This is a genomic window from Rhizobium phaseoli (genome assembly GCF_001664385.1).
Lineage (GTDB): Bacteria > Pseudomonadota > Alphaproteobacteria > Rhizobiales > Rhizobiaceae > Rhizobium > Rhizobium phaseoli.
This window is the reverse complement of record NZ_CP013532.1, coordinates 3,988,138-4,035,000: the sequence shown is the minus strand read 5'-3', so window position 1 is coordinate 4,035,000 and position 46,863 is coordinate 3,988,138. Positions and strand designations below refer to the sequence as shown.

The 46,863-nt window shown below is 60.9% G+C and carries 40 protein-coding genes, 1 tRNA gene, 2 rRNA genes and 1 riboswitch (2 of these 44 cut by a window edge); of the genes, 23 read left to right on the top strand and 20 right to left on the bottom strand.

Annotated features, from left to right (window positions below; genetic code table 11):
• The 3 genes from AMC88_RS19335 to AMC88_RS19325 all read left to right on the top strand — a co-directional run.
• Positions 1-2,085: ribosomal RNA gene (locus AMC88_RS19335) — 23S ribosomal RNA — on the top strand; it begins 794 nt to the left of the window's first position.
• A 261-nt stretch (positions 2,086-2,346) separates the two neighbouring features.
• Positions 2,347-2,461, top strand: a 5S ribosomal RNA gene (gene rrf, locus AMC88_RS19330).
• Between the two features lie 197 nt (positions 2,462-2,658).
• Positions 2,659-2,735 (top strand) — tRNA-Met (locus AMC88_RS19325).
• Between the two features lie 107 nt (positions 2,736-2,842).
• Here the strand turns inward: AMC88_RS19325 and AMC88_RS33695 are convergent.
• Positions 2,843-3,016, bottom strand: coding sequence for a hypothetical protein (locus AMC88_RS33695; protein ID WP_167355290.1), 174 nt, complete (start codon positions 3,014-3,016; stop codon positions 2,843-2,845).
• 202 nt (positions 3,017-3,218) lie between these two features.
• Here AMC88_RS33695 and AMC88_RS19320 point away from each other — a divergent pair, with 202 nt between their 5' ends.
• From AMC88_RS19320 to AMC88_RS19290, 7 genes are all read left to right on the top strand, one after another.
• Positions 3,219-3,989: an SDR family NAD(P)-dependent oxidoreductase gene (locus AMC88_RS19320; RefSeq protein WP_064825863.1), complete on the top strand. Its 771-nt coding sequence runs from the start codon at positions 3,219-3,221 to the stop codon at positions 3,987-3,989.
• A 300-nt stretch (positions 3,990-4,289) separates the two neighbouring features.
• Positions 4,290-5,255: a sugar-binding protein gene (locus AMC88_RS19315; protein WP_004671359.1), complete on the top strand. Its 966-nt coding sequence runs from the start codon at positions 4,290-4,292 to the stop codon at positions 5,253-5,255.
• A 78-nt stretch (positions 5,256-5,333) separates the two neighbouring features.
• Entirely contained in the window at positions 5,334-6,875 is a 1,542-nt protein-coding gene (locus AMC88_RS19310) for a sugar ABC transporter ATP-binding protein (RefSeq protein WP_012485354.1), read from the top strand.
• Positions 6,876-6,917: 42 nt separating this feature from the next.
• Entirely contained in the window at positions 6,918-7,949 is a 1,032-nt protein-coding gene (locus AMC88_RS19305) for an ABC transporter permease (protein WP_012485353.1), read from the top strand.
• A 280-nt stretch (positions 7,950-8,229) separates the two neighbouring features.
• Positions 8,230-9,036: a hypothetical protein gene (locus tag AMC88_RS19300; protein ID WP_012485352.1), complete on the top strand. Its 807-nt coding sequence runs from the start codon at positions 8,230-8,232 to the stop codon at positions 9,034-9,036.
• Between the two features lie 200 nt (positions 9,037-9,236).
• Positions 9,237-10,025 (top strand): DUF2092 domain-containing protein, encoded by a 789-nt coding sequence (locus AMC88_RS19295; RefSeq protein WP_041683942.1) that lies wholly within the window; start codon positions 9,237-9,239, stop codon positions 10,023-10,025.
• Positions 10,022-10,351, top strand: a complete 330-nt coding sequence (locus AMC88_RS19290) for a hypothetical protein (protein ID WP_012485350.1) — start codon at positions 10,022-10,024, stop codon at positions 10,349-10,351. Before AMC88_RS19295 ends, AMC88_RS19290 begins: the two co-directional genes overlap by 4 nt.
• Before the next feature lie 14 nt (positions 10,352-10,365).
• Here AMC88_RS19290 and AMC88_RS19285 read toward each other — a convergent pair whose 3' ends face one another.
• From AMC88_RS19285 to AMC88_RS19265, 5 genes are all read right to left on the bottom strand, one after another.
• A complete protein-coding gene (locus AMC88_RS19285) occupies positions 10,366-13,548 on the bottom strand; it encodes an efflux RND transporter permease subunit (protein ID WP_012485349.1) in 3,183 nt (1,060 codons plus the stop codon).
• 41 nt (positions 13,549-13,589) lie between these two features.
• Entirely contained in the window at positions 13,590-14,786 is a 1,197-nt protein-coding gene (locus AMC88_RS19280; RefSeq protein WP_012485348.1) for an efflux RND transporter periplasmic adaptor subunit, read from the bottom strand.
• Positions 14,787-15,068: 282 nt separating this feature from the next.
• Positions 15,069-15,833 (bottom strand): bestrophin-like domain, encoded by a 765-nt coding sequence (locus tag AMC88_RS19275; protein ID WP_041683784.1) that lies wholly within the window; start codon positions 15,831-15,833, stop codon positions 15,069-15,071.
• Between the two features lie 131 nt (positions 15,834-15,964).
• Positions 15,965-17,095, bottom strand: a complete 1,131-nt coding sequence (locus tag AMC88_RS19270) for a calcium:cation antiporter (RefSeq protein ID WP_064825675.1) — start codon at positions 17,093-17,095, stop codon at positions 15,965-15,967.
• 169 nt (positions 17,096-17,264) lie between these two features.
• Positions 17,265-17,972 carry an SDR family NAD(P)-dependent oxidoreductase gene (locus tag AMC88_RS19265; protein ID WP_012485344.1) on the bottom strand — a complete coding sequence of 236 codons (708 nt, stop codon included), beginning with the start codon at positions 17,970-17,972 and terminating at the stop codon, positions 17,265-17,267.
• A 351-nt stretch (positions 17,973-18,323) separates the two neighbouring features.
• On the opposite strand from AMC88_RS19265, the gene AMC88_RS32165 reads away from it, so the two are divergent.
• Positions 18,324-19,084, top strand: a protein-coding gene (locus AMC88_RS32165; RefSeq protein WP_097541909.1) for an IS5 family transposase whose coding sequence is annotated in 2 segments (ribosomal slippage) — positions 18,324-18,651 and positions 18,651-19,084 — 762 coding nt in all. Because the reading frame shifts where the segments join, the coding sequence is not laid out codon by codon here.
• Positions 19,085-19,104: 20 nt separating this feature from the next.
• Here AMC88_RS32165 and AMC88_RS19250 read toward each other — a convergent pair.
• From AMC88_RS19250 to AMC88_RS19230, 5 genes are all read right to left on the bottom strand, one after another.
• Positions 19,105-19,455 (bottom strand): ribbon-helix-helix domain-containing protein, encoded by a 351-nt coding sequence (locus AMC88_RS19250; protein WP_012485343.1) that lies wholly within the window; start codon positions 19,453-19,455, stop codon positions 19,105-19,107.
• 23 nt (positions 19,456-19,478) lie between these two features.
• On the bottom strand, positions 19,479-20,075 hold the full coding sequence (locus AMC88_RS19245; protein WP_012485342.1) for a DJ-1/PfpI family protein: 597 nt from the start codon (positions 20,073-20,075) through the stop codon (positions 19,479-19,481).
• Between the two features lie 197 nt (positions 20,076-20,272).
• Positions 20,273-20,665: a DUF779 domain-containing protein gene (locus tag AMC88_RS19240; protein ID WP_004677349.1), complete on the bottom strand. Its 393-nt coding sequence runs from the start codon at positions 20,663-20,665 to the stop codon at positions 20,273-20,275.
• Positions 20,666-20,884: 219 nt separating this feature from the next.
• Positions 20,885-22,393 carry an aldehyde dehydrogenase gene (gene adh, locus AMC88_RS19235; RefSeq protein WP_012485341.1) on the bottom strand — a complete coding sequence of 503 codons (1,509 nt, stop codon included), beginning with the start codon at positions 22,391-22,393 and terminating at the stop codon, positions 20,885-20,887.
• 166 nt (positions 22,394-22,559) lie between these two features.
• Positions 22,560-23,519 (bottom strand): helix-turn-helix domain-containing protein, encoded by a 960-nt coding sequence (locus AMC88_RS19230; protein WP_064825674.1) that lies wholly within the window; start codon positions 23,517-23,519, stop codon positions 22,560-22,562.
• 201 nt (positions 23,520-23,720) lie between these two features.
• On the opposite strand from AMC88_RS19230, the gene msrB reads away from it, so the two are divergent.
• On the top strand, positions 23,721-24,206 hold the full coding sequence (gene msrB / locus AMC88_RS19225; RefSeq protein ID WP_012485339.1) for a peptide-methionine (R)-S-oxide reductase MsrB: 486 nt from the start codon (positions 23,721-23,723) through the stop codon (positions 24,204-24,206).
• 45 nt (positions 24,207-24,251) lie between these two features.
• Here the strand turns inward: msrB and AMC88_RS19220 are convergent, their stop codons facing one another.
• Both AMC88_RS19220 and AMC88_RS19215 read right to left on the bottom strand, forming a co-directional pair.
• Positions 24,252-25,460: a TIGR03862 family flavoprotein gene (locus AMC88_RS19220; protein WP_012485338.1), complete on the bottom strand. Its 1,209-nt coding sequence runs from the start codon at positions 25,458-25,460 to the stop codon at positions 24,252-24,254.
• Positions 25,461-25,526: 66 nt separating this feature from the next.
• The gene (locus AMC88_RS19215) at positions 25,527-25,949 is read right to left on the bottom strand and encodes a MerR family transcriptional regulator (RefSeq protein WP_012485337.1); all 423 of its coding nucleotides are present in this window, start codon (positions 25,947-25,949) and stop codon (positions 25,527-25,529) included.
• Positions 25,950-26,020: 71 nt separating this feature from the next.
• On the opposite strand from AMC88_RS19215, the gene AMC88_RS19210 reads away from it, so the two are divergent.
• The 6 genes from AMC88_RS19210 (at position 26,021) to AMC88_RS19185 (ending at position 34,265) form a co-directional block, all read left to right on the top strand.
• A complete protein-coding gene (locus AMC88_RS19210; RefSeq protein ID WP_012485336.1) occupies positions 26,021-28,264 on the top strand; it encodes a heavy metal translocating P-type ATPase in 2,244 nt (747 codons plus the stop codon).
• Positions 28,265-28,454: 190 nt separating this feature from the next.
• Positions 28,455-28,680: riboswitch (cobalamin riboswitch) on the top strand.
• A 259-nt stretch (positions 28,681-28,939) separates the two neighbouring features.
• Positions 28,940-29,161 carry a glutaredoxin-like protein NrdH gene (gene nrdH, locus AMC88_RS19205; RefSeq protein WP_010068756.1) on the top strand — a complete coding sequence of 74 codons (222 nt, stop codon included), beginning with the start codon at positions 28,940-28,942 and terminating at the stop codon, positions 29,159-29,161.
• Between the two features lie 16 nt (positions 29,162-29,177).
• Complete coding sequence (nrdI, locus tag AMC88_RS19200; RefSeq protein WP_012485335.1) at positions 29,178-29,582, top strand: class Ib ribonucleoside-diphosphate reductase assembly flavoprotein NrdI; 405 nt, start codon at positions 29,178-29,180, stop codon at positions 29,580-29,582.
• A complete protein-coding gene (gene nrdE, locus AMC88_RS19195; RefSeq protein ID WP_041683783.1) occupies positions 29,561-31,765 on the top strand; it encodes a class 1b ribonucleoside-diphosphate reductase subunit alpha in 2,205 nt (734 codons plus the stop codon). Before nrdI ends, nrdE begins: the two co-directional genes overlap by 22 nt.
• 179 nt (positions 31,766-31,944) lie before the next feature.
• On the top strand, positions 31,945-32,919 hold the full coding sequence (nrdF, locus tag AMC88_RS19190) for a class 1b ribonucleoside-diphosphate reductase subunit beta (protein ID WP_064825673.1): 975 nt from the start codon (positions 31,945-31,947) through the stop codon (positions 32,917-32,919).
• Positions 32,920-33,020: 101 nt separating this feature from the next.
• Positions 33,021-34,265 (top strand): adenylate/guanylate cyclase domain-containing protein, encoded by a 1,245-nt coding sequence (locus AMC88_RS19185; protein ID WP_012485332.1) that lies wholly within the window; start codon positions 33,021-33,023, stop codon positions 34,263-34,265.
• Positions 34,266-34,347: 82 nt separating this feature from the next.
• Here the strand turns inward: AMC88_RS19185 and queE are convergent, their stop codons facing one another.
• Genes queE through queC form a run of 3 tightly spaced genes read right to left on the bottom strand, consistent with a single transcriptional unit; the run spans position 34,348 to position 36,139 of the window.
• Complete coding sequence (gene queE, locus AMC88_RS19180) at positions 34,348-35,076, bottom strand: 7-carboxy-7-deazaguanine synthase QueE (protein WP_012485331.1); 729 nt, start codon at positions 35,074-35,076, stop codon at positions 34,348-34,350.
• Positions 35,073-35,429, bottom strand: a complete 357-nt coding sequence (queD, locus tag AMC88_RS19175) for a 6-carboxytetrahydropterin synthase QueD (RefSeq protein WP_012485330.1) — start codon at positions 35,427-35,429, stop codon at positions 35,073-35,075. The genes queE and queD overlap by 4 nt, the downstream gene beginning before the upstream one ends.
• Positions 35,429-36,139, bottom strand: coding sequence for a 7-cyano-7-deazaguanine synthase QueC (gene queC / locus AMC88_RS19170; protein WP_012485329.1), 711 nt, complete (start codon positions 36,137-36,139; stop codon positions 35,429-35,431). Before queC ends, queD begins: the two co-directional genes overlap by 1 nt.
• Before the next feature lie 475 nt (positions 36,140-36,614).
• On the opposite strand from queC, the gene AMC88_RS19165 reads away from it, so the two are divergent.
• From AMC88_RS19165 to AMC88_RS19150, 4 genes are all read left to right on the top strand, one after another.
• Positions 36,615-37,874: an ABC transporter substrate-binding protein gene (locus AMC88_RS19165; protein WP_064825672.1), complete on the top strand. Its 1,260-nt coding sequence runs from the start codon at positions 36,615-36,617 to the stop codon at positions 37,872-37,874.
• A gap of 101 nt (positions 37,875-37,975) precedes the next feature.
• Complete coding sequence (locus AMC88_RS19160; protein ID WP_012483506.1) at positions 37,976-38,923, top strand: carbohydrate ABC transporter permease; 948 nt, start codon at positions 37,976-37,978, stop codon at positions 38,921-38,923.
• The gene (locus tag AMC88_RS19155) at positions 38,920-39,858 is read left to right on the top strand and encodes a carbohydrate ABC transporter permease (RefSeq protein ID WP_012483507.1); all 939 of its coding nucleotides are present in this window, start codon (positions 38,920-38,922) and stop codon (positions 39,856-39,858) included. The genes AMC88_RS19160 and AMC88_RS19155 overlap by 4 nt, the downstream gene beginning before the upstream one ends.
• Positions 39,859-39,861: 3 nt before the next feature.
• Positions 39,862-40,977 (top strand): ABC transporter ATP-binding protein, encoded by a 1,116-nt coding sequence (locus AMC88_RS19150; RefSeq protein WP_012483508.1) that lies wholly within the window; start codon positions 39,862-39,864, stop codon positions 40,975-40,977.
• A 48-nt stretch (positions 40,978-41,025) separates the two neighbouring features.
• Here the strand turns inward: AMC88_RS19150 and AMC88_RS19145 are convergent, their stop codons facing one another.
• The 4 genes from AMC88_RS19145 to AMC88_RS19130 all read right to left on the bottom strand — a co-directional run bounded on the left by AMC88_RS19145 (position 41,026) and on the right by AMC88_RS19130 (position 46,622).
• Positions 41,026-43,272, bottom strand: coding sequence for a glycoside hydrolase family 2 protein (locus AMC88_RS19145; protein WP_012485325.1), 2,247 nt, complete (start codon positions 43,270-43,272; stop codon positions 41,026-41,028).
• A gap of 253 nt (positions 43,273-43,525) precedes the next feature.
• Positions 43,526-44,437, bottom strand: coding sequence for an SMP-30/gluconolactonase/LRE family protein (locus AMC88_RS19140; RefSeq protein ID WP_012485324.1), 912 nt, complete (start codon positions 44,435-44,437; stop codon positions 43,526-43,528).
• Between the two features lie 94 nt (positions 44,438-44,531).
• Complete coding sequence (locus AMC88_RS19135; protein ID WP_012485323.1) at positions 44,532-45,353, bottom strand: SDR family oxidoreductase; 822 nt, start codon at positions 45,351-45,353, stop codon at positions 44,532-44,534.
• 87 nt (positions 45,354-45,440) lie between these two features.
• Positions 45,441-46,622: a phytanoyl-CoA dioxygenase family protein gene (locus AMC88_RS19130; RefSeq protein WP_012485322.1), complete on the bottom strand. Its 1,182-nt coding sequence runs from the start codon at positions 46,620-46,622 to the stop codon at positions 45,441-45,443.
• A gap of 96 nt (positions 46,623-46,718) precedes the next feature.
• Between AMC88_RS19130 and AMC88_RS19125 the strand changes: the two genes are divergently transcribed.
• Positions 46,719-46,863 carry the start of a LacI family DNA-binding transcriptional regulator gene (locus tag AMC88_RS19125; RefSeq protein WP_041683782.1) on the top strand. 881 nt of this gene lie beyond the right edge of the window, so the window shows 145 of its 1,026 coding nt (coding positions 1-145); its start codon is at positions 46,719-46,721; its stop codon lies beyond the right edge, outside the window.

Here is a 46,863-nt window from a genome sequence, read left to right as displayed (position 1 = left end):
ACCGAGTGATCTAGCCATGAGCAGGTTGAAGGTTGGGTAACACCAACTGGAGGACCGAACCCGCATCTGTTGCAATAGATTGGGATGACTTGTGGCTAGGGGTGAAAGGCCAATCAAACTCGGAAATAGCTGGTTCTCCGCGAAATCTATTTAGGTAGAGCGTCGAGCGAATACCCCCGGGGGTAGAGCACTGGATGGGCTATGGGGACTCACCGTCTTACTGATCCTAACCAAACTCCGAATACCGGGGAGTACTACTCGGCAGACACACGGCGGGTGCTAACGTCCGTCGTGAAAAGGGCAACAACCCTAACCTCCAGCTAAGGTCCCCAAGTCATGGCTAAGTGGGAAAGGATGTGAGGATCCCAAAACAACCAGGATGTTGGCTTAGAAGCAGCCATCATTTAAAGAAAGCGTAACAGCTCACTGGTCTAAATAAGGGTCTTTGCGCCGAAAATGTAACGGGGCTGAAGCCATGCACCGAAGCTGAGGATGTGTAGCAATACACGTGGTAGCGGAGCGTTCCGTAAGCTGATGAAGGGAGACCCGTGAGGGCTCCTGGAGGTATCGGAAGTGCGAATGTTGACATGAGTAACGATAAAGAGGGTGAGAGACCCTCTCGCCGAAAGACCAAGGGTTCCTGCTTAAAGTTAATCTGAGCAGGGTTAGCCGGCCCCTAAGACGAGGCGGACACGCGTAGTCGATGGGAACCACGTTAATATTCGTGGGCCTGGTGGTAGTGACGGATTGCACAAGTTGTTCTGGTTTATTGGATTATCAGGGCAGCGGAGCGGTTCCAGGAAATAGCTCCACCGTATAGACCGTACCCGAAACCGACACAGGTGGTCAGGTAGAGTATACCAAGGCGCTTGAGAGAACTATGTTGAAGGAACTCGGCAAATTGCACGCGTAACTTCGGAAGAAGCGTGACCCCATTTTAGGCAACTATGATGGGGTGGCACAGACCAGGGGGTAGCGACTGTTTATCAAAAACACAGGGCTCTGCGAAGTCGCAAGACGACGTATAGGGTCTGACGCCTGCCCGGTGCTGGAAGGTTAAGAGGAGAGGTGCAAGCTTTGAATCGAAGCCCCAGTAAACGGCGGCCGTAACTATAACGGTCCTAAGGTAGCGAAATTCCTTGTCGGGTAAGTTCCGACCTGCACGAATGGCGTAACGACTTCCCCGCTGTCTCCAACATAGACTCAGTGAAATTGAATTCCCCGTGAAGATGCGGGGTTCCTGCGGTCAGACGGAAAGACCCCGTGCACCTTTACTATAGCTTTACACTGGCATTCGTGTCGGCATGTGTAGGATAGGTGGTAGGCTTTGAAGCGGGGACGCCAGTTTCCGTGGAGCCATCCTTGAAATACCACCCTTATCGTCATGGATGTCTAACCGCGGCCCGTCATCCGGGTCCGGGACAGTGTATGGTGGGTAGTTTGACTGGGGCGGTCGCCTCCGAAAGAGTAACGGAGGCGCGCGATGGTGGGCTCAGACCGGTCGGAAATCGGTCGTCGAGTGCAATGGCATAAGCCCGCCTGACTGCGAGACTGACAAGTCGAGCAGAGACGAAAGTCGGTCATAGTGATCCGGTGGTCCCGCGTGGAAGGGCCATCGCTCAACGGATAAAAGGTACGCCGGGGATAACAGGCTGATGACCCCCAAGAGTCCATATCGACGGGGTTGTTTGGCACCTCGATGTCGGCTCATCGCATCCTGGGGCTGGAGCAGGTCCCAAGGGTTTGGCTGTTCGCCAATTAAAGCGGTACGTGAGCTGGGTTCAGAACGTCGTGAGACAGTTCGGTCCCTATCTGCCGTGGGTGTAGGAATATTGACAGGATCTGTCCCTAGTACGAGAGGACCGGGATGGACATATCTCTGGTGGACCTGTTGTCCTGCCAAGGGCATAGCAGGGTAGCTATATATGGACGGGATAACCGCTGAAGGCATCTAAGCGGGAAACCCACCTGAAAACGAGTGTTCCCTATCAGAGCCGTGGAAGACGACCACGTTGATAGGCCGGGTGTGGAAGTGCGGCAACGCATGAAGCTTACCGGTACTAATAGCTCGATCGGCTTGATCGTTCTCATTGACTGTGCTCATCTCAAGGCGAATGCAAAGCATTCGTCCTGCCAGGGCGACCGCAAAGCGGTCGTCCGGATGATGCTTGACCTTTGTCCTGACGCGCCAATGGCGCTGCGGACGGCCCGCCAAACGATTGGCGACGGCCTCTGGCCTGTATGGGTGCCACAAGCGCCCTCGGGTGGAAAAGATCGAAGACGTGTTCAAAAGAAAACAGGCTAACGCCTACCAGCTTCTCAAATCAATAAGTTGCGCTTTGCCGACCTGGTGGTTATGGCGGGGTGGCTGCACCCGTTCCCTTTCCGAACACGGCCGTGAAACGCCCCTGCGCCCATGGTACTTCGTCTTAAGACGCGGGAGAGTAGGTCGCTGCCAGGTCTGCAAAACGCAACTTCGTGAAATAAAATCTTCTCATCACAAACAACGGCCAAAAGCCGTCAAAAGGCCGCCCACAAAGCGGCCTTTCGTGTTACAATATCCCGCGGGGTGGAGCAGCCCCCGCCGAACCGCAGAAGGCTAAGCCTTCGAGGACCGGCAAACAAAAAGTCCGGGCATGCCCAGACAGCTCATCATGGCGCGGGGTGGAGCAGCCCGGTAGCTCGTCAGGCTCATAACCTGAAGGCCGCAGGTTCAAATCCTGCCCCCGCAACCACACAAATAACCCGCCTCGTGCGGGTTTTTTGTTTGGTAACGGGTCGAGGATTTAGCGCCTCTTCAGGGGCCCGCAAGGAGGCAAAGCCGACGAAGCGGGACAGAAAACTACAAATCCTGCCCCCGCAACCAATCTTCCCCTTCCTCAAAAGCACGCATCTGTCGTTTCTGGTAGAGCGTCGAGGCGTGAACACCCTTTCCGAGGCTCAGCGGGGGGAAAGCCGACGCAGCGAACGGTTCAAATCCTGCCGCCGCAAGCACCGAAACTTCAATATTTGCCATTCAAGTCGCTTCAAAGCTCCTCCGCATATGCGTCGAGGAGCTTTTTTGTTTCTGCCCCGTGCCCACCCCCGGAGCGCAGCCGCTGCCGATAATCGTGGCACTGGAACGCACTTGAACCGCTCTCCGTGATCGTTGCGGCTTGCCATCTGGTATCCGCACGCCGACGCTGCCATAAATGAGCTTCATCGAGGGAGGCATCGCGATGCAGAAGAATGCGCCGGACTTCAGCCTTGACGGCAAAGTGACTTTGGTGACGGGAGCCAGCCGTGGCATCGGTCGAGCTTGCGCACTTGCCTGTGCCGCAGCAGGCTCCGATATTGTTCTGGGGGTCCGCGATGTCGCGGCGTCGGCAGGTCTGGTTGCCGAACTCGAGGGCGCGGGGCGAAAAGTTCTCCCTGTCGAACTGGAGATTCCCAATAAGGCCCACATTGCCCAAGCCGTCGACGCGGCGCTCACGGCGTTCGGCCGGATAGACGTCCTCGTTAACAACGTCGGCGTGGCGCCGGGCAATCTCGCGGAGCTTGTCGAGGAGAAGGACCTTGACGAGATACTTGATGTCAACATCAAGGGCACCTTTTTGATGACGCAGGCGGTCGGTCGCCACATGATCAAACGCAATGGCGGCCGGATCATTAATATCAGTTCCCAGGCCGGTACCGTGGCACTGCGCGGCGAGGCAATTTATTGCATGAGCAAGGCGGCAATCAATCATCTCACGCGCTGCCTTGCGGCCGAATGGGCGCGCTACAATGTTACCGTCAATACCGTATCGCCGACGTTCATCCACACCGATGGTACAGCCCCTTTCCTATCCGATGCGGACAATCGCAAAGCGACGCTCGGTCACATCCCACTCGGACGGATCGGTGAAACCGATGATGTGGTGGGTGCCGTCGTCTTCCTAGCCTCGCCGGCTGCGAGCCTAATCACCGGTGCGAACCTGCTCGTGGACGGTGGATGGTCGGTCGCCTGAGGCCGAGGTGCGCCGGCAGCGTAAGTCTTAAGAAGACGCGAACGACAGTCTCCTAGGGTAGGGATCGCTGACGTCATCGCAAAGGCGATAGCGATGCAGGATCGTTGATTTGACCCGGCATCGACATGTTTTGATCTGTATTCATATTACTATTTACTAATTCAGATTCTGGTATACCGTCGATGTGCGATCGGCACCTATGCCACACGTCGCTTTGCGACGGCCCTGGAGGGGGCGCGCATGCGGCCGGCCGTAAGTCGCGAACGGGCCCTCGCAATTGCGGCCCTTGGGAGGAGTATTATGAAACAGCTGAAACGGAAAAATGCTGCCTTGTTTTTCGCTGCGTTGATGTTGAGTGCGGCGCCGATGGCTGCATCGCATGCCGCCGACAAGCCGACACTCGCATTTGTCGTCAATGGAGCGTCCGACTTCTGGAAAGCCGCCGAGGCGGGGGTGAAGAAGGCACAGGGCGAGATGCCAGACTACAACATGGAATTGAAATATCCTGAGCAGGCGGCCGTCGCCATTCAGCAGCGCCTCATGGAAGATCTCGTTAGCGCCGGCGTCAAGGGGATCATGGTCTCCGCCGTCGACCCCAAGACACAGACGGACGGCCTCAACAAGATCGGCTCGCAGACCGCTCTCTTCACCACCGACAGCGATGCGCCGAAGACCAACCGGGTCGCCTATATCGGTTCTTCGAACGTCGACGCCGGCAAGCAGGCCGCCGAAATCGCCAAGAAGGCGATGCCGGACGGCGGCAAGTGCATGGGCTTCGTCGGTCTGCTGGGCGCCGACAACGCCCGCGAACGCATCGAAGGGATGAAGGAAGGGCTCAAGGGTACCAAGATCGAGCTTGTCGATGTTCGCGGTGACGACATCGATCAGACGCGCGCCAAGAAGAACGTCGAGGATGCGTTGGTGGCCAGCCCCGACCTGACCTGCATGGTCGGCTTCTACTCCTACAACACGCCGCGCATCTATGAGGCGCTGCGCGATGCAGGCAAACTCGGCCAGATTACCGTCGTCGGCTTTGATGACGATCCGATCACGCTCGGCGGCGTCAAGGAAGGCACGATCGCGGCAACCGTCGTACAGCAGCCGTTCGAATGGGCCTATCAGGGCATGAAATTGATGGCCGCGTACCTCAAGGGCGACAAATCAGGCGTTCCCGCCGATGGCTTGATCATCATCCCGACGGTCATCATCGGCAAGGACGACGTCGACAAATATGCTGCCAACCTGAAGGCCATGGCTGGAAAATAGCATCTTTCGCGGCGGCGGCACTCGCCGCCGCCGCGAAGCGCGTTTCATGCCGTCAGCATCAGCAGCCATGGACAGCCGATGAACCATAGTTCCGACATCCCGTCACCGGGCGCGCCCGCAACGCCATTCCTTTCGCTTTCCGGCGTCGGCAAGACCTATCCAGGTGTCGTTGCACTCGAAGGCCTGTCAATGGACATCATGCCAGGTGAGGTCATCGGCCTTGTTGGCGAAAACGGGGCCGGAAAATCGACGCTGATGAAAATTCTCGGCGGTGTGATCGCACCCGATCGGGGCACGATCCTGCTCGACGGAGCAGAGCTTCGTTTCCTCACCGTGGAATCGAGCATCTCGTCTGGCATCGCCTTCGTGCATCAGGAGCTCAATCTCTTCGACAATCTCGACGTCGCTGCCAATATCTTCCTGGGGCGCGAACCGCTGAAGGCGGGACCTCTGAAGCTCGTCGATCGCGATCGATTAAGGGACATGGTGAAGCCGCTCTTGAGGCGCGTGGGCGCGCATTTTTCCGCCGACACGCTCGTGGCGTCGTTGTCGCTGGCCGAGCAGCAGATGGTGGAAATCGCCAAGGCGCTGTCCATCAACGCCAGGCTCGTCATCTTCGACGAACCCACTTCCAGCCTGCCGCTGGCTGAAACCGAGCGGCTGCTCAGCATCATCAAATTGCTGAAGGCGGATGGCATCAGCGTCATCTTCATCTCGCATCGGCTCCACGAGGTTGAGCGTGTGGCCGACCGGGTCGTCGTCCTCCGTGATGGCGCGCTTGCGGGCACGCTCGCCAAGAAGGACATTGGCCACGACCAGATGGTCAAGCTGATGATCGGCCGGATGCTTGCGGCCCGCACCGCAAAGCCGCAGCGCTCACCCGGCTCAGTTGCGCTGAAGGTAAGCGCCGTGCGCACCGCGGCTTATCCCGGCCATCCCGTTGATTTGGAAATCAGGTACGGAGAAATCCTCGGACTTGCGGGCCTCGTCGGGTCCGGTCGCACCGAGCTTGCCCGGGTGCTCTTCGGCATTGATCGCAGTTACGGGGGAATCATCCTGCAGGACGGGCAGCAAATTGAAGTCCGTTCCGCGCGCGATGCCGTTGCTCGCGGCATTTTCCTGGTGCCGGAGGATCGAAAGCGCAACGGCATTCTTCTTGATTTCCCGATCGCCCAGAACATAACCCTCGCCGATCTCCCCACGCTCGCCAGCCGCTTCATGCTGTCCGCCGAGCGGGAGACGGCGGCGGCCGAAAAGCAGCGCGTTCGCCTCGGCATCAAGGCGCCCTCTGTTTCGAGCCGAACCGGCACTCTGTCCGGCGGCAACCAGCAGAAGGTCGTGCTTGCCAAGTGGTTGTCGATGAGCCCGAAGGTGATGATCTTCGACGAGCCGACACGCGGCATCGATATCGGCGCGAAGAATGAGATCTACGGCCTGATGCGGACGCTTGCCGATGCCGGTGTCGCGATCCTGATGATCTCCAGCGACATGGAAGAGGTGATCGGCGTTTCGGACCGCATTGCCGTCATGCATGAGGGCCAGATCGCCGGCATTCTCGATGAGGACGAATTCAGTCAGGAAAGCGTCCTTTTGCTTGCTGTCGGCAAAGGCGTAAAATAGCCGCGGCGGTAATACAGTCAGATATCGGGGAATGGATCTCGAATGATCAAGAAAGATCTTGGACTGCTGCTTTTGATCGTCGTCGTAGGCATCGTCGTCGCGATCATCAATCCGCGCTTCCTGCTGCCGATCAATCTGGCGAATACGGCCAACCTAATCGGCCTGTTCGGCATCCTGTCGATTGGCCAGGCCTACGTCATCATTACAGGCGGTATCGAACTTTCCGTGGGTTCACTCGTCGCGCTTCTTGGTGTGCTGTTCGTCGATTTCGTCGCGGTCCAAGATATGCCATGGATGTTGGCGCTCCCACTCATTCTGATGCTCGGCGCGGCCATAGGCGCCATTCACGGCTGGCTGATCACCCGGCTGAACCTGCAACCTTTCGTCGTCACTCTCTGCGGCCTCCTTATCTATCGCGGGGCGGCGCGCTTCTATACGGCCGATGGAACGGCGGGTTTTGCGTTCGGCCAGAATTTCCCCGAGCTTGAGTTTCTGACCGCCGGACGGTTGTACGGCGTTCCCAACACCTTCATTGCGCTCGTCATCATTTCTGTGGCGATGTGGGTGGTGCTGCATCGCTCTGTCTTCGGGCGTTATCTTTATGCGATCGGCAAGAACGAGGAGGCGGCCCGCTATTCCGGTATCCACACCGGCCGGATGGTGATGTCGGCCTATGTCATCTGCGGACTGCTTACGGCGCTCGCGGCGATCTATTTCGCCATGTACACACGCTCGATCTCGCCGGCCAGCCATGGCCAGTTCTATGAACTCTACGCAATTGCCGCTGCCGTACTCGGGGGCTTTTCGCTCCGCGGCGGCGAAGGATCGATCGTTGGCGCCGTGCTCGGAACAGTCCTGCTCCAGGAATTGCAGAACCTGGTGAATCTGCTTGGCATTCCCTCCTCGCTGAATTTCGCCGTGATGGGTGGCGTGATTCTTATCGGCGTGCTGATCGACCAACAATGGAACGCGATCCGCGCACAGCGCCGGCTCGTCTCTGCCGCCCGGCAGACCGAAGCCCACGCTTCGAACGAAGGCAAATTGCCGGTGGTTGCCAATCAGGACCAGGCGTAGCGACCGGTTCAAAACCTGAACGGCAACCAAAGCTCACAAAGGCCCGCCTCGTGCGGGCTTATAGTCGTTCTGGTATCAAAATATATCCTGCAAGTTGTCATCGATTTGCAAGCGACGACGAAATAGTTGCTAAAAGGATAATATTCTAATATACGTAGTTCAGGCGCATCTTATATTTCCATAGTAGCAAGTAACGTCCGTCCGTTCGGCGGCGCCTATTTTCCTATTCAGAGGGCAGTTCGATTTCATGAAGTAGATCAGAGATTTACAGGGGGGAATCATGCGAAAATGGGGATCTTCTCTAACGGCGTCTCCATCTGGGAGGCATCGTCTTCAATCGGCAATCTCCGCGTCGCCTGCGTTTTGCGCGATTGTGTTCCTCGCCGGGATTGCATCCGCGCAAGCGCCGACTGAAGAGCAGCGCGAGGCGATCAGGGCAGAGTGCCGTTCCGATTTCATGGCCAAATGCTCCGGGGTGACGCCGGGCGGTATCGAGGCGCTGTCCTGCCTGCAGCAGCATAGCGCGACGCTTTCGGAAGGCTGCCGGAAGGCGGTTTCTGCGGTGAACGTCAAACCCAAGTCGACATCTGCCGACCCAAAGCCGGCGGCACCCGCAAATACCGCGACTGCGACCCCGGTGCCCGCGACCGGCACGCCGGCGCATCAGCCGACGCAAGCGCAGCGCAATGCTGTCAAATCGGCCTGCCAGCGCGATTTCATGGCGCAATGTTCCGGGGTCACGCCGGGCGGTGCGTCGGCGCTCAGCTGTTTGCAACAGCATAATGCCGCTCTATCGGCGCCATGTCAGCAAGCCGTCGCGGCATTGGGGGGATCGGGGGCGCCGCCGGCTGCCGGCGATGCGGCGGCTACCGGTGCAATCGCGCCGGCCCCTCCGGCCCCTCCGGCAATGATGCCAGCCTTCTCCCCGCGTGAGGAAGTGATGATTCTGCGGGAAACCTGCGGCGCGGACTTCCGGGCCTTGTGCCGCATGGTGCCTTTGGGAGGAGGGCGGGGCATTGCCTGTCTGCGCGACAATCTGCAGCGCGTATCGCCTGCCTGCCATCGCGTGCTGACCTCGGGATTGTAGCGCCCGTTCGAAACTTCCTCTCATAATGAGGTCGTCGCGCACCAGCCAGACATTCGGTGCGCGATCCCGCAGAGGCCGGCAGCACACTTTGCCTGCATGCATTGCATCTTTCACATTCAATGTCCGGCTGCGGCCGGTCCGTCAGCTGCTCCATCTGCAATTCGATGAAATCAATGACGACACGAACGAAAGGCATTGCCATGTCATCGACATTCCCTTTCCCGCGATTGAAGCGGATCCTCCTCTATGCCTCGCTTGCCGTCAGCCTCGCACCGCCGACAAGCGCGTGGGCGGACGATGCGAAGGTTCTTTTAAAGACGATGTCCGATTTTCTGACGGCGCAGAAGACGATCTCCTTCACCTATCAATCGTCGCTCGAAGCGGTGACGCCCGACTTCGAGAAACTCCAGTTCGTAAGCTCCGGGACTGCCAACCTGACCCGCCCAGACAAGCTGCGTGTCACGAGGACCGGCGGCTTTGCGGACCTCGACGTGAGTTTCGACGGTTCGTCGCTGACGGTTCACGGCAAAAACCTCGACGCTTATGCCAAGATTGACGGCAAGGGTTCGCTCGACGAGCTGATCGACAGGCTGATGACCGCGGGCGTCGAAGCGCCGGGCGCCGATCTTTTATCCTCCAACGTCTATGACGTGCTCATGTCGGATGTGACGGAGGCCAAGCATATTTCCAGCGCATTCGTGGATGGGGTCGAATGCGAATATCTGGCCTTCCGAACGCCTGAGATCGACTGGCAGATCTGGATACAGAGCGGTCCGCAACCGATACCCCGCCGTTACGTCATCACCAGCAAGCACGTCGTACAGGCGCCGCAATACACGCTCGAAATCCGCGACTTCAAAAGCGGAGCGGATGTCGCGGCCGTTTCCTACACCATCGAGGTTCCAGCCAGCGCGAAGACGGTCGATCTCAGCGAGATGCAATCGCTTGACGAACTGCCTGAAGCTGCCAGTATGGGAGAGGTAAAATGACCTATAGGAAGCTGTTCTTCGCCCTCGGCCTGGCCGGCGTTCTGACATTCACCGGCTTTCACATCGAGGAGCAGGTATCCGCGCCATTGTCGATCGGCTTTGCCACGCCGGCCGGCGCCGTCATCGGCAGGCCGCTGACGCCGCTCTCTTATGCGGGCGTGGCTCGCCGGACGACGCGGCGGGTCGTCACACGCACGACGACGACCATCGCCGTGCTGCCGGCAGGCTGCCGCTATGGTCCCTATTACGGCGGCTATTATTATCGATGCGGCGGTTATTATTACGCCAAGAGCGGCAACGTCTATGTGCAGGTGATCGTGCAATAATTGCTGCGATCGCCTTACCGGACGTTCGACATCTCCGCTTCCGCCGCGCTCGCGGCCGTGCTTGCGGTCGCGCCGCGCCGCTTCCAATATTCCTCGAGGCGCTGCAGCAGCACGTAGAAGGACGGAACGAAGAGGATGGCGAGGCAGGTCGAGGCGATCATGCCGCTGAAAACCGATATGCCGATCGACTTGCGGGCCGATGCGCCGGCGCCGGTCGCCAGCACGAGCGGCAGGACGCCGAGGATGAAAGCGAAGGATGTCATCAGGATCGGCCGGAAACGCAGGCGGGCGGCCTCGACGGCCGCGTCGAGGATTTCCATGCCTTCCGCCCGTTTTTCCCTGGCATATTCGACGATGAGGATGGCATTCTTGGCGGCGAGCGCAATCAGCAGGATAAGGCCGATCTGCGTATAGAGATTATTGGCCACGCCCGCCGCCGTCAGGGCCGCCACCGTGCCGAGCAGGGCGAGCGGCACGGCTGATATGACCGCCAGCGGCAGGATCCAGCTTTCATATTGGCCGGCGAGCACGAAATAGACGAGCAGCATAGCGAGCGCGAAGATGAAGTAGATCTGCCCGCCGACGGCCTTCTCCTGATAGGAGAGCGCTGTCCATTCGAAACCGGTTCCCGTCGGCAATGTATGATCGGCGATCTGCTCCATCACCTCGAGCGACTGGCCGGAACTGAAACCGGCCGCCGGTCCGCCGACGATGGTCGCGGTCGGATAGAGATTGTAGAGGCTGATCAGCGAGGGACCTTGCGTCGTGGTGACATCGACGACCGTGCCGAGCGGCACCATCGTCCCGTCGCCAGCCTTGACCTTCAAATTGCGGATATCCTCGGGGCTGACGCGGAAATCGGATGCGGCTTGCGCGTAGACCTGGAAGGTGCGGCCGAATTTGTTGAACTGGGTGACATAGCTCGATCCGACATAGCCGGAGAGGGCGGAGAAGACCTGGCCCACCGTAATGCCGAGCGTCTCCGCCTTGACGCGATCGACGGAGACCGCAAGCTGCGGCACATTCGAGCGAAAAGGCGTGCTCAGCCGCTGCAGCGATGACTGGGCATTGCCGTTCTTGACGATCGTATCGGCAAGCAATTGCAGCAGCGGATAGTCGGATACGCCGTTGCGGAGCTCGACCTGCATGGTAAAGCCGTTGGCATTGCCGACGCCCTGGATCGGCGGCGGCACGACCACCAGCGTTTTTGCAGTCAGCACATGCTGCAGGGCGTCGTTCAAATGCTGATAGATCGACAGCAGGTCCTGCCCCTTCTGCTTACCGCGCTCGTCCCAATCCTTGAGAACGACATAGGCGACGCCGGCATTCTGCAGGCTGGCATTGTTGTCGAGAACGGAAAGGCCGCTGATGGTCAGCACCTGGTCGACGCCCGAGGTGGCTTCGGCGATCTTGCCGACCTCTTCCATGACGGCGTCGGTCCGCTCCTTCGAGGCGCCGTCGGGCAATTGGGCGCTGACCAGCACATAACCCTGATCCTCGATCGGCAGGAATGCAGTCGGCAGGCGCGTGAGCCCCCAGACGGCGACGCCGATCAGCGCAAGCGCTGCGATGGCCATGATGCCGCTGTGGCGGGTCATCGATCCGATCAGTCCGGCATAATGCCGTTCGCCCCAATCATAACCCTTGTTGAAGCCGCGATAGACGACGTTGCGTTTGTCGAAGGGTACCGGCGCGCGCAGCCAGAGGGCGCATTGCGTCGGTTTCAGCGTCACGGCATTGATGGCGCTGATCAGCGCGGTCGCGGCAATGACAAGTGCGAACTGCCGATAGAGCTGGCCGGTCAGGCCGGGCAAGAAGGCGGCGGGAATGAAAACAGCCATCAGCACCAGTGTGATGCCGATGACCGGGCCAAGCAGCTCCTCCATCGCCCGCTCGGCCGCCTTTCGGCCTGAAATGCCCGCCTCGATGTGCCGGGCAACGCCTTCGACGATAACGATGGCATCATCGACGACGATGCCGATGGCGAGAACGATGGCAAACAGCGTCGACAGGTTGACGGTGAAGCCCAAGGCCGCCATGGCTGCGAAGGCGCCGATGATGGTGACGGGAACCGTGGTCGCCGGCACCAGCATTGCCCGCCAATCCTGCAGGAAAACCAGGATGACGATGAGCACGAGCACGCCCGCCTCGATAAGGGTGACGTAAACCTCGTCGATAGAGGCCTTGACGAATTTCGTCGTGTCGAACGGCACGTGATATTCGAGGCCCGGCGGGAAGCTCTTCGAGAGCACCTCCATCTTCGCATTCACCGCCTGCGCCACAGCAATGGCGTTTGCCTCCGGCAGCTGGAAAATACCGATGCCGGCCGCCGGCCGGCCGTTCTGCGAGAAGGATTGACTGTAGGTTTGGGCGCCGAGTTCGACGCGGCCGATATCGCGGACGCGCGTGATGCGGCCGCCCTGTCCGCTTTCGACCTTGACGATGATGTTCTCGTAGTCGGCGGCCTCGTTCAGCCGGCCATTGACGTTCAGCGTGTATTGAAAGACCTGCCCTTGCGGCACAGGCGGAATGCCGATCTGGCCGGCGGTGACCTCCTGGCTCTGTTGCTGCACGACATTGACCACATCCTGCGGCGTCAGGCCGCGTGCCTGCAGCAAGTTCGGATCCATCCAGATCCGCATGGCATATTGGCCGGCGCCGAACACGGTGACGTTGCCGACGCCCGGCAGACGAGCGAGTTCGTTCTGCAGATTGATGACGGCGTAGTTCGACAGGAACAGGCTGTCATAGCGGCTGTCTGATGAGGTCAGGCTGACGAAGCCGAGGATCGCCGTCGATTTCTTCTGCGTCGTCACGCCTTGAAGCTGCACCGCTTCGGGAAGCGACGACATTGCAATGGCGACGCGGTTCTGCACCAGAACCTGGGCCTGATCCGGATCCGTTCCGATGGCAAAGGTTACGATCAGCGAATAGGTGCCGTCGCTGGCGCTGGTCGACTGCATGTAGAGCATATCCTGCACGCCGTTGACCTGCTGCTCGATCGGCAGCGCGACGGTGTCGACGAGCGTCTGGGCGCTGGCGCCGGGGAAGCGCGTCGTCACCTGCACCGTCGGCGGGACGACATTCGGATATTGCGCCACAGGCAGCTGGAACAGGGCGACCGCGCCGACCAGCACGAAAACCAATGCCAGGACGTTGGCAAGTACCGGTCGCTCGATGAAGAAACGCGAGATCATGCTGTTGCCTCAGACGTTCAGAGGAAGCGTGGTGGCGAAATTCATTGCGTGGTGGTATTGGCCTTGGCATCGCCGGCGGCATTGGCCGTCGGGTTCATTTCGATCTTCTCGGGCGTGACCTTGCTGCCGGGAATGGCCTGCTGGATCCCTTGAGTCACCACCCAGTCGGCCGAATCGAGACCGGATTGGATGACCCGGAGCGCACCTTCCCGCTGGCCGGTCTTGACCTGCTTCTGCTCGACGACGTTGTCCTTGCCGAGAACGAGCACGTAGCTGCCGAGCTGGTTTGTGCCGATCGTATCGTCGCGCACGAGCAGAGCCTTGTCGTTATGGCCGACCGGCACCCGAACCCGCACGAAGAGGCCGGGCAGCATGGCGTGATCCTTGTTGTCGAACAGGGCACGAACCTGAAGCGTGCCTGTGGAGGCGTCCAGCTGGGGCGATACGTAGTCGAGATGTCCCTTGTGCGGGTAACCTTCTTCCGTCTGCAAACCGATCTCCGCGGGTATGCTCGGCAGGTCCGTCTGCCTGAAGGTATGTCCCTGCTTTGCCAGGGTTTCCTTGATCATCAGCACCTGCGTTTCGCTGACGTTGAAATAGGCGTAAAGCGGATCGGTCTGGACGATGCTGGCGAGTTTGGTGGGGCCGGACACGCCGACCAGCGTGCCGATATCGACGAGGTGATCCGTGACGATGCCGTCGAAAGGAGCGAGCACCTCGGTATAGCCGAGATTGATCGTCGCGAGTTCGACATTGGCCTGGGCGTTGAGGATGGCCGCATTCGCCTCGTCGAGCGTCGCCTTGGCGCTGTCGACCGCGGTCTGGGTGGTGACCTCCTGCTTCATAAGATTGAGCTGCCGGTCATATTCCTGCTTTGCGCCGACCTGGGAGGCTTGCTGCGAGGCGAGCGATGCCTTGGCTTGATCCAGTTGCGCCTCGTAGGTGTCCCGCTCGATGCCGAAAAGCCTGGTGCCCTTTTTCACCATCATGCCGTCCTGGTAGTCGATGGACTGGACATAGCCCTGGACGCGCGCCTCGATATCGACGGCATTGAGCGGCGCGGTATTGCCGGTGAGTTCGAAATAGAGCGTCACCGGCTCCTGGACCGGCAGCGCGACGCGAACCGGCGGCGGAGGAGGGGGGACATAGGTGTTGCCGCTCTCCTCGCAGCCGGCAAGCATTGCCATGCCGGTAAATGTCAAAAAAAGTCGCAGACCCTGATGCAGTCTCCCACGCATTGCCGCCGCCTCGACAAGAGCCCACTGCATAATCCTGAAATCGGAAGCGATCGAAGGATAAGTTATGCAGCAATTCAACGCGCGACAGCGTTGTTTGCGCGTCTTAAAGACGCGCGGCGCTGTCGTCTTCATGCGTGCCTCGACGGCTGCCCCCAATGGCCTGCCGAAGGTTCAAGGCATGCGATATTATGTCGCGGCATTGCTAAAAATTGCAATAGCCCGTGGTGCACAATTGAACTCTGTTGAGCTCAAAGGAGCCGGGGCAGAGGGGTCGCAACGCCGCTACGGTTTCCCAAGCCGTTCCATGGCCGACTGCAACGGTGCGTCCGACACACGGACCAGCCCGATATAGGGGTTGGCCATATCCGAAATCAGGAAGACAGCGCCGGCGACGGAAAGCGCGCAGACAAAGAGAATGGACAGCACCGTCGGGTTGGGCGGCGCCTGCAGCCCGAAGGTTGCAAAAAGCAACGAAAGCCAACAGACGAGAACCGCGAGAAAGGCCCAGGGCAGACCCTCACTGCCGGATTCGACCAGCAGCCAGTGGGTTTCCGCCACCATGCCGCTGACTTCAAGCGCGCGCGTCTGGAGAGAGTGCTGCACGGCATCCTTCGGCGACAAGGATCGAAGGTCGCCCTGAACGGCCTCGATATCCTGATATTCTCCCAGCGCCTTGCCGGATGCCTCGTCGGTGGTTGCGGCAGTCCAGCCGCGGCTCAGCCGTCTTTCGATGAGGTGGCGCAGCAGCCGGCGCGCATCCTCGGTTTCCGGGCCGTATTGCGCCATGACGCGATCCAAAAGCAGGACCCGCGCCGCTGCCGTTCTCATCTCCACTTCGGCATTGTCGTAGGTCGATTTGGCGGATGCGATCAACAGGCCGAGCGCCAAGGCCGACAGCGTCCCCACGACCGCGGTCGCGAGCCTGATGACATCCTTGGATTCCGAACTGAGATGATGATCCGGCAAGCGGCCGCGCACGATCATTCCTATCGATGTCGCCGCCGACAGGAAAATAAAAACCAGCCCGCCAAGCAACAGTGAGCTCACGTCCCCTCTCCGTATCGTCACGGCCACTCCGCAGGCGCCGCGATACGGGCAAGCTGTGCAAGAGCGGCCGTCATCATAGCGGAAGATCAACCGAGCGTGGAGATCTTTACCTTCCTATTCTCGTGCGGAGGTCATTGCTGGAAGATGAGCAGCACGTAAGCCAAAAAAAGCACGAGATGGACGGCGCCCTGCATCAGGTGGGTGCGGCCGCTGGCAAAGGTAATGATGCTGACGGCCAGGGTGAGCACGAGCATCACCAGATCGCTGTGTTCCAGGCCCAGGGTTACCGGGTGCCCGTAAAGGCGGCTGACGACGAGCATCGCCGGCACGGTCAGGCCGATCGTCGACAGAACTGAACCCAGAAAGATATTGACGGAGCGCTGGAGATTATCGGCGATGGATGCGCGCACCGCGCTGATTGCCTCGGGCGTTGCGACAAGGATGGCCATGACAACGCCGCCGAATGCGGTCGGCGCATGAAGGGTTTCAATGATGTAGTCGATCGGCCGCGCAAGCTGCTCGACCAGAAAGACGACGGGCCCCATATAGGCGAAGAGCAGAACGGCATGGGGCCAGAGGGGGCCGTGCGGAGGAGTGTGTTCGCCGGGATGCTGATGGCGGTTGCCGTCGGTGGTGAAGTAATCATGATGGCGGCCGGCCTGCAGAAACAGGAATGTGGCGTAAAGGCCGACCGAGACGATGCCCAACATCAATTGCCGCGGCGCCGAAGGATGCTGTCCGTCCGGGCCGGCAAGAAATGTCGGCATGACGAGGCTCAGCGTCGCCAGCGGCACGATGACGCCGAGATAGGCGTTGGCTCCTTGCAGATTATGCTGCTGTTCCGGCCGCCGCCACGCGCCGAGCAGCAATGACAGGCCGACCATGCCGTTCAAGATGATCATGACGACGGCAAACAGGGTGTCGCGCGCAAGCGTCGGGTTGTTTTCGCCGTGGATCATGACGGCCGAAATTGCCATGACTTCGATCGAGGTGATGGCAAGCGTCAGAATGAGCGTGCCGTAAGGCTCCCGCAGCTGCTCGGCAAGACGATCCGCATGCCGCACGACCGACAAGGCGGAGCCGAGAACGACGGCAAACAGCCAGCCGAAAACGACGGCGAACCAAAGCGGTTCGGAAAGCCGGCGGAAGAGCTGCTCCGGAAAAGCGAGGAATATCAGGCTGGTTGCGATGCTGACGCCGAGGAACCATTCCTCGCGCAGGCCGGCGGTGCCGGCGGTGCGGACTGCTGGCCCGTCGGTCATCGACCACCGCCGTTCCGCACATGCTGTCGCCATGCGATCATCAACACCATCGTGTCCCGCCCGCTCTCTAAGCCCGGTCTTCTGTCGAGAATACAACCGGTCTTCTGTCGAGAATACAAAAGGACAGTGCCGCACGCCAGATGGCGCCGTGAGACAGGCAGGCCTTGCCTTATTCGCGGCCGGTCGCCGGGATCGCCGCGCCGGTAACGACGGCTGCGGCCGGCGATATCAGGAAGGCGATGAGGCGGGCGATCGATTGCGGCGATACCCAGCCATCCGTCTTCGCATTGGGCATTGCGGCGCGATTCTCGGGGGTGTCGATCGTCCCGGGCAGAATGCAGTTGGCGGTGATGCGGTGTTCGCGGTTTTCCGCAGCGATCGCTTCGGTGAGCCGGATAACGGCGGCTTTCGACGCGGCGTAGGCGGCCTGATTGGCTCCGGCTTTCAGGCCGGGGGCGGCGGCAACGTGAATGATGCGGCCATAGCCTGCCGCCTTCATGGTCGGGAGAACCGCAGCGCTGATCGTCAGCGCAGTACGGGCGTTGGCGGTCATCATCGTGTCCCATTGGAAAGGTGCATCCGGCCCGACCGGTCCCATCTGGAAGCCGCCGACCGTATTGACCAGGGCGCTGACGCCGCCGAAATGCTTGACGGCCCGGGCGACGGCTGCAGCACAGGAGGCATAATCGGTGAGGTCCGTTCCGGCGATCGAGAGGAACTCGGTGGAGGCAGGAAGCTCGCCGGCCAAGACTTCCAGTTCCTGGCTCGACCGGTTCATGCAGACGAGCTTGGCGCCGCCTGCGGCAAGCTCGCGGACAACGGCGCTGCCGAGGTTGCCGCCGGCTCCCGTGACGATCACGGCTTTCTGGTCGTTCATGGCAATCAATCTCCTGACGGTGCCGGTGCTGGATGATGCCGCGCATTGTTGATCCAGGCTGCGCCGCAACGCAACCCCCGTGGAGCCGCATCAAGGTCAGGTATCCAGGATTGTCGGCAGAGTTCCCGTGGAGAGCTCTGCCCGCCGTCACCGGCGGTTCGCCGGGCCAGAACAGGATGATTTTAGGCCCGTTCGGCCTAAAATCTGAATCCTGTTCTAAATTAAAGAGTTAGAGCATGATGTCGCCCGAAAACCGCCTACACTTTTCGGCATCATGCTCTAGGAGCCGTGGACTCTTGGGATTCCCAAAGCTGAGCAAATCAGATTCAAGACTGTCTTTTGGAGGCAGTCATGGGTGTTTTAGATCGTCTCATTCTTCGAGATGACCAGTGGGAGCGGATGTCTCGTCATATCATTGGCGACGATCGCACGCGCGGTTCGTCTGGACGTGACAATCGCATGTTTGTGGAAGCGGTCTTGTGGATCGTGCGGACGGGTTCGCCCTGGCGCGATCTGCCGGAGGTGTTCGGTGATTGGAACAGCGTGTTTCGCCGCTTCAGCCGCTGGAGCCAAAAGGGTGTCTGGTGGCGTGTCTTCGAAGCAATGTCGGAGGATACCGACTTCGAATACCTGATCGTCGACAGTACTATTATTCGCGCCCACCAGCACGCCTCCGGCGCAAAAAAGGGGCTGAAGATCAGGCCCTTGGCCGCTCGCGCGGCGGCTTGAGCACCAAAATCCATATGGCCGTGCGTGGCCTTGGATGTCCTGTTCGTTTCATCCTGACCGCCGGCCAGAAAGGCGATGCACCGCAAGCCGATCTCCTGATCGAAGACCTGCCAGCCGAGGTCGTCATGGCCGATACGGCCTATGACAGCGACCGGCTACGCAAACTCATTGCCGACAAGGGCGCGCAAGCGGTTATCCCGAACAACCCCTCGCGTGCCAAGAAGTATCCACTCGACAAGGAACTCTACGCTCAGCGCTATCTCGTCGAATGTTGCTTCTCGAAGCTCAAGCAGTTTCGACGCATCGCCACGCGATATGAGAAAACCGTTCGAAACTACAAAGCCATGATCGCTCTGGCCGCAACAATCTTATGGCTCAGATAAGTGTCCACAGCTCCTAGACTTCAGTGATATTTTTCGCGTTCGCGGCCGAGGATAACCGGCGCATTCAGCTCGGAGATCGGGCGGCTGACATCGGCGGGGATATCCCCGGTGAGCTGCAGATCGAGATAGCGGGCGCAGCAGACGCGCAGGAAGGATGTGAAATTTCCGAGATCGTGGCCGGCATCGATTGACTCATGATGCAGCCGGGTGATCAGCTGTACGACGTTCATGCCGTCGCGCCGGGCAATTTCCTCGAGCTTCGACCAGAAGAAGTTCTCCAGCCTGACGCTGGTGACCATTCCGTCGATGCGCAGCGACCGGGTGGTGCTTTCCCATAGCCGCGCATCCGCTTTGATGAAGGGTTCACACATGTCGTCCTCCCGGTGCCCCCCTTTCAGGCGGCGTTGGTTTCAGGCATCGACGCGGCGTCGAGCACCGCCATGAACTGGCGCAGCCAGGAGGGATTCGCCGGCCAGGCCGGCGCCGTGACCAGATTGCCGTCCGAGACCGCATCGGTGATTGCAATATCGGCATAAATGCCGCCGGCCAGTTCGACTTCCGGCCGGCATGCTGGATAGGCCGAGCAGGTGCGGCCCTTCAACACGCCGGCAGCGGCAAGCAGCTGCGCACCGTGGCAGATGGCTGCAACAGGTTTTCCGGCATCGAAGAAGTGCCGGATCGACTTGATGACGTCGGCATTGAGGCGAAGATATTCGGGCGCGCGGCCGCCGGGGATGACGAGGGCATCGTAATCCTCCGCCCGCACGCTCTCGAAAGTGGCGTTCAGTGCGAAATTGTGGCCGCGCTTTTCGGAATAGGTCTGGTCGCCCTCGAAATCATGGATGGCGGTGGCGACGCTCTCACCCGCCTTCTTGCCGGGGCAGACGGCATCGACCGTATAGCCGCAGGCGAGCAGCGTCTGGAACGGCACCATCGTTTCATAATCTTCGGTGAAATCACCTGTGATCATCAGGATCTTTGGAGCTGGCATCGTATCCTCCTTTGAAACCAACGGACGAAGATTAACAAAGACCGCCGGACAGAAGGTACTAAGGGAATACTACAGGCGAAATTCTCAAGTCGGAAGTACGCTGCGCGCTCGACCGCCTGTGCTAAATTAAAGAGTTAGAGCATGATGTCGCCCGAAAACCGCTCACACTTTTCGGCATCATTCTCTAGCGGCATGCATCAGACTGTTCTGACCGTAGCGTCCGGGACGGCACAGGCCTCTCCGCCGCCGAAAAGTCGGGAGCGGGTGAGGAAGCGTTTCTCGCGGCCGTTATCGAGCGAGAACATGCCGCCACGCCCCGGCACGACATCGATGATCAGCTGTGTATGTTTCCACGCCTCGAACTGGCTGGCGCTGATGTAGACCGGCACGCCGCCGATCTCGCCAAGCTTGACGTCGCTGTCGCCAACCATGAATTCATTGGCGGGATAACACATCGGCGAGGAGCCGTCGCAGCAGCCGCCGGACTGGTGGAAGAGGATATCGGGATGATCGCGCTTGATCTCAGCAATCAGGTCAAGGGCTGCGTCGGTTGCGAGAACGCGCGGTTCACCGTTGACTGTCGTTTCCATCGGTCTTCTCCAAATTTTCGGGAGAAGAGTTCTCCTCCCCAACCCCTCCCCAAAAGGGGGAGGGCTAAGCTCTGGCACCCCCTCGCAAAATAACAAGCCGGATGCATCGTATGCTGCGGCCGACAGCGAATACGGCGAGCGCCGCACGTTAAGCCCCTCCCCCTTGTGGGGAGGGGTTGGGGAGGGGTTTTGACACTCCCTCCCACCACACGAAAGTTCTCAGAAGAAACCGAGCGCTTTCGGGCTGTAGCTCACCAGCATGTTCTTGGTCTGCTGGTAGTGCTCAAGCATCATCTTGTGGGTTTCGCGGCCGATGCCCGATTGCTTGTAGCCACCGAAGGCGGCGTGGGCGGGGTAGGCGTGGTAGCAGTTGGTCCAGACGCGGCCGGCCTGGATCTCGCGGCCGAAGCGATAGCAGCGATTGGCGTCGCGGCTCCAGACGCCGGCGCCGAGGCCGTAAAGCGTGTCGTTGGCGATTTCAAGCGCTTCCTTTTCGGTTTTGAACGTCGTGACCGAGACCACCGGTCCGAAGATCTCCTCCTGGAAGATGCGCATCTTGTTGTGGCCCTTGAAGATCGTCGGCTTGACGTAATAGCCGTTCGCCAGGTCGCCGCCGAGATCGTTGCGCGAGCCGCCGGTCAGCACCTCGGCGCCTTCCTGCTTGCCGATATCGAGATAGGCGAGGATCTTTTCCAACTGTTCGGTCGAGGCCTGTGCGCCGATCATGGTCGCCGTGTCGAGCGGGTTGCCCTGCTTGATCGCCTCGACGCGCTTGACGGCCTTTTCCATGAAGCGGTCGTAGATCGATTCCTGGACGAGGGCGCGGCTCGGGCAGGTGCAGACTTCGCCCTGGTTGAGGGCAAACATCGCAAAGCCTTCGAGCGCCTTGTCGAGGAAATCGTCGTCCTCGGCCATCACGTCGGCGAAGAAGATGTTCGGCGATTTGCCGCCGAGTTCCAGCGTCACCGGAATGAGGTTCTGGCTGGCGTACTGCATGATGAGCCGGCCTGTCGTCGTCTCGCCGGTGAAGGCGATCTTGGCGATGCGCGGGCTGGTCGCCAGCGGCTTGCCGGCCTCGATGCCGAAGCCGTTGACGATGTTGAGCACGCCGGGCGGCAGCAGATCGCCGACCAGTTCGGCCCAGAGCAGGATCGAGGCCGGCGTCTGTTCGGCAGGCTTCAAGACGACGCAGTTGCCGGCCGCAAGCGCCGGAGCCAGTTTCCACGTGGCCATCAGGATCGGGAAGTTCCAGGGAATGATCTGGCCGACGACGCCGAGCGGCTCGTGGAAGTGATAGGCGATCGTATCGTGATCGATCTCGCCGATCGAGCCTTCCTGGGCGCGAATGCAGGAGGCGAAATAGCGGAAGTGGTCGATCGCCAGCGGAATGTCGGCCGCCATCGTTTCGCGGATCGGCTTGCCATTGTCCCAGGTCTCGGCCTGGGCGAGCAATTCCAGCTTGTCCTCCATGCGCTGGGCGATCTTCATGAGGATATTGGAGCGCTCGGCAGCGGAGGTGCGGCCCCATTTTTCCTTGGCGGCGTGAGCGGCGTCGAGCGCGAGATTGATGTCCTTTTCATCGGAACGGGGGATGTCGCAGAGCTTGCCGCCGGTGACCGGCGTCAGGTTTTCGAAATACTTGCCTTCGACCGGGTCGCGCCATTCGCCGCCGATATAGTTGCCGTATTTCAGCTTGAACGGCGACTCGACGATTTTCTGATGAAGCATGTCATCCTCCCATGATGAGCCAGGTTCCCAAGTGAACCAGTGGGAAGAAAATGTGCGTGTTTTGGCGAAGGGAACAGGGCGGCTCTTTCATACCGCAGTGCACAGTGTCGCAGAGTTGCGACAGGATCGCGTCACCATTGCCGTCGTGGCGGAACCTTTAAGCCGATCAGTGGAGGTCGAGCTTCTTCATCTTCCTGTGCAGGGTGGCGCGGCTGATGCCAAGCGCGATCGCCGCCTGGGAGACGTTGCCGCCGGCGCGCGACAGAGCCCGTAGCAAGGCTGCCTTCTCCGCCTCGACCATCTCTTCCTGCTGTGAGACGCTCGCCTCGCGGAGAGCATCGGCGGCTGGAATGCCGGCGGCGATTCGCTTGTCGTCCAGTTGCAGCGCGATGCGGGCGGCGCGCGTCGCCCCGAGCACGAGGTCATGCCGGTCGACGGCCAGCAGGGCGGCGGCCGAGTTGGCGCCGGCCGGAACCACCAGAAAGCGGGCGCTGGGAAAGGCCGAACGGAAGAGGTTGAGTTCGATGCGCATCGCCGCATCGCGCACGGTCTGCGTCAGGATCGCCAGGGTCATCTCGTTGACGTCTTCACGGCAGGTGGAGATGTCGAGGGCCGCGGCCAGCCGGCCACGATGATCGCGGATCGGCGCAGTCGTGCAGCTAAGGCTTGTGTTGGCGCAGAAGAAATGCTGGTCGCGGAAGATGGCGACGGCGCGTTCATCGGCAAGCGCGGTGCCGATGCCGTTTGTGCCGATGCTTGCCTCGGTCCAGACGGAGCCGGTCCAGAGGCCGAGTTCGCGGAATTCCTTGTCGTCGCCGGCCGCTCCCCGCCGCTCCAGCGCAATACCATTCTTGTCAGTCAGAAGCAGGCAGCAGCCGGCCTTGCCGACGGTGGTGAAGAGGCGATCGAGCTCTTCCGTCGCGCTGGCGATCAACTGCCCGCATTGTTCGCGGGCGCGCCGAAATTCCTCATCGCTCAGGCGCAGCGGCGCCCGTTCATCCTCGGGGGCGAGCTGATGCATGGTCATGCATCGCCGCCACGAGGCAACCACCGGAGAACTGGCCGCGGCGGAATCGCGCTGAGCAGAGGTATAGACATGCTCCGCGTGCGCTGACTGTTCGTGCATCTGCTCCTCCCACGGAACTTCAGCACAGTCTGATGGAAAAACCGCGCGTTTGCAATCAGGCGGCACGTGGCGGCCGTCAGCGTGCGGTGAAAGATGGGCCGCATCACATTTCGGTGTTTGAGCGGTGAGAATGTAACAAAGACGTCTCTCGCCCGTATTTTCCTACAGAGCAAGGCTTTGTCAGATGGGGATATCCTGATCATGTTGAACAGACGATTGTTGCTGATGACGACCGTTTTCGGGGCGCTTGCCGTTCGCGCCAGCCTGGCCGGCAAGGCGATCGCCGGCGAAACGTTTGCGGTGACCCATACCGATGAGGAATGGCATAAGCTGCTGACGCCGGATCAATTCGTCATCCTGCGTCAGGCGGGCACGGAAAATCCCTTCAGCAGTCCGTTGCTGCATGAGGAGCGGAAGGGCACTTTCGCCTGCGTCGGCTGCGAGCAAAAGCTCTTTTCCTCGGCGACCAAATTCGATAGCGGCACCGGCTGGCCGAGCTTTTGGGCGCCGCTCGACCATGCCGTCGGCACCACACACGACGCCAGTTTCGGGATGGCGCGCACGGCGGTCCATTGTAGCCGCTGTGGCGGCCATCTGGGACATGTCTTCGATGATGGTCCGAAGCCAACTGGACTCCGCTACTGCATGAATGGTCTTGTCATGACGTTTCGTGCAGCCTCGGCCTGATCGCAAGACGTTCTTGTTTGCTGTTCGGCCTGCGAGCGCCGGCACTTATCCGCGCAGCCAGGCTTCTATGCCGCGCGCGGCGGCGCGGCCTGTCGCAAGGCAGGCGGTGAGGAGATAGCCGCCGGTCGGCGCTTCCCAGTCGAGCATTTCGCCGGCAACGAAGGTGCCCGGCAACGCCTTCAACATGAAGTCATCGTCGATGCCGCTCCAGCGGATGCCGCCGGCCGAGGAGATGGCCTCGCCGATCGGCCTCGTTTCGAGAACCGGCACCGGCAGGGCCTTGATCATGCCGGCGAGACGTCCGGGATCGGCTCGGTCGCGCTCGGGTGCGAATTCCCGCAGCAACGCCGCCTTGACACTGTCGAGGCCGGCGCCCTTGCGCAGGCGGTTTGAAAAGCTCGATTTGGCGTCCTGGCGCGTGAGGTCGCGGGTCAGCCTTTCGATCGTCCGACCCGGGGCGAGGTCGAGCGTCAGGGCAGCACTGCCGCGGTTCAGCAGTTGATCGCGAAGGCTTGCCGCATGGGCATAGACCAGGCTGCCCTCGATGCCGTTTGCGCTGATGACGAATTCGCCAGGAAAAGTGCCCGCACCGGAGGTGGCGGTGACCGATTTCACCGGCTCGCCGGCGAAACGCTCGCGGAAACTTTCGCTCCAGCCGACGACGAAGCCGCAATTGGCGGGCTGGAAGGCGTCGATCTCGACGCCCTTCTCCGATAGCCACGGCAGCCAGCTTGCATCGGAGCCGAGGCGCGGCCAGCTGGCGCCGCCGAGCGCCAGCAGGGCTGCGTCACAATGGACGATGCTGCGCCCTTCCGGCGTTTCGAAAACATAGCCCCCATCGGCAAAACCGATCCAGCGATGGCGGGTGCGAAGCGTGGCGCCCTGCGCCTCCAGCCGTTTGAGCCAGGCGCGCAGCAAGGGCGAGGCTTTCATCACATCCGGGAAAACCCTGCCGGACGAGCCGACGAAAGTCTCGGTTCCGAGCCCTGCTGCCCAATCTCTTATGTCGCCAGGGGTAAAGGCATCGAGCGCCGGGCGCAGGCGGGCGGAGGCCGCACCGAAGCGCGTTGCGAAACGGGCATAATCCTCGGAATGGGTGATGTTCAGTCCCGATTTGCCGGCCAGCAGAAACTTGCGAGCGAAGGTCGGCATGGCGTCGTACACCGTCACCGTATGGCCGGAGAGCGAAAGCAGTTCGGCCGCCGCCAGGCCCGCCGGGCCACCGCCGATGATCGCAATTCGCTTCTGGTTCATGAATGTCTTCGCCCGATTCTTCCGGTGCAGTTTTGGCGCGGCTGCGCCTTGCCTGCAAGGGCGGGATCAGTGATGCGAATGCGTGCACTGGCCGTGGTCGGCGAGGACCTCGATGACACGGCATTGGTCGACGCGGCCATGGCCGCAACCTTCCACCATGGTTTCGAGTTCGGCCTTCAGCGCCATCAAGCTGCGGATGCGCTGCTCGACCTCGACGAGACGAGCCTTGGCGATGGCATCGGCCGAGGCGCAGGATTGGTGAGGATCATCCTGCAGGGTGAGCAGCGTGCGGATCGCCTCGATTTCGAAGCCGAGTTCGCGGGCATGGCGGATGAAGGTGAGGCGGTTGATATCGGCAGGTTCGAAGGAGCGCTGGTTGCCTTCGCTGCGGCTCGGGACCGCGAGCAGACCGATGCTCTCGTAATAACGCACCGTCGGCACTTTGACCCCGCTCCGGCGAGCGGCTTCGCCGATCGTGATCTTTTTCATGATTTTCCTCTTGCACCTCTAGTCGCTAGAGGATGTAGGAGGGATGCTTCTGTTTGACAAGGAAGCGGATCATGGCTGAGACGAACGAGGCACGATACCGGGTCGGCGGCATGGATTGCGCCGCCTGTGCGAGCAAGATCGATACGGCGGTCAGGCGCGTCGCAGGGGTGGCCGATGTTTCCGTCTCGGTGATGGCGGGCACGATGATCGTCCGGCATGACGGCAGCAGCGACCTCAAGGCGATCGAGAAGAAGGTGACGGGGCTCGGTTATTCGGTCTCGCCTTTTGCCGGAAGCATGGTGCCGACGCATGAGCATGGCTCGCATGATCATCACGACCATGATCACGATCACGCGGGTCATGATCACGATCATGAGGGTCATGATCATGACCATGCGCATGGCAAGGCCGAAATCGAAGGTCTGCATGGGCATGACCATGGACCGATGACCGGTCCCTGGTGGCAAAGCCGGAAGGGCCGGTTCACCATCCTCTCGGGTGCGGCGCTGATCGCTGCTTATGCCGTCGGCCATCTCGTGCCGACGATTGCACCTTATACCTTTATCGTCGCTATGCTGGTCGGGCTGGTACCGATCGCGCGGCGCGCGGTCATGGCGGCTCGATCGGGCACGCCATTCTCGATCGAGATGCTGATGACGATTGCCGCCGTCGGCGCCGTCATCATCAATGCCGGCGAGGAGGCAGCCACCGTCGTGTTCCTGTTTCTCGTCGGCGAGCTGCTGGAGGGTGTGGCGGCCGGCAAGGCGCGCGAAAGCATCCAGTCGCTGACGGCCCTGGTGCCGAAGAACGCGCTGCTGGAAGACAATGGTCAGACGCGTGAGGTGCCGGCGGAAAGCCTTGCCGTCGGCGCCATCATCATGGTGCGTCCGGGCGACCGCATCTCGGCTGATGGCATCATCGTGTCAGGCGAGAGCGCGATCGACGAGGCGCCGGTGACGGGCGAGAGCACACCAGTGCGCAAGGGTGTGGATGCCGCCGTCTTTGCCGGAACGGTGAACGGCGACGCAGTGCTCAGGGTTCGTGTCACGGCGGCGGCCGCCGACAACACGATTGCCCGTATTGTCAAGCTGGTCGAGGAGGCACAGGAATTGAAGGCGCCGACCGAACGCTTCATCGATCGGTTCTCGCGCTATTACACGCCCGGCGTGGTGATGGTCGCAGCACTTGTCGCGGTGGTTCCGCCGATGTTCCTCTCCGGCGCCTGGGGCGAATGGATCTATAAGGGCCTTGCCATCCTGCTGATCGGCTGTCCCTGTGCGCTCGTCATTTCGACGCCGGCGGCGATCGCCGCCTCGCTTTCATCAGGCGCGCGGCGGGGTCTGCTGATGAAGGGCGGCGCGGTCTTGGAAGCGCTCGGCAAGGTCACGATGGTCGCTTTCGACAAGACGGGCACGCTGACGGAAGGCAAGCCTAAGGTGACCGATATCGTCGCCTTCGGAATGAGCGAGGCGCAGGTCTTGTCGCGCGCGGCAGTGCTGGAGCAGGGCTCCAGCCATCCCTTGGCGCTGGCGATCCTCAACCGCGCTAGGGCAGACGGCGTTCCCGTGCCGCCGGCTTTCGAACTGGAAGCGCTGCCGGGCAAAGGTGTCCGCGGCAAAGTCGGCGGCGAGACGCTCGATCTGCTGTCGCCGTCCGCGGCCCGCGAGCGCGGCGCCCTCGACGGCGAAAGGGATGCAGGCATTATGGCGCTGAACGACGAGGGCAAGAGCGTGTCGGTGCTGCTCGTCAACAATGTTGCGGCCGGCCTGGTCGCCATGCGCGACGAGCCGCGCGAGGATGCCAAGGTGGGGCTTTCCACGCTCAGGTCGGCCGGTGTCAAAGCAATGATGCTGACGGGCGACAACAAGCGGACGGCGGCCGCCGTTGCCGGCATGCTCGGCATCGACTGGCGCGGCGAGATGATGCCCGAGGACAAACAGCGGGTCGTCGTCGAATTGAAACGCCAGGGTTTCGTCGTCGCCAAGGTCGGCGACGGCATCAACGACGCGCCGGCGCTGGCGGCTGCCCATATCGGCATCGCCATGGGCGGCGGCACCGATGTGGCGCTGGAGACGGCGGATGCCGCCGTGCTGCACGGGCGCGTCGGCGACGTGGCACGGATGATCGAACTGTCGAAACGGACGATGCGCAACATCCTGCAGAATATCACCATCGCGCTCGGTCTGAAGGGGGTGTTTCTGGTGACGACCATTGCCGGCATCACCGGGCTCTGGCCGGCGATTCTTGCCGATACCGGCGCCACCGTGCTGGTGACGATCAACGCGCTCAGGCTGCTTCGACTAAAGGGACAATGACTATTCGGGGACGACTCGTGCCGGACCGGGAAACAAAAATCTGAGGCCCGGCTACAGGCCATCCGAACCTTCTCCACAGCCTCGTGTCGTTAAGCCTTCCTTATCCATATTTTTCACAGGAACGCAGCGATTTCAAACCTGTCGTAACGCGATGCACAAACCATCCGTTGACGTAATTCTGGATTCGCGTACTATATCTAGTGTTCAAGGTTCCTTCGATTCGTCAGGATCGCGGGCGAAGATGGGAATACGGTGCGTTTCGCCATGACGGCGCAACAAGGCCGGAGCTGCCCCCGCAACTGTAAGCGGCGAGCAACTGTCCGATTTCAGGTCACTGAGGCATGATGCCTCGGGAAGGCTGGGGCAGCGTGCTTCGACCCGCGAGCCAGGAGACCTGCCTTGAACGAGATGTCCACGGGCGGGGTGTCCGGAAGGTCGCGTGCATGAAAGCGGAACGATCCGCGCCTGTTGCGCTGCCCTGAACGCCCGCATGAGCACTTCGGGGTTGAAGTCATGTCCAGAATATCAAGGCCGCCGCCCGCGCAAATCCCGAAGGGGATCGTATCGGGCGTTTAAACCGCCGACTTTGCCAGATCACCATCAAGCGTTGCCCCGGACGTCGCAAGGCGCCCGATCCCAGTATTGCGTCCTGAATTTGACATCACGAGGAACATGATGAGCGTTACCGTCTATAGCAAACCCGCCTGCGTCCAATGCACCGCCACCTATCGCGCCCTCGATCGCCTGGGTGTCGACTACGATATCGTCGATATCTCCCAGGATGCAGAAGCGCTCGATCGCGTCCGCAGCCTCGGCTACATGCAGGCGCCCGTCGTCATCGCCGGCGAGCGGCATTGGGCGGGTTTCCGTCCCGATATGATCAGCGCGCTCTCCTGACCCGAGGAGAAAGGCGATGGGGCTGATCGTTTATTATTCCAGCCGATCCGAAAATACCCATCGCTTCGTCGCCAGGCTCGGATTGCGCGCGGCCCGCATTCCGGCGAGCGGTGCGGACGCGTTTCATATCCGCGAACCCTTCGTGCTTGTTGTGCCGACCTATAGCAGCGGTGACGGCAAGGGCGCCGTTCCCAAGCAGGTGATCCGTTGCCTGAACGATGCGGAGAACCGAAAACACATCCGGGGCGTGATTGCCGCGGGCAACAGCAATTTCGGTGAGACATACGGGCTCGCCGGCGACGTGATCTCGCGCAAATGCCAGGTGCCTTACCTCTACAGGTTCGAGCTCATGGGCACGGAGGAGGATGTCGCCAACGTCAAACACGGAATGGAACGATTTTGGACACGGGAACAACTCTGACGCGGGATGCCGGCGCAAAACCGCATAACACTTTTGCTCATCCCACCGGCGAACGCTCTTTGAAAGCGGCGGAAGCGCTCGACTATCACGCGCTGAACGCGATGCTGAACCTCTATGACGATGAGGGACGGATCCAGCTCGACAAGGACCGCATGGCGGCCAAGCAGTATTTTCTGCAGCATGTGAACCAGAACACCGTGTTCTTTCACAATCTCAGGGAAAAGCTCGATTACCTCGTGACCGAGGGCTATTACGAGCAGGAGGTGCTCGACCAGTATTCCTTCAATTTCGTGCGCGACCTGTTCGACCAGGCCTATGCCAGGAAGTTCCGTTTCCCGACCTTCCTCGGCGCCTTCAAATATTACACCAGCTATACGCTGAAGACCTTCGACGGAAAGCGCTATCTCGAGCGCTACGAGGATCGCATCTGCATGGTGGCGCTGACGCTGGCGCGCGGCGACGAGGCGCTTGCCCGCGACATGGTCGACGAAATCATTTCCGGCCGTTTCCAGCCGGCAACGCCGACCTTCCTCAATGCCGGCAAGAAGCAGCGCGGCGAACTCGTCTCCTGCTTCCTGCTGCGGGTCGAGGACAATATGGAATCGATCGGTCGGTCGATCAATTCGGCGCTGCAATTGTCGAAGCGCGGTGGCGGCGTGGCGCTGTCACTGACGAACATCCGTGAGGCCGGCGCCCCGATCAAGCAGATCGAGAATCAGTCGTCGGGCATCATTCCCGTCATGAAGCTGCTCGAAGACAGTTTTTCCTATGCCAACCAGCTCGGTGCTCGCCAGGGGGCGGGCGCCGTCTACCTCAACGCCCATCATCCTGATATCATGCGGTTTCTCGATACCAAGCGCGAAAATGTCGACGAGAAGATCCGCATCAAGACGCTGTCGCTCGGCGTCGTCGTGCCCGACATCACCTTCGAACTCGCGAAAAACAACGAGGACATGTACCTGTTCTCGCCCTATGACGTGGAGCGCGTCTACGGCGTGCCCTTCACCGAAATTTCGGTGACGGAAAAGTATCGCGAGATGGTGGGGGATGCGCGCATCTCGAAGAAGAAGATCAAGGCGCGCGAATTTTTCCAGGTGCTCGCCGAGATCCAGTTCGAGAGTGGTTATCCCTACATCATGTTCGAGGACACGGTGAACCGGGCGAACCCGATTGACGGGCGCATTTCGATGAGCAATCTCTGCTCCGAGATCCTGCAGGTCAGCGAGGCAAGCGAATACAATGACGACCTCTCCTACAAGCATCTCGGCAAGGATATTTCCTGCAATCTTGGCTCGCTGAACATTGCCGCAGCCATGGATTCCGCCGATTTCGGCAAGACGATCGAGACCTCGATCCGGGCGCTGACGGCCGTTTCCGACATGAGCCATATTGCCTCGGTGCCGTCGATCGAGAAGGGCAATGACGAGAGCCATGCGATCGGGCTCGGCCAGATGAACCTGCACGGCTATCTCGCCCGCGAGCGCATCTTCTACGGTTCGGAGGAAGGCGTCGATTTCACCAACATCTATTTCTATACGGTGACCTATCACGCGATCCGCGCCTCGAACCTGCTGGCGGTCGAACGCGGCACAAGCTTCAAGGGCTTCGAAAATTCGAAATATGCCTGCGGCGACTATTTCGACAAATACACCGAGCAGGAATGGAAGCCGGCGACCGAGAAGGTGCAGGCGCTGTTCGACAAATCAGGAATCCATATTCCGACACAGGACGATTGGGCGGAGTTGAAGACGGCTGTCATGGCGTCCGGCCTCTATAATCAGAACCTGCAGGCGGTGCCGCCGACGGGATCGATCTCCTATATCAACCACTCGACCTCCTCCATCCATCCGATCGTCTCGAAAATCGAGATCCGCAAGGAAGGCAAGATCGGCCGGGTCTATTATCCGGCCCCGTTCATGACCAACGACAATCTCGATTATTATCAGGACGCCTACGAGATCGGGGCGGAGAAGATCATCGATACCTATGCGGCGGCGACCCAGCATGTCGACCAGGGCCTGTCGCTGACCCTGTTCTTCCGCGACACGGCGACGACGCGCGATATCAACAAGGCGCAGATTTACGCCTGGAAGAAGGGCATCAAGACGATCTACTACATCCGCCTTCGCCAGATGGCGCTGTCCGGCACCGAGGTGCAGGGCTGCGTGTCTTGTACGCTGTGAGTTTGCGCTGCTGGCCGAGAGTTTCGAGCTTGTAGCCCCCTCATCCGCCTGCCGGCACCTTCTCCCCGATGGGGAGAAGAGACAAGCCGATTGCATGGCGTTCCCCTCTCCCCAGCGGGGAGAGGGCAGGGTGAGGGGGCCCCGCACCCCGTTAGAATTTGTGGAAGAAAGACCACCCAATGAACATATCCATAAAGCCAATCAGCCGCGTGCGCGCCATCAATTGGAACCGCATTGAGGACGATAAGGATCTCGAAGTCTGGAACCGGTTGACCGGCAATTTCTGGCTGCCGGAGAAGGTGCCGCTGTCCAATGACATTCCCTCCTGGGCGACGCTGACGGCGGCCGAGCAGCAGCTGACCATCCGTGTCTTCACCGGGCTGACGCTGCTCGACACGATCCAGAACGGCGTCGGCGCGATCAGATTGATGGAAGATGCGATGACGCCGCATGAGGAGGCGGTGCTTTCCAACGTCTCCTTCATGGAGGCCGTGCATGCGCGCTCCTATTCCTCGATCTTCTCGACGCTGTGCTCGACGCCCGACGTCGACGATGCCTATCGCTGGTCGGAGGAGAACGAGTTCCTGCAGCGGAAATCGGCGCTGATCATGGAGCAGTATGGCTCCGGCGATGCCTTGAAGAAGAAGGTTGCCAGCGTCTTCCTCGAAAGCTTCCTGTTCTATTCCGGCTTCTATCTGCCGATGTACTGGTCAAGCCGCGCCAAGCTGACCAACACGGCCGACATGATCCGGCTGATCATCCGCGACGAGGCGGTGCATGGCTATTATATCGGCTACAAATTCCAGCGCGGGCTCGAGCGGCTTTCCGAGGAGAGACGGCAGCAGATCAAGGATTTCGCCTTCGACCTGCTGCTCGAGCTTTACGACAACGAGGCCAGATATACCGAGGCGCTCTATGACGGGCTCGGACTGACCGAGGACGTCAAGAAATTCCTGCATTACAACGCCAACAAGGCGCTGATGAACCTCGGCTATGAGGCGCTTTTCCCGGCCGAGGCCTGCAAGGTCAATCCGGCGATCCTGTCGGCGCTTTCGCCGAATGCCGACGAGAACCATGACTTCTTCTCCGGCTCCGGTTCGTCCTATGTCATCGGCAAGGCTGTGGCGACCGAGGACGAGGATTGGGATTTCTGAGGCTTTATCGCAGTCTGCCCTTATCATTTGCTTCCCTGTCGCCCACATTCAGCGGAAGTGAATTCGACCCTCGCCGATCACATGATGTAGCGGAGTTTTTGATGTCGCCTTTTTTGAACAAGACCGGGACTGCCGTTGAAGCGGACGATGGCGTCTGGCCGATCCGCAGGAGACGGATTCTCGATTGGCTGGTGAACGAGACGCGGGGCGAGCGTTTCATCGACAACATTCTGGTGCAGATGTGCGGGAAGCTGCTTTCGGCCGGGGTGCCGGTGGCCCGGGCGACATTGCATTTCCGGACGAACCATCCGCAATGGATCGGTGCCCGCATCCTCTGGAAGGAAGGGCTCGCAGAGGCAAAGATCAATACTTTCGCCTATGGCGTCGAAAATACGCCGGAGTTCCTGACCAGCCCGGTCAACGCGATTCATCAGGGTGCGGGGGAAGTGCGCAGGCAGTTGGAAGGCGCAGCCGACGGCGACCTGGATTCATTCTATCAGGAACTGCGCGACGACGGCCTGACCGAGTATATCGCCTGGCCGCTCGAACACACTTTCGGCAAACGGCATGTGGCTACATTTTCCACCAGCCGGCCGGGCGGTTTTACCAGCGAACATGTCGATTTCCTGCGTGATCTCCTTCCGGCCCTGACCTTGATTAGCGAAATTCGTCTGAAGAACATCATGGCGCGCACGCTGCTGCAGACCTATGTCGGGCCGCATGCGAGTGAGCAGATCCTGTCGGGCGTGACGACACGCGGCAGCGGCGCCACCGTCGGTGCGGCAATCATGATCTGCGACCTGCGCGACTTTACCGCGATCTCCGATCTCTGGCCACGCGACGATGTCATCCATTTGCTCAACGATTATTTCGATGCGATGTCGGATCCGATCGAACGCCATGGCGGGGAAATTCTGAAGTTCATGGGCGACGGATTGCTGGCCATCTTCCCCTTGAGCAAGGAGACGGCCTGTGCCGATCTGCTGCAGGCGATCCGCGAAGGGCAGGCATCGATGGCCGAGTTGAACGAGCAGCATGCACGGGCGGGGCGCGAACCGCTGCGTTATGGCGTCGGCGTGCATGTCGGCGACGTCATGTACGGCAATATCGGTTCGCGTCGGCGACTGGACTTCACCGTCATCGGCCCGGCGGTGAATATCGCCTCGCGGCTGGAAAGCCTGACCAAGGAGGTCAAGCGTCCGGTGCTGCTGTCGCGGGCCTTTATCGAAATGGCGGGCTGCGCGAAAGACATGGACAGTCTCGGCACCTTCCCGCTGCGCGGGCTCGGAGAGCCTGTCGATGTCTTCGCTTTTCCTGAACACTCAAGCGCGTCGCGTCAAATCTGATTCACGCAATGCGCCTTAGCTCTCTTTTTTTATAAGCATGTCGTTGTCCCGGAATCGCGGCACGCATTGGGCTCCGGCAGGTTCAGACGCCGCGTTTGTTTCCCCACAGCAGCACATGCAGCTGCGGCAACACGCGCGGGGCAAACCATCCGTCTGCCGTCACCTTCTCGACGAGCCAGTGCATTCGGTCCATCACGCCGTCGATATCGATGCGGGCGTCGTCGTCATCGGGCGGCGGCGGCGTATGGTTGCCCGGCTGAAGGTAGAGGGGGATATAAGGGTAACGCTGGCCCGCTTCTTGGGCAAAGGCGTAATCGTCATCGTCGAAGACGACGATTTTCAAAGCGATCTCCGGCCCGCCGGCGGCGAGCCGGAGGCAGTTGTCGACCTGATCCCAATCGGTCAGCATTCCGCTCGACGGCGGCTTGGGGCTCAAGACCAGGACATCGAGATCGCGAAACCAGTTCCGGGCGACGCTCCCCTGCGTTTCCAGCGCGAAGCGGTATCCTTGAGAATGGCCGAGTTCGATCAGTGGACCCAGCGGCTGGATCGCCGGATTGCCGCCGGACAGGGAAACCGTCATCGGCCGGCCGGCGGAAAGCTTCGTGACCTCCTGCCAGATCGCCTCGGTGGACATGGGAATCCACTGATCCCGGAAGGCGCTGTCGACCGCGTGAAGGCTGTCGCACCAGGAACAGCGATAATCACAGCCGCCCGTCCGGACGAACACCGTCGGCAGCCCGATCAAAGCGCCTTCGCCCTGGATGGTCGGGCCGAAGATCTCGCTGACGCGAATGGTCTCTCCGCTCATGGCCGGTACTCCGCCCAGGTCTTCGGCGTCTCGCTGACACGGACGGACGATGTTTCCGGGAAGCGCTCTCTGCACCAGTCGTAAAAGTGCTTCGCCAGGAACTCGGAGGTGACTTTCGAATGGCCGAAGACCTCGTTCAGGTGACGATGATCGAGAGCTTCGTCGATATAGCGCTTGAGTGGCGACAGGTCGTGATAGTCGCGAACGAAGCCGTCGTCATTCAGGCTTTCAGCCGAGAGTTCGACGACCACGATGTAGTTATGGCCATGGAGCCTGGCGCATTGATGGTCGGCGGGCAGATGATGCAGCTGGTGCGAAGCGGAGAGATGAAATTCCTTGGTGATGCGGTACATCAACGCACCTCCTTGGCGGAATATTGCGACACCGCCGCTTTCCAGAAATCCCGGTCTTCATAGTCGGTCGGATCGGAAATACCGGCAAGATGGAAAGCCTCGCGGCGTTCGACGCAGGTTCCGCAGCGCCCGCAGTGGAGCCTGCCGCCTTTGTAGCATGACCAGGTCTCGGCAAACGGCGTCGCGTGTTTTTCGCCGTCGGCGACGATTGCCGCCTTGGAAACATCGACATAGGGTGCAAGCAGTCGGACGCTGGCATAACCGTCCAGCGCTGCGTTCTGCATGCGCTGGAAGGCGTCGATGAAGCCCGGCCGGCAGTCGGGATAGATGAAGTGATCGCCGCCATGCACGGCGACGGCGACGGCATCGGCCTTTTGCGCGGCGGCCAGGCCGAATGCGATCGCCAGCATGATGGCATTGCGGTTCGGAACCACGGTGGCTTTCATGGTCTCCTCGGCATAGTGGCCGTCCGGGACCTCGACATTGTCGGTCAGCGCCGATCCGCTGAGATGGCCGCCGATGGCGGCGATGTCGATGATATGATGAGGAACGGCGAGGCGCGCGGCGCACCGGGCGGCGAAGTCGAGTTCTTTGCGGTGCCGCTGGCCGTAGTCAAAGGAGACGAGGCCGATCAGTTGTTGTTCCGCTGCCATTTTGTGGGCAAGCGAAACGGAGTCGAGTCCGCCAGAGCAGACGACGATAGTCTTCATATGTTGGATTCCCTTGTTTTGACCGGGTGGGCTGCGACCGGATTACCGCGTGCTTCTAGGCCAAATCGCGCGTGATGCAAACAGTTTTAAGATGTCAGCCGTGAAAGTTGTGCGGTCGTACCGATCGGCAAATTGAGTTGCGGCGACGGCGGGAGGCTGAAGCCCTCGGCGTCAGGATTGCCGATGCGCCGACGCGGCCGGCGTCCCGGATCCTCACCGGCCGGCGTCTACGCCTTAAGGATCGTGTCGACTTTCGGCGATGTGTTATAAAAATGAAGAAAGCTGTAAATTCAGTGAGATAACGGAAAAGCCACATTTTTCTCGGGAGTCGAGAAAGGACTTGACGATCAAGTGCTTATGCCGTTTTAAATTAGCAACCGCGCGGAGGAGCGCGGCCGTATGTCGACCGCTGCAACGGCGGTAGACATCGGGCGGCTGGGAGGGCCCGCCGCCGAATTTCAAACGGGAGGAATTCATGCGCAAGTTTTTGAGCTCGGCGGCTGTTGCTGTCGTGATGACGGCTGGCCTCGGTGGCGCCCGCGCAGCCGACGTGAAGGAAGTGCAGATGCTGCATTGGTGGACGTCCGGCGGCGAGGCAGCGGCTCTGAATGTCTTGAAGCAGGATCTGTCGAAGGAAGGTTTTGCCTGGAAGGACGTGCCGGTGGCCGGCGGCGGCGGTGATGCGGCGATGACGGCGCTGAAGGCGATGGTGGCGGCCGGCACCTATCCGACGGCCTCGCAGATGCTCGGTTATACCGTGCTCGATTATGCCCAGGCTGGCGTGATGGGCGACCTGACCGAGACGGCCAAGAAGGAAGGCTGGGACAAGTCAGTGCCGGCGGCCCTGCAGAAGTTCTCGGTCTATGACGGCAAGTGGGTCGCAGCCCCGGTCAACGTCCACTCGGTCAACTGGCTGTGGATCAACAAGGCGGTGATGGACAAGATCGGCGGCAGCCAGCCGAAGAGCTTCGACGACCTGATCGCCCTGCTCGACAAGGCCAAGGCTGCCGGCGTCATCCCCTTGGCGCTCGGTGGCCAGAACTGGCAGGAAGCGACGATGTTCGATTCCATCGTGCTGTCGACCGGCGGTCCGGAATTCTACAAGAAGGCGTTCAACGACCTCGACGAGGAATCGCTGAAGTCGGACACGATGAAGAAGTCCTTCGACAACCTGGCGAAGATCGTCAAATATGTCGATCCGAACTTCTCCGGCCGCGACTGGAACCTGGCGACCGCCATGGTCATCAAGGGTGACGCACTGGTGCAGGTGATGGGCGACTGGGCCAAGGGCGAATTCGTCGCCGCCAAGAAGACCCCGGACAAGGACTTCCTGTGCTACCGCTTCCCCGGCACCGACGGCAGCGTCATCTACAACTCCGACATGTTCGGCATGTTCAACGTCCCCGACGACCGCAAGGCCGCACAGGTGGCGCTGGCAACGGCAACGCTGTCGAAGAGCTTCCAGTCGGCCTTCAACGTCGTCAAGGGTTCGGTGCCGGCCCGCACCGACGTTCCCGACACCGACTTCGACGCCTGCGGCAAGAAGGGCATTGCCGATCTGAAGGCCGCCAATGAGGGCGGTACGCTGTTCGGCTCGCTCGCCCAGGGTTACGGTGCGCCGCCGGCGATCGCCAATGCCTATAAGGACGTCGTTTCGAAGTTCGTCCACGGCCAGATCAAGAGCTCCGACGAAGCCGTCACCCAGCTCGTCCAGGCAATCGACGACGCCCGCTAAGGGTCGTCGATGACAATGCTTCCCCGCGTGATCTCGCGGGGAAGCTTCAGGCTCCGCAGCGATCAATGCCGAGCGATCCTGCGGGAAGGGAGATGATATCCATGAGCACAGTTGCGACCACCGATCCGGTTCTCACACAAGCGACGCCGATCTCGCTGCGGGGCCGGCTGCAGGATGCGCTGCCGAAGATCGTCCTGGCGCCGAGCTTCGTCATCACCCTGGTCTTCGTCTACGGCTTCATCGTCTGGACGGCCTATCTGTCGTTCACCAATTCCAAGACCTTCCCCTCTTATGCGTTGACCGGGGCACGCGCCTATCAGCGGCTGTGGCGCTGGACCTTCGAGAGCGACCCGCCGTCCTCCTGGTATACCTCGATCACCAACATGGCGATCTTCGGCTTCCTCTATGTCGGCATCTGCTTAGGCCTTGGCCTGCTGCTCGCCATCCTGCTCGACCAGAAGATCCGTGGCGAGGGGCTGTTGCGCCCGATCTTCCTCTATCCGATGGCGCTCTCCTTCATCGTCACCGGGGTGGCCTGGAAGTGGTTCCTCGATCCCGGCCTTGGGCTCGAGCAGACGCTGCACCACTTCGGCTGGACCAGCTTTCACTTCGACTGGATCAAGAACAAGGACTTCGTCATCTATACCGTCGTCATCGCCGGTGTCTGGCAGGCCTCGGGCTTCGTCATGGCGATGTTCCTGGCCGGGCTTCGCGGTATCGACGGCGAGATCATGAAGGCGGCACAGATCGACGGCGCCTCGCCCTTCCAGCTCTACCGCCGCATCGTCATTCCGCTGTTGCGGCCGATCTTTCTCTCCGCCTTCATCGTGCTCGCCCATATGGCGATCAAGTCCTACGACCTCGTCGTGGCGCTGACCTCGGGCGGGCCGGGCGGCTCGGCCTGGCTGCCGTCCAACTTCATGTATGAATATACCTTTAAGCGCAACGAGATGGCCGTCGGCTCGGCCAGCGCCATCATCATGCTGATGACCATCTCGGCGATCATCGTGCCCTATCTCTATTCCGAACTGAAGGAGAAGACGCGATGAGCATCTCGGCTTCCTCTCCCTCCCATTCCAACAACAACAGCCGCTTTCTCGGCCGGCTGGTCATCTACGGCCTGCTGGTGATCTTCGCCATCCTCTACCTGATGCCGCTCTTCGTCATGCTGACCACCTCGTTCAAGACGATGGACGAGATCCAGGGCGGCAACATGCTGGCGCTGCCGGAGGCCCCGACCTTCGATCCCTGGATCAAGGCCTGGGGCGAGGCCTGCGTCGGGCTGACCTGCGCCGGCATCAAGGGCTACTTCTGGAACTCGATCAAGATGGTGGTGCCGGCCGTGGCGATCTCCACCATCATGGGAGCGCTGAACGGTTATATCCTGACCAAATGGCGCTTTCCCGGCCATACGCTGGTGTTCGGGCTGATGCTGTTTGCCTGCTTCATCCCGTTCCAGTCGGTGCTCTTGCCGATGGCGACCATCCTCGGCTCGCTCGGCCGCTTCGGCGTCACGCTGCAGAACGCCACCGGCTTTTCCTTCGGCTTCGGCAATTCGACGGTCAACCTGGTCTTCGTCCATGTCGTCTACGGCTTGGGCTTCACCACGCTGTTCTTCCGCAATTTCTACGAGGCGTTCCCGACCGAGCTGGTGCGCGCCGCCCAGGTCGACGGCGCCAGCTTCTTCCAGATCTTCCGCCGCATCATGCTGCCGAACTCGCTGCCGATCATCGTCGTCACCGTCATCTACCAGTTCACCAATATCTGGAACGACTTCCTGTTTGCCTCGGCCTATGCCGGCACCGGTGACTCCATGCCGATGACGGTGGCGCTCAACAATGTCGTCAACACCTCGACCGGGGTGGTCGAATACAATGTCAACATGGCCGCGGCGATGATCGCCGCCGTTCCGACACTCATCGTCTATATCCTCGCCGGCCGCTACTTCGTGCGCGGTCTGATGGCGGGCGCAGTCAAAGGGTAAGTCATGGCCTTCCTGGAAATCTCCGGTCTCAGAAAACGCTTCGGCGCCGTCGACATTCTCAAGGGGATCGACCTTGAACTCGAAAAGGGCGGCTTCCTGGTGCTGGTCGGCCCGTCCGGCTGCGGCAAGTCGACCCTGCTCAACACCATTGCCGGGCTGGAGACGATCACCTCAGGCGATATCCGGATCGACGGGCGCGACATCAGCGGCCTGCATCCCTCCAAGCGCGATATCGCCATGGTGTTCCAGTCCTATGCGCTCTATCCGAACATGACGGTGGCCGGCAATATCGCCTTCGGCATGGAAATCCGCGGCGTGCCGAAGGAGGAACGGGCCAAGGCGATCAAGCAGGTCTCCGACATGCTGCAGATCGGCCATCTGCTCGATCGCAAGCCGAGCCAGCTCTCCGGCGGCCAGCGCCAGCGCGTCGCCATGGGCCGGGCTTTGGTGCGCAACCCGCAGGTCTTCCTGTTCGACGAACCCTTGTCCAATCTCGACGCCAAGCTGCGTGTCGACATGCGCACCGAGATCAAGCGGCTGCACCAGCGCATGGGCACCACCTTCGTCTATGTCACCCATGACCAGATCGAGGCGATGACGCTGGCGACCAAGATCGCCGTGCTGAAGGACGGGGTGCTGCAGCAGTTCGGCACGCCAGCCGAGATCTATAACAGCCCGGCCAATCTCTTCGTCGCCGACTTCATGGGATCGCCGGCGATGAACCTGCTGACCGCCACCGTCGAGAACGGCGCCTCCGGGCTTGCCGTCGCACTCGAACGGCCGAATGGCGCGCCGCTCAGGCTGCCGGTCGTCTCCGGCAATCACGGCCTGTCCGCCTATGCCGGCAAGCCGGTGATCTTCGGCATCCGCCCCGAAGCCTTGACCGATCCCGACGGCGCCGACCGCAAGGCGCGCTCGCTGACCGAGGACGATTGCCTGATCGAGGTGGTCGAGCCGGCCGGCTCCGACACCTTCGCCGTCACCAAGCTCGGCGGTAAATCCGTCGTCGCCCGCCTGCGCGCCGATGCCGGCATTGCACCGGGCCAGAACACCCGTCTCGCCTTCAATCTCGACAAGGCCGTGTTCTTCGATCCCGACAGCCAGATGCGGATCGCCTGAGGGCCATCGGAGCCGCGCGCCTGATAACACGCGCGGTTCTGCGCTAAATTAGGCGGTGGCCGTCACAGTGAGGGTCACCGGCGCGAAACGCGAGGAGACCGCTTCGACGGTGATCTCGCCGACCAGACCCGTCGCTTCCAGCCAGAAGCCGGCGGTGCCACCCTGCAGCGGCACATTGGTCGGGCCGACGATCTTTGCGGGCCCATGCACCTTCAGCGAAATGCTCTCGTTCATGAAAGGCAGGCGCTGGCCGCACTGGTCGAGCGCGCGAATGATGACGCGCGTGCTGTCGCGTTCGCGAGCCTTCAGCGTCGAGCTGTCGGCCACGATTTCCAGCGTCGTCGGCAGCGGATCGGCGGCCAGCGTCAGGCTCGTTACCGGCTCGCCGCCGATATAACCGGTCAGGGTGCCGTCGATCCATTCGAGACCCCAGGTGCCGAGTTCGTCGGCGGTGAAATGACGATGGTCGAGCACGACGGGCGGATGCGGCAGATGCGGATAGTTCTCGCGGTCCGGACCGATGCGCTTGCTGAGCCCGCCATATCGCAGCTCCACCTCGTCGCAATTGGTCAGGATGATCAGCGGCAGAACGCCGCCGATATTACGCTCGCCGCGCGCCCAGAAGGTTGCCGGCTTCATGACGATCTCGTCGGACGGGTCGCACTGGCTGATATAGGCATAGGCAGCGAATTTCGGCTCGCGGAACATGTCCATGACACCGTGATAGCAGATGCGATCACCAGAGCCGAAATCCTTGTGGGTGTTGTAATCGAACATGCACCAGCCGATCGCGCCCGATATATCCGGGTCGCCATAGGCGGCATTTAGCACCTCGAGGTGGCGGCGCACATGCTCGGCCTGGCGCTGCTCCTGGTCATAGATCTTCGTCGGGTGCATGTGGCCGTTGAACTCGGTGATGAGGTACGGCACCTTGGCGGAAAGCCCGGTATTTTCCTGCTGGCCGCGCAACACGGTGCGCGGGCGGTTGGCGCCCGGCAATTCCTCATTGCCGAGGATGAAGTCGTTCATCGTGTAAACGTCCTCGAGCAGCTCGCTCTCGGTGATATAACGCACGCCGCCGGTCTGGCGCGTGCTGTCGAGTTCACGGGCGAGGCGATTGGTCTCGGCGTAGAAATCGTGATTGTCCTGGGACTCGTTGATGCGCACGCCCCAGATGATGATCGAGGGATGGTTCCAGTCGCGCTCGATCATGCGGCGGACGTTTTCGATCGATTCCTTCTGCCAGTCGGCATCGCCGATATGCTGCCAGCCGGGGATCTCCTCGAAGACCAGCAGGCCGATCGCATCGCACCGGTCGAGGAACCATTTCGATTGCGGATAATGCGAGGTGCGGACGATATTGCACTTCAGCACGCTCTTCATGATGTCGGCGTCGCGCTCCTGGGCGGAGCGGCCGGCGGCATAACCGACATAGGGGAAGGACTGATGACGGTTGAGGCCGCGCAGCTTCAGCGGCCTGCCGTTCAAGAGGAAACCTTCCGGCGTGAATTCGGCGGTGCGGAAGCCAAAGCGGCTGGAGACACGGTCGGAGCCGTGCTCGGTCCTGAGTTCGACGGTGACGTCGTAGAGCGTGGGATCGGTAATGTCCCAGAGGGTAATGCCGGTCAGGCCGCCGAAGGAAAGCCTGGTGCGGTCGCCGATCGTCTCGGTCGCTGCGGTGGCGATCACCGTGCCGTCGGCCTGCTTCAGCGTGGCGGTGACGGTCGCCGAGAAGCTGCGGCCCTCGGGATTGGCGATATCGACCCGGATGGTTGCCGACTTCTCCGCAGCGAGAACGTCTGTGGTTTCGATCTTCAGATTGCGGATCGACACGGGGTCGGTGACCTTCAGCCAGACGTCGCGGTAGATGCCGGCATAAGTGAGATAATCGATACGGCCGCCGAAGGGCGGGATGGCAGGGTTCTCGCTGCCGTCGATCTTGACGGTAATGAGGTTCTCGCCCTTGATGAGCTTGCCGGTGAGGCGGGCCTCGAACGGGGTGTAGCCGTCCTTATGAGCGATGATCTCTTCGCCGTTCAGATAGACGACGCTGTCGGCCATGGCGGCGTCGAAGACGAGCGAAACCTCGCGGCCCTCGAATTCCGGCAGCCAGCGCAGCAGCTTCTGATAGGTGAAAGCGCGCTGATAGCTCTTCTCGTCGAAATAGTTGAAGGGCAGTTCGACGGCGTTGTGAGGCAGGCTGACCGATCTGGCGGCATCGAAGCTTTCGAGCAGGCGCTGGCCAAAGCCCTCGTGGAAACTCCAGCCTTCGTTGAAGGAAACGACGGACCGCATCTCAGGCTCTCCTGGTCATCGCAGCAGCAGCGGTGCGGCGCCTTTCGGCGCTTGAAAATCGGGTCATCGGGAAATCCCTTCTTGATGCAATAGATCTACGCGCCGCCAGAACAGGATGTTGTCCGAAATTTGCTCACAGGTTTCGGCACCATGCTCTGAAGCACGCACATCGAATCTCATTCGTGTGACGCGCTTTAGCTTTTTTTATGCAAGTCGTCATCCCGGAACGGCGATCTTCAAGCCGGCCCTGACCTCACGGAAATTGTGCGCCGTTGGTCTTCGTGTAGATCGAATAGACCGACCGCGTCGCGGTGATGAAGAGCCGGTTTTTCTTAGGGCCGCCGAAAGTGAGGTTGGAGACCGTCTGCGGCACCTTGATCTTGCCGAGCAGCGTGCCATCTGGTGAGAAGCAGTGCACGCCATCGCCTGCGCTCGTCCACAGATTGCCGCTGACGTCGAAGCGAAAACCGTCGGGATTGCCGACGTCGAGGCTGCAGAAATAGCGGCTGTTCGTAAGCCTTCTGCCATCGACGACGTCGAAAACTCTGATATGGCGTGGCACGTCATGTTTTGCCGAGCCGGAATCGGCAATGTAGAGCTTCGTCTCCTCGGGCGAGAAGGCAAGGCCGTTCGGTTGGATGAAATCCTCGATGACAGCCTCGATGGCGCCGCTTGAAGGGTCGATCCGATAGACATTGCGGGTCGGCTGCTCGGGCTCGGCCTTGTGCCCTTCGTAGTCCGACAGGATGCCGTAGGTCGGATCGGTAAACCAGATCGAACCGTCGGAGCGCACGACGACGTCGTTCGGCGAGTTCAGCCGTTTGCCTTTGTAGCTGTCGGCGAGAACGGTGATGCTGCCGTCGAGCTCGGTGCGGGTAACGCGGCGGCCACCATGTTCGCAGGAAACCAGCCGGCCCTGCCGGTCGCGGGTGTTGCCGTTGATGTAGTTGGAGGGCGAGCGGAAGATCGAGACCGTACCATCCGGTGTCCAGCGCATCATGCGTTCGTTCGGAATGTCGCTCCAGAGAAGACAGTTGAGGTCGGAAAACCAGACCGGGCCTTCCGTCCAGCGGCAGCCGGAATAGAGTTCCTCGAGGCCCGCGCTGCCAATGACCAGAGCGCCGAAACGTTCATCGCGGATGTCGTAAAGCGGATTGTCGGCCACGCCAGTTCCTCCCTGAATGCTGCCGTCCTTTTCCTAGCGACAAACGCGGGAAGGTGCCAGAGCCCGGTGATCGGAAATGCCGGGCTCCGGTTTTTCAGAGGGCGGCGACCGGATGCGGCGAACCGTCGTAAGCACCCCAGATCGACTGGTCGAAGCAGATGACCGAGCCGGTCATCAGCCCGGATTCGGCCGATGACAGGTAGGCGCAGGCGCGTGCTACCTCATGCGGATCGACGAGGCGGCCGAAGGGCTGGTTCGCCGCCGCCTTTTCCAGCCAGTCGGCCGGTGCGCCGTGATATTCCCGCTGGATGCGGTCCTCGCCTTCCGACGCCATCCAGCCGATATTGAGGCCGTTGACGCGGATGCGGTTGCGCAAAAGCGCATAGGCGGTGTTCTTCGTCAGCGTTTCCAGCGCCCCCTTGGAGGCGCAATAGGCGGCGATGAAGGGCTGGCCTGCCTTGGCTGACATCGAGCCGATATTGACGATGGTGCCTTCGATCTTTTCGCGGCGCATGACCTTCACCGTCTCCTGCATCAGGAAGAACGGTGCGCGCACATTGATGGCGAACATCCTGTCGAAGAGTTCGGGGCTGGTGTCGAGAATGGTGCCGCGATCGGTGATGGCGGCGGCATTGACGAGCGCATCGACGCGGCCGAAGGCCTCGTCGCAGGCGCGCACGACATATTGTGCGTCCTCGACCTTGGCGAGGTCGGTCTTGACGTAGACGACCTTCACACCGGTCGCGGCTGAAATCTCCGCCGCTTTCGCCTTCCCTTTGGCCTCGTTGCGGCCGCAGATGACGATGCCTTGCGCGCCGCGTTCGGCGAAAAGGCGGGCAATCGTGGCCCCCAGCCCTTGCGTGCCGCCGGTGACGATGGCGATCTTGCCGTCGAGACGGCCGTGGTCTGTGCTCATTTGGTTCCTCCCTGGTGATGAGATGCAAGTGTCCTCCCGCGGGTGCGGGAGGCGGCTACGGCGATTAGGGGGCTCCGGTCTCCACCTTCAGCTCAATTTCTTCCTCGCCTGCTCCGCAAGGGCGGCCGTAAAAGCCTCGTCGCTCCAGTCCTCCCGCAACGCCTCGTGCATCAGCTGCGCCTGCGTCTTCGGCGCCAGACCGCCGACCGGCGGGTCGCGGTCGAGATTGGTGGGGAAGGAATAGCCTTCGGTGCAGGCGGCGACGGCGTTGGCGATTTCATCGGGTGAGAGCTTGCCCTGCAAGGCCTTCAAGGCCGGAAAGAGTTTGACGCTCATCCTCTCGCGGTTGACGGTTTCCATTGCCCGGCCGAAGGCGGAGGAGACCTGCAGCAGGTTGGCGACACGCTTGATGTCGGCCGAGCGGTTGGTGCCGGCGGCATGGAAGAGGGCGGGATTGAAGAAGACGACGTCGCCCTTTTCGAGCGGCAGCTGCACATGATTGGCTTCGAAATAATCGCGGAATTCCTGGCGCTTCAGCGCGAGGTAACCCGGCACATAGGTCTGGCTGTGCGGCAGGAAGAGCGTCGGGCCGCTTTCGAGCGGCATGTCGCAATGGGCCACCGCGCCCTGCAGCGTCAGCACCGGCGAGAGCAGGTGCACATGCGCCGGAAACTGCTCGATCACCTGAGACGACTGGAAGCCGAGATGGTAGTCACGATGCGCCGACTGCGCCGCACCGCCCGGATTGACCCGGTTGACCTGCGCCGTCATCTGATAGCTGGGGCCGAGCCAGGCTTCGCTTGCGAGCGCAACGATGGCGTTGGCGTAATATTCGGCGAAATTTGCCGGATCTGCGAGGCAATGCTTTTCCAGCGAGTTCCAGATGCGGTCGTTGGCGCCGGGCTTGGCGAAGTGATCACCGCCGCCGGTCGAGGTCCGGTGCTGTTCCTCTATGATCGCGTCGAAAATCGCGCTGGCACGGTCGATGACGCCGGTATCTTCATAGGCGTGCTTGAATACGACGACACCAGGGCCCTCGCCGAAGGCCTCGCAGATTTCGGCCAGCACGGCGCGCCGGTCTTCCGCCACCGCCGCCACCACCTTGCGGCTGTCGTAGATCGGGATGTTTTTCTCGATCGCTGAGGCGGTGGGGTAATCGGCAAGCGCGGTCGTCCTTTCCGCAAGCCGGCGAAAATCGACAAGATCGCAGGCATCTTCGGAGAGCCAGACACGGTCGGCGCGCAATTTCTGCTGGTTATCGGTTTTCATCTCAGGCTCCTCCCTGTTTCCGATGGGGCACTATACGCCGCGATGCGAGGTGATGTAGATCAGGAATCCATCAAAAAACCATCAAGAGGGCTCCTCATGGCGCATGCTTTTCTCGTCAAGGACATCGCCTTTCAGGCCGGATTGAGCACCGCCACCGTCGACCGGGTGTTGAACGGCAGGCCGGGCGTGCGGCAACAGACAGAAATGCGGGTGAGAGCGGCGATCGCGGAGCTGGAGAAGC

Bases quoted from the DNA above. Each gene is read 5' to 3' on its own strand.
- AMC88_RS19300 (WP_012485352.1), top strand. From the start codon at position 8,230: ATGCGAAAATGGGGATCTTCTCTAACGGCGTCTCCATCTGGGAGGCAT.
- AMC88_RS19160 (WP_012483506.1), top strand. From the start codon at position 37,976: ATGAGCACAGTTGCGACCACCGATCCGGTTCTCACACAAGCGACGCCG.
- AMC88_RS19215 (WP_012485337.1), bottom strand. From the start codon at position 25,949: ATGAAAAAGATCACGATCGGCGAAGCCGCTCGCCGGAGCGGGGTCAAA.
- AMC88_RS19135 (WP_012485323.1), bottom strand. From the start codon at position 45,353: ATGAGCACAGACCACGGCCGTCTCGACGGCAAGATCGCCATCGTCACC.
- AMC88_RS19285 (WP_012485349.1), bottom strand. From the start codon at position 13,548: ATGATCTCGCGTTTCTTCATCGAGCGACCGGTACTTGCCAACGTCCTG.
- AMC88_RS19185 (WP_012485332.1), top strand. From the start codon at position 33,021: ATGTCGCCTTTTTTGAACAAGACCGGGACTGCCGTTGAAGCGGACGAT.
- AMC88_RS19290 (WP_012485350.1), top strand. From the start codon at position 10,022: ATGACCTATAGGAAGCTGTTCTTCGCCCTCGGCCTGGCCGGCGTTCTG.
- nrdI (WP_012485335.1), top strand. From the start codon at position 29,178: ATGGGGCTGATCGTTTATTATTCCAGCCGATCCGAAAATACCCATCGC.
- AMC88_RS19265 (WP_012485344.1), bottom strand. From the start codon at position 17,972: ATGAACGACCAGAAAGCCGTGATCGTCACGGGAGCCGGCGGCAACCTC.
- AMC88_RS19280 (WP_012485348.1), bottom strand. From the start codon at position 14,786: ATGCGTGGGAGACTGCATCAGGGTCTGCGACTTTTTTTGACATTTACC.
- AMC88_RS19240 (WP_004677349.1), bottom strand. From the start codon at position 20,665: ATGGAAACGACAGTCAACGGTGAACCGCGCGTTCTCGCAACCGACGCA.
- nrdH (WP_010068756.1), top strand. From the start codon at position 28,940: ATGAGCGTTACCGTCTATAGCAAACCCGCCTGCGTCCAATGCACCGCC.
- queC (WP_012485329.1), bottom strand. From the start codon at position 36,139: ATGAAGACTATCGTCGTCTGCTCTGGCGGACTCGACTCCGTTTCGCTT.
- AMC88_RS33695 (WP_167355290.1), bottom strand. From the start codon at position 3,016: ATGGCAAATATTGAAGTTTCGGTGCTTGCGGCGGCAGGATTTGAACCG.
- AMC88_RS19210 (WP_012485336.1), top strand. From the start codon at position 26,021: ATGGCTGAGACGAACGAGGCACGATACCGGGTCGGCGGCATGGATTGC.
- AMC88_RS19155 (WP_012483507.1), top strand. From the start codon at position 38,920: ATGAGCATCTCGGCTTCCTCTCCCTCCCATTCCAACAACAACAGCCGC.
- AMC88_RS19310 (WP_012485354.1), top strand. From the start codon at position 5,334: ATGAACCATAGTTCCGACATCCCGTCACCGGGCGCGCCCGCAACGCCA.
- AMC88_RS19220 (WP_012485338.1), bottom strand. From the start codon at position 25,460: ATGAACCAGAAGCGAATTGCGATCATCGGCGGTGGCCCGGCGGGCCTG.
- queE (WP_012485331.1), bottom strand. From the start codon at position 35,076: ATGAGCGGAGAGACCATTCGCGTCAGCGAGATCTTCGGCCCGACCATC.
- queD (WP_012485330.1), bottom strand. From the start codon at position 35,429: ATGTACCGCATCACCAAGGAATTTCATCTCTCCGCTTCGCACCAGCTG.
- AMC88_RS19305 (WP_012485353.1), top strand. From the start codon at position 6,918: ATGATCAAGAAAGATCTTGGACTGCTGCTTTTGATCGTCGTCGTAGGC.
- nrdF (WP_064825673.1), top strand. From the start codon at position 31,945: ATGAACATATCCATAAAGCCAATCAGCCGCGTGCGCGCCATCAATTGG.
- AMC88_RS19145 (WP_012485325.1), bottom strand. From the start codon at position 43,272: ATGCGGTCCGTCGTTTCCTTCAACGAAGGCTGGAGTTTCCACGAGGGC.
- AMC88_RS19150 (WP_012483508.1), top strand. From the start codon at position 39,862: ATGGCCTTCCTGGAAATCTCCGGTCTCAGAAAACGCTTCGGCGCCGTC.
- AMC88_RS19295 (WP_041683942.1), top strand. From the start codon at position 9,237: ATGTCATCGACATTCCCTTTCCCGCGATTGAAGCGGATCCTCCTCTAT.
- AMC88_RS19250 (WP_012485343.1), bottom strand. From the start codon at position 19,455: ATGTGTGAACCCTTCATCAAAGCGGATGCGCGGCTATGGGAAAGCACC.
- AMC88_RS19130 (WP_012485322.1), bottom strand. From the start codon at position 46,622: ATGAAAACCGATAACCAGCAGAAATTGCGCGCCGACCGTGTCTGGCTC.
- adh (WP_012485341.1), bottom strand. From the start codon at position 22,393: ATGCTTCATCAGAAAATCGTCGAGTCGCCGTTCAAGCTGAAATACGGC.
- AMC88_RS19245 (WP_012485342.1), bottom strand. From the start codon at position 20,075: ATGCCAGCTCCAAAGATCCTGATGATCACAGGTGATTTCACCGAAGAT.
- AMC88_RS19230 (WP_064825674.1), bottom strand. From the start codon at position 23,519: ATGCACGAACAGTCAGCGCACGCGGAGCATGTCTATACCTCTGCTCAG.
- AMC88_RS19270 (WP_064825675.1), bottom strand. From the start codon at position 17,095: ATGACCGACGGGCCAGCAGTCCGCACCGCCGGCACCGCCGGCCTGCGC.
- msrB (WP_012485339.1), top strand. From the start codon at position 23,721: ATGTTGAACAGACGATTGTTGCTGATGACGACCGTTTTCGGGGCGCTT.
- AMC88_RS19320 (WP_064825863.1), top strand. From the start codon at position 3,219: ATGCAGAAGAATGCGCCGGACTTCAGCCTTGACGGCAAAGTGACTTTG.
- AMC88_RS19315 (WP_004671359.1), top strand. From the start codon at position 4,290: ATGAAACAGCTGAAACGGAAAAATGCTGCCTTGTTTTTCGCTGCGTTG.
- AMC88_RS19165 (WP_064825672.1), top strand. From the start codon at position 36,615: ATGCGCAAGTTTTTGAGCTCGGCGGCTGTTGCTGTCGTGATGACGGCT.